Source organism: Vibrio sp. 10N.261.51.A3, assembly GCF_041471965.1.
GTDB classification, from domain to species: domain Bacteria; phylum Pseudomonadota; class Gammaproteobacteria; order Enterobacterales; family Vibrionaceae; genus Vibrio; species Vibrio crassostreae_C.
In genome coordinates this window covers 1-57,671 of sequence record NZ_JBFRPK010000003.1, presented here as the reverse complement: position 1 = coordinate 57,671, position 57,671 = coordinate 1, and the positions used below count along the sequence as shown (strand labels likewise).

The window sequence follows — 57,671 nt, the reverse complement described above, 5'->3', positions numbered from 1 at the left end:
ACTGTAGCTAACAGTATTTGCGCCCATATATCTAAGCGCCCTATCGATTTAAAGAGATTCATAAGGAAAACAAATGTCATTTTCAGCTATCGCTGCCTTAGCGGTATTCACTGGTATCCTCTTTTTTCTCTACGGACAGCAGAAAAAAGAAAACACACTTTCTCGGCTCGTTTTACTCGGTTTAGTATTTGGTAGCGCATTTGGTCTTGGTCTACAGCTGTTATTTGGTGAAGGCAATCCGGTCATCAACGAAACACTAGACTGGGTAAATATTGTTGGCCGTGGTTATGTTGGCCTACTGAAAATGGTGATCATGCCATTAGTATTGGTTTCAATGATTGCAGCAGTAGTGAAGCTTGAAAAAGGCGGCTCACTGGGCAAGATTTCTGGTATCACCATTTCTGTACTGTTAGCAACAACCGCGATTTCTGCGATTGTTGGTATTGTTGTAACGCAAGCATTCGGCCTGTCTGCTGAAGGTTTAACAGAAGGCGCTCGCGAAACAGCACGTATCGCAACACTTGAAAGCCGCATCGGTAGCGTTTCAGACCTAACAATTCCACAAATGCTGATCAGCTTTATTCCGACTAACCCATTTGCAGACCTAACGGGGGCTCGCTCTACGTCTATCATCGCGGTTGTTATCTTTGGTGTGCTAACGGGCATCGCTGCTCGTAAAGTGATGGCAGAGAAAGAAGAACTAGAATCTCCAATCCGTACTTTCGTTGAAGCGTCACAATCTATCGTTATGCGCTTAGTTAAGATGATCATGGCACTAACGCCATACGGCATCGCAGCGTTAATGGCGAAGGTAGTTGCAACATCAAGTGCTTCTGACATCCTCAGCCTACTGGGTTTCATCGTTGCATCTTACGTTGCGATTCTACTGATGTTCGTCGTACACGGTGTGTTGGTTTCTTTTGTTGGTGTAAACCCGAAAGAGTACTTCCAAAAGATCTGGCCTGTACTGACGTTCGCTTTCACGTCTCGTAGTTCTGCAGCAACAATTCCACTGAACGTTGAAGCTCAAATCACTAAGCTAAACGTGCCACCAGCGATTGCTAACCTGTCTGCCTCTTTCGGTGCGACGATTGGTCAAAACGGTTGTGCGGGTATCTACCCTGCAATGCTAGCAGTCATGGTTGCGCCTACAGTTGGCATCGACCCAATGGACATCAACTTCATTCTGTCTCTGATTGCTATTATCACAGTGAGCTCATTCGGTATTGCTGGCGTAGGTGGCGGTGCAACGTTCGCGGCGCTTATCGTACTTCCTGCTATGGGCCTTCCTGTAACGATTGCAGCACTGCTTATCTCTATCGAGCCACTTATCGATATGGCACGTACGGCGCTTAACGTATCTGGTGCTATGACAGCCGGTACGATCACAAGCCGCCTATTGGGTAAGAAAGACAAGCAACAAGATCTGGAACAAGCGAACGCTTAATGGGTTCGATTGATTCAATCACTTGGGTCTCTTAAGCAAAAAAACCGATGCACATGCATCGGTTTTTTATTATCTGTTACTTCCAATTACCATTACTTCACAAGCAACAGCACTTAGAGCACAAGTTGAATCACTTTCTCAGCAAGTGCTTCATCGTCCTCTTCACTCAATCCGCTGATACCAATCGCGCCAATCACCTGCCCATTTAATTCAATGGGAACACCGCCTTTAAAGCCAGTGATCTTTGGGTCAGTCCAGTAACTTAAGTCTTTACCAGTTTCTCTCGCCCAAGCACCTAAGTTACCGCTTGGCTGTCTATCTCTTGCAGATGTATAAGCTTTGTTCTGTGCTAACAATCCGGCTTGAACACTCACATTATCCATGCGAATAAACGCCAGTAACTCACCGTGCGTATCACACACGCTCACCGCGATTGCTTGCTGATTGCGCTCAGCAATATCGAGAGCATTAAACACCAATTGTTGCGCGATCTTTTGATTCAACATATTCATTCCTTATGGCAGAGCTTGACCACGTGAGTACACGTATAGGTTGTACCACTCTTCACGCGACAGATTTATCTGAGTCGCTACCGCTGAAGCTTTGATTCGCTCTAGATTTGTGGTGCCAATAACAGGCTGAATACTTGCGGGATGACGAAGCAAAAAGGCCAACACAATCGCTTCACTTTCTACCCCATATTGGTTCGCTAACTGAGCCACGTAGTGTGCCGTCTTTTTCACGTGTTCATGTTCTGAATACAAACCTTGCTCAGCAAATCGGCCTTGTGCCAAACAGCCCCAAGCTTGCAGTTGGATGTTATTCATTTGGCAATGTTCTAGTGTGCCAGCGGCGAAATCTGATTGATGGTGCCCTTGCGAGTTAATCATCACCCCATCGTTCAACCAATCCAGTTTGGCTAAGCTCATCTCAACTTGATTCGCGACAACGGGCTGCCCAAGTGCAGATTGCAGGTACTGAATTTGATGACTGTTCATGTTCGACACACCAAAGAAATCGACCTTACCCTTCGCTTTTAAGTGCTCTAACGCTCTTGCCAGGTCATCGAGTTCCATCAAAGGATCAGGGCGATGTAATAACAGCACATCTAGCTTTTCAGTATTCAATCGGTTGAGAATACTGTCTACCGATTGGCTTACCCAATCAGCCGAGAAATCATAACGACCAACATTCCCCCCACCTTCAAAACGAATCCCACACTTAGATTGAATGAACATCTGCTCTCGCAGTTCAGGCGCTTGTTGTAATGCTTGACCAAAGGCTTGCTCAGCTTTGCTGAAGGTATAGATGTCCGCATGGTCGAATAAATTAATACCCGATTCTAATGCTGTGTCGATTACGTTTCGTGTTTGAGCAACATCCGCACTCGTCACTGGATTATCATTCCAACCACCACCTAACCCCATGCAGCCATAGGCAACTTGCCCAACATTCGGCAGATAGTTTGATAATGGGATACTCTTTTTGTCATTCGTTTTGTTTGTAGATTCAGTGCTGTTCGTCATGTCGATTCTCGCTTAGAAGATTTGCTGACCAGAAATATGCCTCTATCATATTGTTCTTTTTAAAAAACAGAATATGCTAGTTACGAAATGATTGTTTGATATGACGAACAATAGATTGGTAGGAACGCGCGAATGAACGAACACAAAAGAATAGAACGACTGATCCTGTTTGTAGAACTTGCTCAACAACTTAACTTTACCAAGGCAGCCGAAAAGCTCGGTATCTCTAAGAGCTACCTTTCTGAGCAGATCAAACGTTTAGAGAATGATTTACAGTGCCCGCTTTTGGTCAGAACCACGCGCAGTGTTCGTTTAACCCAAGAAGGCGAACGCGCGTTGCAACAAGGCTTAACGATTCGCTCGCAAGTTTTACAGCTTGAACGCAGTGTTTCTGAGCAACACGACATCGTAAAAGGTCTATTGCGCCTCACCGCACCAAAGATGTTTACTGAGGTATATCTATTCGATATCTGCCAACAGTTTAGGCAACAATATCCAGAAATCCGCTTTGAGATAAACAGCAGCTACACCAACTTTAATCTCAATCAAGATGATATCGATATCGCGTTTCGTGCCACCAACACGCCACCTGACAACATGGTGGCGAAACACTTGATTAGCTATCAGCATGATTTAGTCGCAACTCCCAGTTATCTTGACCAATTTGGCCGCCCAACCAATGTGAGTGACTTAAGTGATCATCAATGCTTAGCAACGCTGCACCAAACCGAGTGGCCTTTAAAATCGGCAAATATTGATGTGTCCGGTTGGCTTTCAAGCAATGACAACCACTTGCTCAAACAACAAGCTATGGCAGGCAGTGGCATCATCCGTATTGCAAGTTACTACGTTGCGAAAGAGGTCGAGCTTGGAGAGTTAGAGCAAGTGCTGCCTGATGAATGTCTGCAACAAGGCAACAGTATTTACCTTTTCTATCCGCAAGTTATTTATCCGGCAAAGAAACACCAAGTGTTCGTTAAATTTGTTCAGAATTACTTTGAAAGCTTAAGTCGATAAAATGATGCACAGCTCACTAGGGCTTGTTGGTTTCATCTGGCCAACATATTCGTCGTAGCGAGCTCTACTTCAACCTCTTCGGCTGAATGTGATACCAGTGAAAGTCGACTATATGGCCGATCTACTTTCAAGCCTACTCGTCCTAGTTCTTTTATTTTTTCTTGCTCTTACATTTACATTAATACCTAAACATTCACTCTACGAATCGTTTTTCATTGACTTAAAAATGAAATCATAACGACACACTAATTTGCGTAACTTAGGGTGCAAATAGGCAATCAGATTACAGTGCCTATCAGGAGGATGTATGAAACCAAATCGATCTACGGTACTCACTGGACATGTAAAACACTGCCCATGCTGCTCTACCGAACTGGTCATCAAAGACCACATTCACGTTTGCCCGCGCAATGAAATTGGCGACTGTTACTTCGATGGCTATGACCAACACGAACAGCGCGTTAATACCGATTTTATCGATCATGCAAGTGCCAATGATAGCCTTGTTTACGGCATGTCAGAACACTAAGCTTTATTCAAGATTTGTTGAAGTCATTTCGCGCCAAAAAAAATGCAGCGCCAATCGAGTGATTGTTCGCTGCATTCTTAGATCCTGTAAACTTAGCTAACCATTAAAATGGAGCTAGGTAAAACGGATTACCACATTAGATCATCTGGGATCACGAAGTCTTTGTACGGGTCATCTTCGTCTACTTCGTCTGTGCTACCTGCCTGCGTATCAACGATAGATTCTTCGTCGCGCATAGCAATCTTGTTCGCTACTGCTGTTGGAATAACAACATAGCTCTCGCCTTGACGAGCAATACTTAGAATGCCTTTACTTAGTTGCTTTTGAGTCAGCTCTTCTACGTAAAGATATTTAACTAGCGTACCGTCGGTGAAGTTGTATTTGATCTCACCGTTCTTCTGTTCGATCTTGTTCATCTCAATCAGTTGCTTCACTTGAGCTTTAATTTCTTTGCTCAACTGTTGTTCTTTCAACTGTTGGTTTAGCTCTTTGTCTTTCGCTTGCTGCGCCAGTTTAGTTTCTTCAGCTGCCGCTTTTGCTTCACGAGACTGAACGCGAGACTTTTTAGAGCCTTTCTTCGCCTTCTTTAATTTTTTCTCATTTACCAAGCCAGCTTTAAGCATCTGCTCTTGGAGTGTTAACTTTGCCATGACTTTCCCAGTTCAGGATTAAAAACGGCACTATCATACCTGTTTTTGAGGTTTCTGTTTACTGAACAAGAGTAAATTACAGAACAATCGCAAAATTTATGCTGATAGCTCTAAGCTGTGTCCATATTCCCTTCTTGTTGCTCACAACCTCCACTTTACCGCGACACACAGTTTTCACTTAAGCACGCCAATATTGGCTGTTCCACCGACTCGAAAGCATTAACTGACCCTATTATTCGCGCGCGTACCACTTATCATTCCGATAAGACAATATGTTAATTTTCAATGGTTAATCAATTTTATAAAACCTTGGCATATGTCTCATATTTGAATAAATGCCATAGAGTTATAACTCCAATGTCATAACTCTTGACTACGTTATTCTAGACATCAATCAATAAGGATAACGTAAACGATGAAAACTCAATGGACTTGGTTAGCTGCACTTGTGGCATCCACATCAATCGCTTCGACCTCTGCGATCGCAGACACCGACGTGTATCTCACCAATAACACCAATCAAGTGATGACCATTCAAGCCAACCACACTGGTACCGACCTGCTTCAACTCGGTGATGAGTGGCAACAGCATGTTGAACAGATTGGTCCTTGGGAGACGAAGAAGCTGATCAGTTTCAACCGCTGGACTGGTGTGAAATCTGGGAAGACCTATGAGTTTGACACTGTGGTATCAAACGCTGTGGGCGAAAGTGTCACGCTCAACCAAACCATGAAGGGACATTGGTATAACTCGACACTGCAACATGGTTTGAGTGCCGCAGACGTCAACCTAACATTGCATGACGATCGTAATATTCATCGCAGCACAACCGATGCGTTCGGGGTCAATGCAGAGCTAGCCCTCAAAGCCGATTCTACAGCGCGCTATGATGATATTTATTACACCATCACCCCACCAAAAGTGGATGAGCAACCAGAGCCGGATGCCAATACACTCAAGGTCATGACTTACAACATCTGGGCGCTGCCTGCCATCGCTTCACATATTGGTGACCGCTATGACCTACTCCCTCAATATGTAAAGGGCTATGACGTGTTGGCGCTTCAAGAGGTGTTTGCTAACGGCAGAGATGAGTTCTTGCGTGAGCTTGCGAAAGAGTATCCTTATCAAACTAAAATGCTCGATAAAGATGGGATTAACATATACGACGGTGGTGTGATCATTGTCAGCCGCTATCCTATCGTTAATGAAGCGCAGTATGTTTTCCCTGATTGCACGGGCACAGATTGCTTTGCTGATAAAGGTGTTAACTACGCGGAAGTTATCAAGAATGGTCAGGCTTACCATGTTTTCGGTACCCACACGGCATCATTCGATACGGACACCGCTCGTGATTACCGACAACGTCAATTCAAGCAGATGCGTGCACTGGCGCAGTCTCTGAATATCCCGGCATCAGAAACTGTGGTTTACAGCGGTGACTTCAACGTGAACAAGCTCAAGTTCCCAGACGACTACCAACAGATGTTCGCTAACCTGCAAGCTGACGAACCAACCTACTCAGGTTACACCGCTTCTACCTTTGACCCACGCATCAACAACTTTGCGGGCGAACCTATGTCGGGTGGTGAAAACGTTGAGTATCTCGATTATGTGGTAGTAAGCTCGGAATATGGCGCCAAAGCTCATAACGACAATCGTGTGGATGTCCCAAGATCAACAAGCAGTGAGTTATGGAAGCACTACAACCTTTCAGACCACTTCCCTGTTAGCGCCGTGATCAAGTAACTCGGTGAACCAATAATGCATCGAGTTATATTAATCCTAATGCTCGTCTTAACGGCTAGCATTATTGGCTATTCGTGGTCATCAAAAACGAACGAAACAGCGCTATCTTCTGCTCAACACACAGAACCTAAGCCGCGTGTTTCTACGACAACTAATGACGATAATTTCACACCAACGGCAACCACCAGTTCGGGAAATTCAGCATCGCAGAACAATCTATCCCTAACTGAATCATCGGGCGGAGAAACGCATGTTGAAAACTTAAGCGAACTTGAAGGTAAAGCTCTATTCGATGAACTCGATGGGTTCTGGAAGCTTTGCCAACAACGTGATGACTGCACTGAGCAACTCGCACGATTGAAATCAGAGTTGCCGAGTATATGGTTTGAGTTACTGAGCGACTATCCGCAGCTATCAGTCGACTGGCAATTAGCCCAAAGTACCATCCCACTTGAATCCATAGAGACACTTGAAGAGCGTGTTGCCCTATTCAAACAGTCTGCACAGCAAGTATGGGGAGAGTTGGCCCACCAACTATTCGCAGACCAGTTTGCGCATTTAGATTTTACGCTCGACGCAAACACCCTTAAAGAAAACGAAGCGAGCCAGTTTTTGGCCAATTATCAAGATTTGCTTAGTGAATGGCAAAACAATACGGGCACGTTAAACGCCGAAACACAGCTTCAAAAATATGAACTGGCAGTCTCTTTGATACCCAGCAGCTATAGCCCTGCTGAAGTTGCATCAGTCAAAGCCGACCTCCAAGGTGCCTACTTAGATGAAGCGCAGGCCAGCAACATTGCCGTGCGAGAACAACGAGTCGCACAACAGCAACAAACCGTGATGAGCTATCACAAGCAACTGGATCAGCTCAAAATGACCTTAGACTCTCAGCGAAGCTCGAGTTATGCCACTTGGACTCAACAAGATTGGGACAGTTATTATCAACAGCAAGTCACCGATTTCAGGGAGCAGTTTTTTAGCAAGTAACGCTTTAACTTAAACCGTCACGAAACTGCGCGGGCGTCTTATTGAGCCACCCTTTAAACGCCCTTCTGAAATTTGCGGGGTCGCTATAACCGAGCCTTTCACCGATGTCATCGATACTCATGGTTGTGCCGAGTAACAGCTCTTTGGCCAGTTCCACTCGAACTTCGGTAAGCAATATTTGATAACTGGAATCATGGGTCACTAGCTCTCGCCTGAGTGTACGAGAGCTACAACCAAACTCATCCGCGAGTTGTTCAATATTCGGGAAACTGCCTGCGGTTTGATAAAAGATCGTTTTGATTTGGTTAGTCAGCAGATGCTCAGAGTCCAGCGTTTCCACTATCGACTGGCAAGACGCGAGATAGCGCTTCAGTGTCGCGGCATCATGAGTCAATAAGGTTTGTGATAAAACCGAGGCATCAAAACGCAGTTCACAATGGCTTTGCTCAAAAATCACCGGGCACAGGAAACGGTTGTCATAAAGCTTGGCGTAGTTAGGGCGAGCATAAGGCAAAGCCAAAGTGTGAATATTCAATTCATGACCAGTCAGTTCTTTGAACAAAGAGACGATTGAACTTAAGAAATATTCACTGCAGAAAGGAAGGAGATCACCCACTTCCAAGGTGTTCTCAATCTGAATCACCGCTTGCTCGGAATCTAGAAATAATTTAACCGAGAAAATAGGACCGTTCAGGCGCAGATATTTAAAGCCCGACTTGATGGCCTCCCCGACATTTTGACTGGTCGATAGCGCATAACCCAACACACCAAAGTGACTCAAGCTAGCGTGTTCTCCCAGCCAAAGCCCTAAGCCATCGTGAGGAAAACTCTGATTCGCCAAGCTAAATAACGCAAGTTTATCAGCGTAAGTCAGCTTTCCATTCGGGTCTCGCCAATCCATGTTCGGCAAACCCACATCATTGAGTAGCCTTTCAATATCGATACCTCGTTGCTCTAACGTATTCAACAGCAGCGCGATATCTAATGTACCCAACTGATGCCGATGTCCGGTCGGCTTATACTCCGCGATAATCTCCAATCGTCTCTCCTTATATCGAGCCCATTCCCATAAACATGACTACTCAGCTTCAACAACACTACTGACAAAATCGTGATTGGTAACGCGCTCTTGTCCGAATATGACCTCCCAATTCTACGCTACTCATCGCACAATGGCTTTAGTTGTTAAATTTATGTGAACTATCGCAATGATAAAAACGAATCCTGCTCCACACAGTTTGATTGATTCTAATGGTCAGCCGATCATTGGGCATTTCGATGGCATCCCAAAGCACCTGAACATCGAGAACTTTGACTACCGAAACTCGATGGATGCAAAAGCAAATCTTTGGCAGAAGCACTTCCACTACAAGCAATTTCAATTTGTCAGCATCGTCACCGACACACACATTATCGGAGTCGCTATCGCGGATATTCGCTACTTAGGCTCGGCATTTTGTTATCTGTACGATATTGAAAACAACCATCTGGAAGAGTCATCTTGGTTGAGGCTATTAGGGTTTGATAAGCATGTAACGCCTTCACCATTCGAAGGAAAGACAAGCATTGCAGATCAAAGCATCACCTTTGATATTGAAGACGGACAATGGCGAGTTTGCTTGAATACCAAACTCATCAAGGCCGATATCGCTTTAGAGCCTGAAGCCGACAGCTTGCCCTTGGCGATGTGCAGCCCAACGGGTTATTCAGGTTGGACTTACACCCAAAAGCACAATGCTTTGCGCATCAGCGGTGAAATCCAAATCAAAGGAGAATCACTCGTTCTCGAACAAGCTCGTGCCGGTTATGACTTTTCAGCGGGCTACATGAGACGTGAAACCAGTTGGCGCTGGGCAAGTATCAACACGCAATCCAATGGCACAGATATTGGCCTAAATCTCGCTGCGGGCGTGAATGAGACTGGAGGCTGCGAAAACGTATTGTGGGTCACTGGAACCAGACACTTACTTAACCCGGTACAGTTTACGTTTAGTCGCCAAGACACGAATTTACCTTGGCAGATAACATCACAAGATGGACGTATAAACCTGACCTTTACGCCCTTAAATAACCGCAGCGAAAAGCTCAATTTATGGCTGTTAAAGAGTAACTTTCGTCAGTTCATTGGTCACTTTTCTGGCTCGATTGAAGACAACAATGGAGTGACACATCAACTCGATGGTGTTCTTGGCCTAACAGAAGATCACTTTGCTCGCTGGTAACGTAATTCTGCTGATTGAATCTCAGGCGAGCAAGTCTAAGTAAACTTGATACTAAGAACGCGTATGGCGTCTCAACAAGGATAAAACATGAATATCGACGCATTAATCAATCACCCAGAATGGCTACTGCTGGTATTAGCGCCCTTATTCGTGGTGTGCATGTTGGCTGAGTATTTTATCGGTCAGAAGCAAGGTCGATTGCCAGATAATTCCAGCTATAAACTTTCAGAAGTGATGTGTAACTTCACGCTTGCGGGAATGCATCAACTCTCCGATTTGCTCACCGGGTTATTGGTCGTGCAGTTGTATCTCTTGATGTTTGGTTGGCGTTTAATGGACATTGAAATGGGCGTGCTGAGTTTCATTGTGTTGATGGTGTTGCAAGACTTTTGCTATTACTGGTTCCATAGAGCAAGCCATCGTGTTCGCTGGATGTGGGCAGCGCACGTCGCGCACCACAGTTCAGAACAGATGAACTTCAGTACGGCTTTCCGTCAAAGCTTAATGTACCCATTCGCAGGCATGTGGTTGTTTTGGGTGCCGCTCGTCATCATAGGTTTCGACCCTAAATGGGTCATCTTTGTGGTGCTTCTCAATCTAGGTTTGCAGTTCTTTGTACATACTCAATGGATACGAAGCTTAGGACCACTTGAATACATCTTTAACACCCCATCACACCACCGTGTGCATCACGGCAAAAACCCGCAATACATCGATAAGAACTACGCCGGTGTTTTGATCATTTGGGATAAGTTGTTTGGTACGTTCGAACCGGAAGTTGAAACCGTACGTTACGGCGTCACCAAACCCGTAAACAGTTTTAACCCGATAGTGGTCACCTTTCAAGAATGGAAGGCCATATTCAAAGATTTGAAGAACCGAGAGCTAACCATGAAACAGAAAGTCCAATTGATACTCTCGCCTCCATCAGACTAAACAAAGTGATCGGATCTAGTACACTTTATGAAAATCGATGAGGTTGAATGTGAGGTCGCTTACCCAGAAATCGCCGTCCAAGTCGGCACCTTGCACGTATCGCTTGTCGCCCATTTCTAAAGTCACAATGTATTTGCCCGCGATGAGCCCCTCTACCATGTAAAAGCCATCACTCTCTATCTCGCTCGAATACTCGGTGCCTTTCTGGATATGTTTAAAGTGCAGATAAGCACTGTTTTCTAGGTCACCTTCTACCGTGCCATCGACGCCAAATGACACCACCATTTCGATATGAGCATGAGTTAGCCCGACTTGCTTAGTATTTACATACACAGGGTTTTGGATCGGCGTGAGGTTAAGGTCGAGTGCCCCTTCATCAATATAGATAGGCAGATTATCTCGAGCTGGAACACTTGAGAATTCAAATCGGCCTTTTGCATCACTGACTGCTCGTTGATCCAAGATTTGTAGGCTTACGCCTTGTATCGGTTGTTTGTGGTGATCGTAAACAATGCCCGTCAGCTTAGAATGGTTGTATCGATTCCACTCAACAAACTCACCAATACTTTCGTCAAAGTAAGTTTTAGCACCGAATTCGGTTGTCATCTCGACACCGTATCGATCTTCAGTTCCTTCCAACTTAAAGAGTAAGTAAGGGTTCACACGAGCTTCTAAAGAGGCAGTAAACGAAACCTCCTGCTTTTGATAGCGAGCCGATATGTTGGTCGTTAGCTCTTGAAAAACCTCCAGAGGATCGAGCAGACAGTCTTTACAGGCATTTCTTAGGGATAATTCTGTTCGTTCATGATGACCAGAGCCATCAACAGTTCCAGAAATATTCCACGATGTATCTGAGAAACCGCTTTTGGCCAAACCAATAGTGTGTAGATAGTCTTCTTGATGAGAAGCTTTGGTGTATCGATAGTCACCAGCGTATGAGACAAACAGATTACGAGCCACTTTTGAGTTGAACTTAGGTTCAACGCTCAATTCGTCATCATCATCTCTTATCGTCAAAAAAGCCGTTAGGTTTGCAAGCGACAGGTTGTATTTGAACACATCGTATTCCATTGACTCTAAGTCCAATTCATCGGTTTTATTGAGCTCTATCGATGCCGACTGATCGCCGTTGATCAAGATATCAAACTCCATTGGAAAGCGATTGAACTCCGGCAACCAACCGATATGGCCCGCAAACCAGTGCGCTGGTAAATATCGTCCTTGAAAGCCAATCAGGTCTTTGCCATGTTGCCTCATAAAGGCGCTACCCACGGTGAAGTAATCGGCAAGCCCATACTCAAGCGACACTGCACCCGCTCGGTCTGCACCTTCATTACCGACCACTTGCACTCCCCACTCGTTGCGTGGCAGAAATGCATCTTCGAGACCTGCAACGGTGATCTCTTCTTCCTGCCAGACACCTTTCGACAAGTAGTAGCGAAACTTGATGGTGTCACCGGGGGAAATATTGTCTTCTTCAACAACGAAGCGTCCAAACTCATCAGAGCGATAAGTGGTTTGATAGATGCCATTAACCAAAACATCGATGCTGATGTTAGGTTGAGTGGTTCGTTCGAGTTGAAGGTTGCCGAACTCTGTCTGTCGCTTTTGGTTGGTGTAATAGAGCCCATCTTCGAGGGTTTGATTCACGGTAAAGACGCTGCCATCTAATAACACATGGCCGACTTCCAAAGAGCCTTCCCCGTCATGTGCTTCAACCGCAATGTTGTAATAAACGATGGGGTTATCTTCTCGTGAATCAATCGACAAGCGAGACAAAGAGTGTTCAGTGCTTAATATGGTGTCTGAGATTGCGTAAACATCACCGCCAGTTTCACTGTCGTGATAAACAGAAGCCGCTAACCGAGTCGCCAAACCCACAGCAGCAACAGGTTCGAAAGCTGGCGTGTTTTCAGCTCGCTTGAGATCCTCGGCCTTCTTACGTGATTCATTTTTCATCTTAGAAATGGCCGCTTCCAGTTCAGTCAATGAGCTAAATTCTGGAGAAACAGTGAGCCGGTAATCATCAATATCCCAACGCACTTTAGCCGGGATACAAGCTTGTAAGCTGTACCAATGGACGTAAGTTTCTGAGTCTATGACTTGATATTTGATCGACTGGATATTGTTGTCATCGCGATAGCAGATGGCTTGTTCGGTATCAACAATATACGGCAGAGATTCTCTTCCCACATCTTGTGGTAAGTACAGTTCGCAATATCCGCTTTCATCACACTGACCATTCATTTCGAGCAGATAAAAAGCGGCATTGGATACCGAAATTAAGGGCTCTTCGTAGTCATCCATCATGACACGATAAAAACTATCCCCCACTTTCCCGACTCGAACTTCTACATGGGCTGGATAGAGCTCGCTCGCCTCACTTTCTTCTTCAGATTGCGAATACGCAGCAAAAGGAAACAATGAGGCGAGCAAAAAGAGTCGCCAAAGCATGCAATAGAACACTAGCCTTTAAAGAGTCTGCGACAATGAAACGAGCACTACAGAACACATTCGTACAGAGGCTGTTCGTTCTGAACCAGTGAGATCTTCGACCCTTTTGGGAAAGGCTTAGTTAGTTCAGCATTACGAAGTAGCACCACTTTTTCACTATGCTCGTCGACATTCAATTTCGCAGTAAACTGAAAGTTACCATCGTTGCGAATCTTGATGCTTTGGTTGTCACACGCAAACTTAACATCTTGCACCTGCTCACCTTTCTGAACATAAACGGGTACATAACTGTTGATGTGAAAATTCAGTTGAAAGGCTGAACCATCACTGTTGGTTTTACTTGAAGACAACGCAATGTCTGATAGCTCTGCAGCTTTTGCTATTGGGGAAAACCACAAGTAAGCACGATATTCACCATCAGCCATGTCAGCAGGCAGAGCATTCATACGTAAGCGAACCGTGCGTCTTTGATTGGGTTTAAGTTCACGAATTATTGGTGGTGACACTTTAATCCAACTCGCGATGTCTTCCGATTCAGCAATATTAGCGTCAGTTCTAACCAAGCCACTCGCCTTTACTGGGCGATAAATCGGTTTTATCTCCAAGCGAATCGGTTGATCTGAATTGTTTTCGACGACGATTTTTTCAGTCACCGAAGTGTCGGCATCCAAAACAAAACGAGTCGGAGCGATAAGTAGCTGAGCATAGGCTTGTGTTGTGAAGATTAAGCCGAGAACACATGAGATAAACAACTTCATTTATAATTAACCTCAAAAGGGATTGTACTGGTGTAAAGGCCTGCGGGGTGGTTAGCGCCGATTTTCACTTTGGCACCAATACACAATAATTTGCTTCTTCCATTCCCTTTGATTTTGGCTCGACCTCGCTTGGATAAACCGCAACCAAAATAAAACTTTCTAATACGCAGGCGTTTGGATTTACGAGAATGATTTAGGTATTGCTTGGAAGGGAGAGAAACCACGATTTTTTTACCCGGCTCACCTTCAACGTAAAAGCGCACCACATAAACCTGACTATTGGCTGGATTTGAATCCGCATTCTGACCCGATCCAGAGATATACATGCCTGGAAATTTCACTTCCATATTCTCAGGAATAATTTCTAGCGCATGAAAAGGACTAGAATAAAAAATAAGGCCGATATAAATCGCATATTTGAATAGAACACTCATAGTAAAGACGGCTGCTTTTCAACAGCCGTAATATTATACTGGTTTCATTTAATTATTGGTAAGTGACATCTACTGCAACGTTAGCAGTATATGTACCAGCAACTAATGTCGCACTTGAAGTACGTGCAGTGCCGCCAATATTAAGATCCGCAGTACCACCCGTAAGGGTAATAGCATTATTAAAGTCAAATTCAGCTGCAATCGTATTTACGCCATTCACCAAGTTAGTATCAGAAATACTGACTGTTACTGCATCACCAGACTCTCCAGAAAGAGTAAATGCCGCCGCTCCTGCATCACCTTGAGCGATAACAACGTCCGTTGTGTTGTCTGAAGTGATGATACCGAAGTCAAGATCACTTGTTTTTGTCATTGTAATTGCTTGTTTTACTTCTAGTGTTGCATCAAAAGTGTCACTCACAGCGAAAACGTTCGCTGAAGAGATAGAAAGTGCAGATACAGCAACAACCTTAAAGACTTTGTTCATTTCTTTAATCCTTTATATAAATTCGGCTTTATTATTAGGGTTACCTAATAGTCAATCAGAGTTAACAATTAAGTAACAACAATCCTATTTAGAAAATATATATATTGACACTTATTTATAAAGAAATGAGGCGCAGTGAGAATAAGATCACGCAAATTGATAGAAATAACACTAATAAAAATAATGGTATTGGAGCATTTCATCCAACAATATATAAAACTTGTTTTACATCCTAATCAGTTAATTAATCTATTTATTTAATCAAGCACACCTAATTTTTTAGAATATATTAAAAAATACAATACGAGATAAATTTGAAGTCAGACTAAAAAACGAAATATATAGATCAGCATGTTGCAATAAAGTCTCAAATTTGAAACAAACTAGAGAAACCTTAACCTTGTAATAAAATTGAAATAATAACTGGCCAGGGGTTAATTATTTAACCTCACTATTGATAGTGTATTAAAAATAAGACATATCAAATCATTATTTATTACGGTGATTAAGACTATTAAATAACGTCCAAAAAGAAGAATAATTTGATATTAATGACTGATTCTGTGATTTGCTCTAATGACCTATTCAGTTTCATTTCTCACGAGCGTTGAATGCAGAAAAGCGCGTGACATTGAAAGCTTGATGTAAGGTAAATACAAGCGGTAACACACTCATTGCTAGACTCAGAGCGCTTTGGCTGTCCAGAGCTTACTCGCCTCTCCAAATTGTGTCCGCTTCGAGTACTTTAACCGCAGCACTTTGTTAGTTCATCTTGCCAAGAAATAATCAATCTAAGGCTCCATTCCCCCGATAGCGGTCTGATTGAATAGGAATGCAGCACTTTCCTGCAATTTATTTGTGATCTGGGTTGCACGCGTACCGCATACTATCAGATACTGAACAAAACTAACCTTCAGCCACAGTAAACGTTCTGCGCTTGCTGTTCAGGAATTTCAATGAGTTCAGATAATCAGCCGACCTACTTCTTTTTCGATTACGAAACATGGGGCGTTAGCCCAGCAAAAGACCGTCCGAGTCAGTTTGCGGGTGTTCGTACCGACCAAGATTTCAATGTTATTGGAGAGCCTCTGGTTATCTATTGCCAACCTCCCGCTGATTACCTCCCTGCGCCTGAAGCTGCACTGATCACCCGTATCACACCACAGAAAGCGGCTTCACAAGGTCTCCCTGAGCCAGAGTTTATCGCTAAGATCCATGCTGAGTTAGCCAAACCAAACACAACAAGCCTTGGCTACAACAGTATTCGATTTGATGATGAAGTAACGCGTTACACCTGTTACCGAAACTTCATCGACCCATATGCGTGGAGTTGGCAGAACGGCAACTCACGTTGGGATCTATTAGATGTAATGCGCGCTGTTCACGCACTGCGTCCTGAAGGCATTGTTTGGCCAGAGAACGAAGAAGGTTACCCAAGCTTCAAACTGGAACACCTATCTGTGGCAAACGGCATTGAACACGAAAACGCGCACGATGCGATGGCCGATGTTATTGCGACCATCGAGTTAGCGAAGAAACTGAAAGCTGCGCAACCTAAGATGTTCGATTACCTTTACAACATGCGTCATAAGCGTAAGCTGAATGATCTGGTTGATATCGTAAACATGACACCATTGATGCACGTTTCAGGCATGTTTGGCCGTGACTGCAACTACACCAGCTGGATTGTGCCTATGGCTTGGCACCCAACCAATCAAAATGCCGTTATCGTGGTTGATTTAGCCAAAGATCCAAGCCCACTGTTAGAACTGGACGCTGATGAACTCAGAGAAAGACTCTATACCAAACGCAGTGAACTGAGTGAAGACGAGTTACCCGTACCCATCAAATTGGTTCAACTGAACAAGTGCCCTATTCTTGCTCCAGCCAAAACGCTGACGGCTGAAAATGCCGAAACCATCGGTATCGATCGCCAACAATGCTTGAAGAACTTGGCACTGCTGCGCGAACACCCAGAGATCCGCGAAAAACTGATCGGCCTGTACTCACAAGAACGCGAGTACGAAAAGAGTGATGATGTTGATACACACCTTTACGACGGTTTCTTTTCACCTGCTGATAAAACAGCGATGAACATCATTCGCGAAACTGACCCGAACAACTTGGCAGCTTTGGATATCACCTTCAGCGACGAACGAATTAAACCGTTACTGTTCCGTTACCGTGCGCGTAACTTCCCATGGACGCTCGACGAAGCTGAGCAATTAAAATGGGCGAACCATTGTCGTGAGTTTTATGAATGCCGTTTAGAAGAGTACATGCTCAACCTTGAAAACCTCGCGCACGAACATGAAAGCGACGAGAAGAAAATGGCTATCTTGAAGGCGGTTTATCAATACGTAGAAAAGTTAGCTAGCTAATTCCATTATCAAGAGACGTAACACTTTGAAAGAAAGATTGATCCAACTGGTTTACTGCTTAATCTCCTTCACCTTAATCATAGGTGCACTTACAGCAGGTAACGCGTTACAGCACTTTTTGGATACCTCAATCCCAGGCAGTATTTTTGGCATGTTGATTCTGTTTGCCGCCATGGTGATTGGTATTGTTCCTTCGCACTGGGTACAACCCGGTGCAAGCTTGATTATCCGCCTAATGATCTTACTGTTTGTTCCAATCAGTGTTGGGTTGATGGACCATTTCGACATGCTCATCGCGAACGCATTGCCAATTATGGCGAGCGCCGTTGGTGGCACATTACTGGTGTTGGTGTCCTTATCATGGTTCTTAGACCGCTTACTTTCGAGAGGTAACTGATCATGTGGATTCTACTCACCATCGTGGTATTCCTGTTTGCTCGCTGGGTAAGTCAAAAAGTAAACTCACCGCTTTGTAATCCCCTGCTTATCAGCATTGGTATCATCATTCCGATTCTCACGTTCTTTAGAGTACCGTTTGAGACTTACTATGCTGACAACACCTGGATTACCTACATGCTGCAGCCCGCGGTTGTTGCCCTTGCTTATCCGCTTTACGAACAGCTACCTCAAATCAGAGCAAACTGGCGCATCATCACCTTTGCTTGCACGCTAGGCAGTGTGATGTCGATGACAACAACGGCAGTGATCGCAGTAGCATTTAAAGCGGACTTAACTTTGATTGCGAGCTTGTTAGGCAAATCAGTCACCACGCCAATTGCGATGGAAGTATCAAGCCATTTAGGTGGTGAAGCAGCGATTGCGGCAATACTGGTATTGATTGTTGGTCTATTTGGGGCAATTTTTGCTTACCCAATCTACAACCTCATTGGTATTAAGAGCCCGATCGCCCGTGGTTTAACCATGGGTACCGTGTCTCACGCTTTAGGCACCGCGACTTGTGCGGAAAAGAATCAGGAAGATGCAGCATTCAGTTCTTTGGCTCTTGTGCTTTGTGGCGTCATTACCTCGATCATCGCACCGAGTATATTTTCGCTCGTGGTTTGGTTCTATTCTTAACCTAAACGATCACTACGCGATCCAGCCCAACCAGAATGCTGTTTATTACAGTGTCTGTTTGGGCTTTTTATTCGCATTTATTTAGCAATAGCAGTCAAGTCACGGTCTTTTACGAGCACTAAGTGCGATATCAGCTGTATAAATGGCTCTTGTAATCGATTTCAAGTGTGACCTCACTCTAATTATGCAAGCCAATGTAACAGCAACAATTCAATAGTGATCTTTATCACAGAAAATTCCTGAGCAATGCATAAACTTAAAGCCTAAGGTCAATTAAGGATTCAACATGAACAGTCGTATTACCCTGGCGCTGGAAAGTGCTCCATCATCAATGAAAGCGCTTTTGAGTGACATCGTATTAGCAGACAACTTTGACGCGACATTGTCTCCAGAACAATTTGCTAGCCTACTGCAAGCAAGTGGTTTAGCGGATGACGAGCTACGTATTGCGCTACTTCCTTTTGCCGCAGCCTATTCTTACGCTCCGTTATCTGACTTTTATGTTGGTGCAATCGTGCGTGGTTTATCTGGCACTCTGTATTTTGGTGCAAACCTTGAAATCGCTGGTGCTCAACTTGGTCAAACCGTTCACGCTGAGCAATCTGCAATCAGCCACGCTTGGATGAAAGGCGAACTAGGTATCTCAGATATCACCATAAACTTCAGTCCTTGTGGTCACTGTCGTCAATTCATGAACGAACTGACAACAGCAAAAGAACTTAAAGTTCAGCTGCCACAACGTGATGAAATGTCTCTGCAAGAGTATCTGCCAGACTCGTTCGGCCCTGCTGATTTAGGTGTAACAACTGGCTTAATGACAAAACTTGATCATAAATACACGACCGAAGAAACAACGCCTATTGTTGTAGAAGCGGTAGCAGCACTAAACCGCAGCCATGCTCCTTACACCAAAAACCTAAGTGGTGTTTCACTACAACTGACGTCGGGTGAGGTTTTCACCGGTGCTTACGCTGAAAACGCAGCGTTCAACCCAAGCTTACCTCCTCTACAAGTGGCGTTGATTCAACTTAAACTGGCTGGCTTCGATTTCGAACAAATTGAAAGTGCTGCTTTGGTTGAAATCGCAGAAGGTAGCATCAGTCACCTAGCGGATACGCAATCTACATTAGAAGCGATTAATCCCGACATTCCAGTGACTTACTTAGCAATCTAAGTACATCTGATTAACAAAAATTTAAATAAGCAGCCCTATTTAACAGGGCTGCTTTTTTTATGCCTGTAATTAACGCAACAACTTGCGCAAACGTTTGCTTTTGTCATTGAAATAAGTATGATCACCCCGTTTTCAATCAATCGTTCAAAAGATCGGAAGGAATTTCTATGTTTGGTACTGCTACTCGTGAAAATGCTACTCGTGTACTTCTATTAGGTTCAGGTGAACTCGGCAAAGAAGTTGCCATCGAGTGCCAACGTTTAGGTTTAGAAGTTATTGCTTGTGACCGTTATGCAGACGCACCAGCAATGCAAGTTGCGCACCGTAGCCATGTATTAGACATGTTAGATGGTGATGCGCTACAAGCTATCATTGAGCTAGAAAAACCAGATTATGTGGTTCCTGAAATTGAAGCTATTGCCACTAGCAAGTTAGTTGAACTTGAAGCACAAGGCTTGAATGTCGTTCCAACGGCTAATGCAACCAAGCTAACCATGAACCGTGAAGGAATTCGTCGTTTAGCCGCTGAAGAGTTAAAACTAAGCACTTCGCCTTACCGCTTTGCAGACACTTTTGAAGATTTCGCCGCTGCTGTTGAGTTCGTAGGTATGCCTTGCGTTGTTAAGCCGGTAATGAGTTCTTCAGGCAAAGGCCAAAGCGTTATCAAAACAGAAGAAGACATTCAGAAGTCTTGGGACTACGCACAAGAAGGTGGCCGTACTGGCGCGGGTCGTGTAATCGTTGAAGGCTTCATCGACTTTGATTACGAAATCACGCTTCTAACCGTTCGTGCTGTCGACGGTGTTCACTTCTGTGCACCTATCGGTCACCGTCAAGAAGACGGTGATTACCGTGAATCATGGCAGCCACAGGTCATGTCTGACAACGCACTTAAAGCGGCGCAATACACGGCAGAGCAAGTGGTTAACGCATTAGGCGGTCACGGAATCTTTGGTGTTGAACTGTTCGTTAAAGGCGACCACGTGATCTTCAATGAAGTCTCCCCTCGCCCACATGATACTGGCTTGGTTACTCTGATGTCTCAAGACTCATCGGAATTTGCACTACACGTACGCGCATTTACAGGTATGCCGATCAAATCCATCACGCAATACGGCCCTTGTGCATCAGCGGTTATCCTTGGTCAAGGCACATCAACGAATATCCGCTTTGAAGGCCTTGCAGAAGCGCTAGACGCACCACAAACGCAAGTTCGCTTGTTTGGTAAGCCTGATATCGATGGTCGCCGTCGTTTAGGTGTGGCGCTTACTCGTCGTAACAGCACAGAAACAGCGATTGAAGATGCCATTGAGAGCGCGTCAAAAGTAAAAGTGATTTACTAACCTGCTATTCAATTCTGAACAATCACGAGTTCAAATCTGAACCATAAAAAGACGGGCTATCGAGCCCGTCTTTTTGTTGGTGTTATCTGTTCGCTTAACTAAGCAGACTGAACTTAAGCGTCTGACTCAATCAAATACACTTCTTCACAGAAGCGAGACAAGCCTTTCTTAGCAATCTTCGGATGTTCATCGTTCGCTATATCTTGATTCAACAATGTAATTTTGTATCCTGCAAACAATTGAGCAATCTCTAACTTAGGTACGCTAAACGGAGGCCCCGCCATCTCGCTTTGATCATAATCCAGAGTCACCAGAAGGATCTTACCGCCCGGTTTCAGCAGTTGTTTTAAGCGCTCTACGTACTGCACTCGCATCTCTTCAGGCAATGCGACTAAAGACGCGCGATCATAAATGGTATCGACAGGTTGGATTGGCGCTGAAAAGTAATCGCCCGTGTAGATGTTCAGTTCATCGAATTGGTAGAGCTCGTGCTGACCGCTAATTTGAGTCACAGTCGGGGTATAAAGGTGCTCTGCAAAAAATGCGCGAACCGCAATCTGGCTTAACTCGACACCTTGAACATCTTCATGCTTTGAAGCTAGCCAAATCAGATCTTCACTTTTGCCACAAAGTGGAACAAACACACTCTTCTCGTAGCTAGGCTCAGTCTTTTCCCAAAATTTAATCAGAAGTGGGTTTACATCTTCGAGGTGGAAACCAATTTGGTTGGCTGCCCATTTATTGTGCCAAAATTCAGGATTATTCATCTTTCGTTCATGTTAAACAGTCATAATGCAAGGGTACAGTATAGAGAGGTAAGAGCAACCTTAGCTTGGTTTAAAGTACTAAATTGATTTCGATAAAATCAGAAACTGGCTAAGTTCAAAGTTCTGATAATTGCGGAACTAACGGTTGGGTTATTTGGCTATATCTTCACATTTTAAAGCAATATTAAACGTTAGAATTGGTTTCTGTCTTAGCTAGCCTCATTTAATATGTAGTGAAATTAGTTAAGCTGTTTTTACTCTTGTGCGTTACTGGTTAGCCCTTTTGACTACCCGTTTTTTGTAACCTTGTATTTTGGAGTTTGAATGAGTGTATTTCTCCGTACGGCGGCCCTAATGCTTTTGGTATTGAGCCGAGCGCCTGCATTCGCAGCAGCACCTGTTTCAACAAGTTCAACAGATCAAACGCGCACTCCTGCGCAAAACCAAGTATCTTCAAACGTATTCCGTCATAGTTTGAGCGGCCTTTACGGCATCAAAGCCTTCGACTCACGCCCGACTCAGCCTTACACCGACTTCGATATTTTGTACAGCAAAGCGCATCAAGGCCAAGCTGAACTAGAAACTATCTGTAAAAGTACTGCCCTACTCACCAATTCTGAAGCGCTATTTGCTGGCGTTAAATCTCAAGCTCGCGCAGAAGAAAAAATCGCCCTTGAGCTTGATGGTGATGTGACAAAAATTACCGACTTAGCCCGTGCAACTATCATCGCGAACGATGTAGAGAGCTTGGTTGAAGTTTACGAAGCGCTAAGCCGTGAAGCAGACGTTGTTAAGCTGAAAAATAAGTTTAAATCGCCGGCTGACTCTGGTTACCGTGACCTTAACTTGTTGGTTCGTTTGCCTAAAACCAACATCATTGCAGAGGTTCAACTTCACTTAAAAGCGATTGCTGACGTGAAAAGTGGTCCTGAGCACGAGCTGTACGAAATTATCCAAGGCATTGAGCGTCACGCAATTGCAGAACATCGCCCAATCAACGATATCGAAGCGGCACAAATCAATAGCCTACGACGCCAATCTTTAGAGCTTTACCAACAAGCATGGCAACCGTACATTACAACGCACATTAAAGCGGCTTGACACATAGATAGGCTATTCCAATAAACATCACAAGGGCTGCACTCGCAGCCCTTTTTAGTACTTGTTGAGTAGCCTCTCCACTTCCTATCCCAAATAATCAGATCGTTTAAATTTAGATCTCAGTCTCTTTTCTCCATCGAACATTTCTGTTTCTATAGCGAATAAGCTTCTGACAAGAAAAGGAATTACGTCAATGCAGAATAACAAATCCATGCTTTCCATCGCGCTACTTGCTGCGTTTTCTGTACACGCTAGTGCTGACGAATGCGGAAAGATCACCATTGCAGACATGAACTGGAACTCGGCGAGCCTATTGCTCATGTCGACCAATTCATTTTGAATAACGGCTACGGCTGTGAAGCGGACTTAATCCCCGGTGATAGCGTCCCTACGGGCACGTCAATGATTGAAAAAGGTCAACCTGATGTTGCGCCAGAGCTTTGGACTAATGGCATCAAAGAAGCGTTGGATAAGGGTGTTGCGGATAAGCGTCTACGTTACGCGGGCAAGTCTTTGGTCAACGGCGGGGAAGAAGGTTTCTGGGTACCAAACTACCTTGTTGAACAGTACCCAGAGCTTACAACCATTGAAGGTGTGATTAAAAACGCAAAGCTGTTTGAACACCCAGAAGATGATGAGAAGTTTGCGTTTTATAGCTGCCCTGCGGGTTGGACTTGTCAGATTACCTCCGGTCACCTGTTCGATGCGCTTAAGTTAGAAGATCACAATTTTGAAATGGTTGATCCCGGCTCAGGCGCCGCTTTAGCAGGTACGATAGCGAAAGCTTACGAACGCAAAAAAGCATGGTTTGGATATTACTGGTCGCCTACGCCTGTGCTAGGTAAGTATGAAATGGTGAAGGTTGATTTCGGAAGTGGTACTGACATTGAGGAATTCCGTAACTGTACGACACAACCTGATTGTGAACCTCCTAAAGTGACCATGTATCCACCAGCACCGGTTCACACAATCACCACAGAAGCCTTTGCTAATAACGAACCTCTTGCCTACCAATACTTTGAAAAGCGTGGTTTTACCAATAAACAAATGAGTGAGTTGCTGGCCTGGATGGAAGACAACCAAGCCGACGCCGAAGAAGCCATGTATTACTTTCTAGAAAGCTCACCACAGGTATGGAAGCCTTGGGTGTCTGAAGACATCGCAAGTAAGGTTCAACAAGCCCTTTAGAGTGAAGATTCAAAGTCAGAGGCCTAGCCTCTGTTTTCGCATCTAAAGCAAGTTCTTACCGGACAGTAAATAGATGGAGTTTGAGAAAGGTTACTAAAAATTAAAGAAATGCGTTTAGCTTAAACTCTATGCAGATACAAAAAGACCACGCTAGGCGTGGTCTATTGCTTGGCTACTTCTCGATTTTAATATTTTCGACACGGGCCTTTAGTTTTTGTCCCGGTCTAAAAGTAACAACACGTCGAGCAGAAATTGGAATGTCTTCACCAGTTTTCGGGTTACGACCAGGTCGCTCGTTTTTCTCGCGAAGATCAAAATTACCAAAACCAGACAGTTTTACCTGTTCGCCATTTTCGAGCGCTTTACGAACTTCTTCGAAAAACACTTCCACCGTTTCCTTGGCATCCCGCTTGCTGTATCCGAGTGTCTCAAACAGGTTCTCAGCCAAATCGGCCTTCGTGAGTGCCATAAAACTTTCCTCAAAGCTATGTTAAACATTGCTACCATCGCCAGTAGCGCCAAAGCATTTACCCTATTCAATCAATGAGATAAGGTCATTTACAAGGAAAGTGTATGCCAAGCTTCTGATTTTCGCCAACTTTTTTATCTTAACTATTTAATTATTCTTTCAAATCAGAAAGATAACTCGCTTCAAATTTCACATATATAGCTAAAAACCATCTACTCAACAGTAGCGAAATGGAGTTATATCCCATACAAACAACCATTAATAGAATTTAAAACTTTAGCGAACTAAATAATAATTTTTGAGACTTTTCTCCGATACCCAATAAAATCAGCCACTTGATTTGATATGGGACTCAACAAAGGTTACTAAATAAGCGTTATTAAATATAAGATTTGTATCATTTCAGAATTTAATTCGAATTCACTTATAAAAGCCTATGTTCTTTTGAGGTTTTCGGTTACAACTTAACAGAGGATGGCTTGACGGAATCAGAACTCGATGAGTGTATCGAAATCAGAATAGAAATGATCGGTCTAGAAATAGAATATGATCTTGAGAGCCAGTTACTTGCGTGTATGGTTAGTTGATTGCTTAGTAAGTTGGTTATTTAAATAACTTCACTTCTTCGACATAGAATAAGACCTCACAAGTGCGAGGTCTTATTTGTCATTCAAAGCTGCTCATGCAATATCAGCTTTCTTCAATCATTTTTGTTCAGCAAGTGTTTGTGTCGCTTTGGTATTCGTTACATTCGCAGGTTTCACAATCAAACCAATCCCGACAAGAAACAGTATTGATGCAACAACCTGAGCCACAGACAGCACCTCATCATACATAAAGTAACCGCTAATCAATGCGAAGATAGGCACTAACAAGGTTAACGGCGCGGTCGTACTTAACGGGTATTGGATTAGCAGCTTATTCCATACCCAATAACCAAATAGCGTGGTTGGGTAAGCTTGAAACAGCACCGCAATCGTCGTGTTCCAATCCCATTGTTCGATGCCCTGCCAGATTATTTGGTCACCGTGTAACATCACGGCAAATGGCACTGGAGCAAACAGCATCCCCCAGACATTGAACGCAAAAGCTTGAGTGGTTTTCGATGCCTTAACAATCACGCCCATCAAGGTCCAACTGCACGCCGCAATCATAATCAAGATCACGCCATTAACGGTGACATTACCCGTAGCTGCAGATACCAATACCGCCAATGCACACATAGCTCGCATCGCACCCAATAATTTACGAATAGAAGCACTCTCCTTGAACAACCACACGCCTACCGCCATGCCGATTAATACGTTGGTTGAAAGCAAGACCGATGAAAGCCCAGACGATAAACCAGCAGTGATCGACCATGAAGCCATACCCCAGATACCCACACCGAACACAAAGCCATAACTGACTAAGTAGCGCCAAGCAACAGGCGATCAGCATGTCGACCGTGGTGAGCTGCTACCAAAAACTGGAATCACAAGGTTGGATTCATTCTCGACCGCAAGCGGGATATTTTGTTTCTCCTCATAAACCTGCTCACTCAACCCCAGAGTGGGCACAGTTTGAGAGTAAGGTGTCCAGCGTTAGGCAAACCTCATCGACTCACAACTCAATCAATGGGCCTTTAGGGGTTTCGAGCACCACTAATGATGAGCAGTCGATCGTTGAACTGGAACGAAGTTTTCGTCGCGCTATTAGGCGTATGAGCAACAGGCTTAACCATTACCCAGATACACAAGGTGAGCCGATTTTACGACAGGCATTATCCACTCATTTTGCCAAGCTCGATGTGCACTTTTCACCTGAAGAGATGGTGATTACGGCTGGCTGTATGTCTGCGATTAAGGCCGCACTTGAATCTTGCACTAAAGAAGGCGACACCATCGCTATTAGCTCGCCATGTTTCAACGGTATTCTGGAATTGCTCGGACAAATGTCGCGAAAAATCATCGAGATCCCGTCTCTAGATGATGGTGTCGACTTGCAACAACTGGAATCGCATTTGAAAAATAAACAAGTCGATGCCGCGATCTTTTGTACCTCTCATATGAACCCTCAAGGGATCAACATGTCAGCCACTCAAAAGCAGAAACTGGCTGAATTAGCGAATCACTATCGAGTGCCGATCATTGAAGATGATGTGTATCTGGAACTGTCCTACTCCTCACACACGCCGCTCCCCGCGAAATACTACGACAAAGGCGGTTTTGTCTTATGGTGTGGATCAGTATCGAAAAGTTTGTCACCGAGTTACCGTTTGGGATGGTGCTTGCCGGGCAGGTTTATCAACGAATACAAGGCTCAGTTCTCAGCTGCGAGCTACGGCGTTGCCCTGCCCACTCAGCTTGCGGCTGCTGACTTTATTGGATCTGGCCAATACGCTAAGCACGTGAGGAGAAGATGCACTCAGATCTTGTCTTTGCGCCAACAATACCTAAGTTATTTGGCTCAGCACCTTCCTCAAGATGTGAAGATAAGTAATCCACAAGGTGGCATGGTGCTTTGGCTGCAAATCCCAAGCTTGAACCAGTCAGCCTTTGCTCAGGGCATTACCGAGAAGAACATTGATATTAGGCTTGGACACCTGTTCAGCACTCTCGACCTTTACAGCAATTGCTTACGCATCAATATTGGGTATTCGTTAGAGGGTGGAGCCAAGCAGCAATTGGATGCCTTAATCGAGCTTATCCATATTCACAGCTAACAGCACGTAGCAAGTAGCAAGTAGCCTTTCAAAATCCGCTTTTTTAAATGCCTTCGAATGCCGAATTCTAATAGCCTTTTGTCATAAAAAAGAAGGCTATTATTCCTATCTTAATTCGGGTAAAGCCCCGAACCGTAAGGAAACCCACTCGCCTCAAAACCCTTAAATGCTGAGTTTGCAAGCACCCACAAAATTATGCAACTTGGCTAATGACACATCACTTTTTATCGTCAATATACAGCCGTCAGCGCTGGCGTTTTCCTGTATTTGAAGAGAACTATTATGAGTGATAAAACAAAAAACAAACCACTACCTTCCTTTATCGAAGAACGCTTGAACTTCTATATTCAAGACCTGATTACCCAGAACCAAAGCCAGAAGCATTTAGTATTGGGTAAACGCCCCCAGCGTAATTCCGTTGTGATGCAGAGCAATGATTACTTAGCGCTGTCACACAACAAACAGATCCAACAAGCCCATCAAGCGGCGATCTGTGAGCACGATGACAACGTGGTGATGTCTGCCATTTTCTTACAAGATGATCAGTCTAAACCTGCGTTCGAAACTAAGCTTGCGAACTATGTTGGAATGGAGAGCTGTTTGCTTTCTCAATCGGGCTGGGCGGCCAATATTGGGCTATTGCAAACCATCTGCCCACCGGGCACACCTGTGTACATTGACTTCTTTGCACACATGTCGTTATGGGAAGGCATTCGCGCTGCAGGCGCCCTCGCCCACCCGTTTATGCATAACAATATGAATCACCTGCGCAAACAGCTAGAGCGCCACGGCTCAGGCGTTATTGTGGTCGATTCAATTTACAGCACCATTGGGACAATCGCCCCACTACGCGACATCTACGAAATGGCGCAAGAGTTTGATTGTGCGGTCGTCGTTGATGAATCCCATTCACTGGGTACACATGGAGAGAATGGTGCAGGCTTAGTGCAAGCATTGGGGCTCACCAACCAAGTCGACTTCATCACCGTTAGCTTGGCAAAAACCTTTGCTTATCGCGCTGGGGCAATCCTTGGCCCTAAACAACTGTCTAAAACCTTGCCGTTTGTGGCGTACCCTGCGATTTTTAGCTCAACAGTGTTACCACAAGAAGTGGTTCGTTTAGAGAAAACGTTGGAGGTGATCAAAGGTGCGGAAGACAAACGAGAAGCCTTATTCAATCGGGCTAAGTCGCTGACTACGGGGCTAAAGCGAATTGGCTTTAATATCCGCAGTGAGTCTCAAATTGTAGCGCTAGAGTGCGGCAATGAAAGAAACACGGAGCGTGTGCGAGACTTCTTAGAAGAACGTGATGTGTTCGGTGCGGTATTCTGCCGCCCTGCGACTGGCAAGAACAAAAACATCATCCGTTTTTCAGTGAATGCCGATATGACGCCAAGAGACATTGACCATGTGCTCACGGTTTGTCACGAAGCGTACCATCACCCTGAGTTAGAGTTCGTGTAACCTTTTTCGAACCATATTTATAACCAACACCAACGGCAGGACTGAATGGACGCTATCATGTCGCGATACAAAAAGAGCCCAGCAATTCGCTGAGCTCTTTCTTGAGTCTATGTCTACCCAATGGCCGTGAACTTCAGACTATTACACCCGCTAAATCCAGTGAGCAATTTTATCAAACAGTCGGTTTTTATCGGCAGGTTTAACAATAAAGTCCGACATGCCTGATGATTCCATCTTTTCCAAGGTAACGGGAGAACTGTCACCCGTGTGAGCAATAATCGGCACCGAAGAGTATTCTTTGTCGGCACTGCGAATTCGGCGAGAAGCTTCAACACCGTCCATGATTGGCATTTCAATATCCATTAGGATCAAGTCGATTTCGTCGGTATCAAGCGCATCTAAGGCTTGTTGTCCATCTTCTTTCTGCACGACATCAAAACCCTGCTTTTCCAATAACATCGCGGTAAATCGGCGCAGAGATTCGTTATCATCGACCACCATGATCGTACGTCTAGTGGTGGCCTCTAGCGGTTTTACAGAAACTGATGGCATCACATAGTTGGAGTCGAAAAGTAAGCGTTCGATGGTCGCCTTGGTATTCAGTAGCCAAACTTGTGTCTCCACCCAAATAGGCTCGAAAGAAATGTTACGTACACGCTTGATAGGATGACGCTCATACAAGTAAATGATTCGCGCCTCAGTGAACGAAAGTAACGATTCAATCTTATCGAGGCAACTTGCTCTTAAATCCAAGCTCTCCATGTCAACGAATATCAAGTCGAATTCGAACTGGTATTCCTTATTTTTAAGCGCTGATGCTACATCCAACACCGTGAGCTCAAACCCCATAAAACGGGCTACCTCAGTCATTTTATTGGTGAGAACTTTCTGGTCACTCACCATTAGCACAGTCTTAAGTTTAGTCAGTTCATTCTTGATTTCTTTCACCGAATGGGAAGACAAAGACGGAAAAGTCATCGTGAACTGTGTCCATTGATCCACTTCAGACTGACATTTAATTTCACCACCAAACGAGCGCATTACCTTCTGACAAAATGGCAAACCTAAGCCGTAATTACCCGATTGGCCAGTAGTATAAAAGTCCTGAAAAATGCGTCGAATCACATCATTTGAGATGCCTGATCCGTTATCGGTAACCATTATTTGATTGGCCACTTCATCACTACACATGGTGACATGAATATGAAAATCTTCAGGGCTGCGATGGTGGAATGCGTTCTTGAACAAGTTATACATCACGTACTTCAACAAAGTGTCGCTACCCAAGAAATCAAAGTTACTCTGTACGTCTAAAGAGATTGCTGATTTATCAGCAGAGCGCTTGTAATTGAAACTGTCTATCGCATCCTCAACCACCGCTTGCGCTGAATGCTTCTTAAACGTAGATCGAGAGACTCGGTTTTCATCAATTGAAGTCAGTAACAGATCTATCGTTTCGTTACCGGAATGAATGATCTCCATCGCTTCATCGCCCACTTCACGCAACTGAATCACTTCTTCATTGCTTAACGCATATTGCCCTTTTTGATCGCCACTTTTAGGGTTCGGCAATATGGACTGCATGACATCAATAGAGGTAAGTAATCCGCTTAGAGGGTTTCGCATCTCATGGGCAATACCCGCACCAAAAGACTTCGCCAATGACACCTTGTTTTCATGTTCCACCTGATTGCGGAAGTAGAACAAGTTGCCGAATAAGTAGATAAACAAAAAGATTGGCACATGCGTCCAATCCATTGTGAGTTCGAGGTAGAAGCCTTGTGCAATCCAAGCGCACAAGGTGGCAATCCCAATACCGGCAAAGGTTTGTGCAAACATCACTCTCGTCACGTGCACCAATAAAATATGGAGGAAAATAGCCGACATGAATGACATAACCCAAACGTTGGACCAATTATTCATTAGCAGCATGTAGAAGAAGAAACCTGGCAAACAGATAGTTACGGCAACTTGATAATAAGCCGGAAGGTATTTTCGCCATTCAAATGGGACGCGATTGCGAAATATAATGCCAAAGAACAATACCGAGCAAAACAGGCGAAGCGCTAAGTTTTCGTAGGGTTGCGGGAACAAAAACTCCCACACAATGTAGTAAATTGGAAAGCCGACAAAGCCCATCCAACCCACGAGGGTTAAATTCGGTTCTGCGTACTGGTAAACTTTACGAATCGCGTTCATACGAAATACTTTGCTCTCTAAGCCCTGACGTTTATTAATTCTATGATTTGGTTTTTATACTTATATTTTGGCGCCGATTATATTACACATCACGTCCGAGCAGTGAGGTTTCAATCAAATATGTACCAACGCATTTGTTTTTATTATTAAGCGTAGATGAATGATGCACCCTGCTGACGCTTAAATTTAAGTACGAGTGCTTGGTTCAGGGATGGGCATGCGCGGTGTTCTTTTGATAACTGTGTTCAGCTTACCGCTATGTCACTGTTACTCGATGCATTTTTCTTGGAGTATCCCCGTAATCTATCACTGCGTAATGTTGCGTTACCCTGTTATCCCAGATCGCCATTGAGCCGTTGTCCCATTTGAAACGAACTTGAAACTCAGGGCGTCTCGCAATTTCAAACAGTTGGCTGAGTAAAACATCACTCTCTTTGCGGTCGAGTTCGTTGATATAACGAGTAAACTGTTCATTGATACAGAGCGTTTCTTTATCCGTTTCAGGATGAACTTGAACAACAGAGTGAACCACTGGCGGATTCTCCTGTGCTGTTTTAATCAAGGATTTGTGCCAATCGAGATCAATGTCTTCTGATTCTATACCTTCAAAGGCCACAAGCGAATGAGTCGCCGACAACCCTCTCAACTTAGCTTTCATATCTTCATGTAGAGATTCAAAAACCGCAGTCATAGAACACCAGATAGTGTCACCACCAATGCTTGGAATGTGTTGAGCATGCAACAGGGAAGCTTTCGACGGCAAGCTGCGCCACGTTAAGTCGGTATGCCAATAACTTTCCTTTGGCGCATTGCCACGGGTTGTTTCAATCACACTCACCTGTGGCGCACTTTCCACGCGAGGGAAGAAAGGATGTGCAGGTTCTAACGTTCCAAAGCGCTGTGCAATCATCAAGTGTTGTTCTGGAGACAAAGTCTGCCCGTCGAGAAAGATCACTTGATGGGCAATAAGTGCCTGATACACCTTATCGAGTTCATCAGCACTGCATGTAGAAAGCTCTAGTTCGTGAATACGAGCGCCGATGTGAGGAGTAATGGGTTCTATTTTCAACATACTTTCGCTTATTGGTGATATTGAGTTGCAGGGCGGATCTGGCTACTAGGCTAATCTGACTACTAACAGTAAACCGGGTAAATGCTGATTTTCTTTCTCACTTGAAATAGAAAGTCGTCTCTCCGAAACAAAAAAAGAGCTCCTAAGCTGGAGCTCTTTTCGTTTTTTGATACTTCCTGTATCCATAGACAAGTCCAATCTGTAGTACTTTCACTGAAAGCCAGATCATCGATATCTCCAGTTGTGTATCACCAATAAATCTAGCATACAATCTTCAGACTGTTCTGGGACACAACCGAGATAATCAACTCTAGTGCCAAGCCATCTCACCGCTTAGCACTTTCGCGCCAAGTTCTAAATCGCCTTCCGTAGCCTCAAATTTCGGGTAGGCTTTCTTCATGTAATCACTGATCTCGACCGATGTTGGATTACTTTTGCTCGCCAACGCTTTTTCAATATCAGCCACATAATCCTTCGTGAAGTGAACTGCATTTATTCCTGTTGGCATTTCACCTAAATAGTGACCCGGAATTACAACCTCTGGCTCTAGTGCTTTCATACGCTCCAACGATTGTGACCACTGGCTACGAATCTCTTTCGATGCAGTATCTGCCATCCATACATGCACACCGCTATACACCGACACGCCACCAAACACCGTTTTTTCAGACGGAACCCATAGGTAAGCTTGGTGTGTATTTATCTCTTTCACTTCGATGGTTTCACCTTCGATGCTTAATGTTGTGTCGTTCATCACCATTGGAACAATCACCTTAGAGGGCGCGTTGCCTTCTAATATAGGCCCCCAGTATTCAAGCTTTGCATCTTTGGTGCGTTTGATATGCGCGACAACGGCTTCACTGGCAACGACTTTAACGTTAGGAAAGGCCGAAACTATCGGTTCCAAACCAAAGTAGTAATCTGGGTCGCCGCTACTGATGTAAATCATCGATAATTTTTTGCCAGTCGCTTTGATTTGCTCCACCAAATTTTGTCCATCAGCCACACTAAATTGCGCATCAAACAGAATCACTTCTTTCTCACCCGAAACCAATACCGAGCTTGCCGGGAATATCGCGTTCTCGCCGGGGTTATAGTGAGTAATGTTCAGTTCTGTCGCTAGCGCAACACTTGATGCCAGCACGGTTCCTAGGCTTATGGTTCCTAAAAGCATGCTTTTTGATAACAGGGTTTTCGATAACGTATTCATGGCTTTATTCCGATATTTGGAGTTGAACACCTGCCAACTCGCTGAATGTCCAAATATCTTATTTGATTGTTTTTAGATGAAATAGACATCAAATTAACTTTAACTGTTGCAGTTTTCGGACATATACTGAGGTCGGTTTAATTCTCTAGGCAATAAAACAATGGATAAACTCGAGGCAATGAATGTCTTTGTCACCATAGTGGAACGTGGCAGTTTAAGCGCTGCGGCAGAGCACCTTGATCTCTCACGAACCAAGGTCACTCGTTATTTGGGTGAGTTAGAAGCATGGATGGACACACGCTTGCTTCACAGAACAACACGAAGCTTGAGTTTAACCAGCGCAGGTAAAGAAACACTTGAGGTCGCCAGAGAACTTTTGGCACTGGAAACATCCCTAGCTGGGATCAGAAACCAAAACCGAGAGCATTTAAAAGGTCAGCTGCGTATTACTGCGAGCTACTCGATTGTCGATAGCTTCTTGATGGAATCAATTAGTCGCTTCATCGCCAAATGGCCAGAGGTTTCTATCGACATTATCTCGACTGATCAGACCGTCAACCTGGTTGAGTCACGCATCGATTTGGCCATTCGCATAACCAACGAACTGACGCCCAATATTGTCGCGAAGCAGATCGGTGAATGCCGCTCCGTGATTTACGCATCGCCTCAATATCTAAAAGAGAAAGGCACACCCACAGAAGCCCAAGATCTAGCGCACCACAACTGTTTATCGTTCAGTTACTTTGGCAAAACCGCTTGGACGTTCAATGGCCCCAATGGGCTCGAATCGGTTCCGATTAAAGGGAATATCAGTGCAAACACCTCAGAGGTTCTGCTTTCTGCCACACTCAAAGGCAACGGTATCTGTTTACTGCCCTTCCCTTCAGTGGAAACCTTGATGCGTGATGGTCTATTAGTGCCACTGCTTTCTGAATGGCAACCTAAAACGCTCGGTGTTCATGCTATTTATGGAACGCGTAAACAAGTCACACCGCTGTTAAGAGCCTTTATCGACCATTTATCTGACGAGATGGAACAATCGACAAGTTGGTAGAAGTACGATGCCATCACTAAGGAGGAAAACTTGCCATTAGTAAAACTGATGCAGAATTAAAATCATTAATTTTACTTAACTGTCAGTTGCTTCTATCGTGACTGCATACATCATCAATTAGCTTATTAACGCAGGGAAACTGACTATGACTGCCATTACCGATTTAGACATTTTGTTAAAGTCCATGTCACCAGAACTCATTGAAGGCAACTATGTTTTTTGTACTGTAGGCGGGGGATTGGCAGACTATGTTCAGCTCAATCCAATCTCGACTTTTCGTGAGAAAGAAGGTTTAACACTGGTTCTGAAAGAAGAAGTTGCGACCAAAGCTCAGCTAGACTTCGATGGTGTGTTTAGCCTGATTACATTGTCGGTACATTCCAGTCTTGAAGCGGTTGGATTAACAGCAGCCTTTGCCACCAAGCTTGGTTCTTACGGCATTAGCGCCAACGTGATTGCTGGCTTTTATCACGACCATATCTTCGTTCAGAAAGACAAAGCTGAAGCCGCAATGAGTGCGCTTAGAGAATTTTCAGAAGCGGATTAGTAAAGAATTCGATTGTTCACAGACACAAAAAAAGCGACGTAATCTACGTCGCTTTGGCTTATTGCTTAACGTGCACTCACTGATCAGGCATCAGTGAGCGAACCAGTTAAGCAAGCTTAAAAGTCGCCACTTTGTCACTTAAGCCAGCGGCTTGGCTCTTAAGTTCGTTCGACTCAGTTAAGCTGTCCTGTGCGCCCACAACTAAGTGGTCGGTAACATCTTTAATGGTCGTCACGTTCTGGGTAATTTCACCCGTCACATGTGTTTGCTCTTCAGCAGCCGTCGCGATTTGAGTCGCCATATCGCTGATCAAAGCAACTGCAGTATTGATCTCTTCAAGCGCATGCGAAGCTCGATCGGCATCTTCTACTGAATGTATTGCCAACTTAGAACTGCTCTCCATCAGCTCAACCGCTTGCGCCGTTGTACGCTGCAGGATATCAATTGTTGATTTGATCTCTTCCGTTGAAGAGTGGGTACGCTGTGAAAGCACACGTACTTCATCCGCTACCACAGCAAATCCACGACCTTGTTCACCAGCACGAGCCGCTTCAATCGCTGCATTCAAAGCAAGTAAGTTGGTTTGTTCTGCAATGCCTTGAATCGTTGCGAGTACAGTCGAGATCTCTTGAGCATGCTTGTTAAGTTCGCTAATCACACTACCCGCTTCATTAACTTCATTGGCTAGGTTATTGATTGAACCTTTGGTATCCACAACCAGAGCGTGACCACTGTTAGTGCTTGTCGCTGAATCTTGCGCCGCTTTTGCTGTTTGCTCGGCATGCGATGCTATCTCTTGCGTGGCGCTCGCCATTTCAGTTACGGCCGTCGCGACCATAGTGATTTCTTGCTGCTGATGATTAAGCTCATCCACCGAACGGTTCGCACGCTGAGCACTTTGCTCTGACTGGCTGTTTAGCTGTTCTGACTGCCCACGGATATGGCCAATCAACTGCTGTAAGCTTCCAACAAAGGTATTGAAGTTATGAGCCAACTCGCCCACTTCATCTTGGTTTTCAACATGAATGCGTTGAGTTAAATCACCACTACCATTCGCGATTTGCGCCAGTGCTTGAGAAACGTGGTTCAACGGGCGGAATAGAATCGTACACAACAGGTTAAACAGTATGGTACATACGATCACCACAAGTAGCGTCACCAACACTTGACCAATCACTGCATCAAATAGTGGCGCAACCAGAGAGTCATGGTTAACAACGCTCACAGTAATCAGGCTCGTTCCATCAATCGCACGTGCGTACAGAACATAGTCGCTGCCATTCAACTCGATAGAAGTGTCTTTACCGCTAGTCAGCGCCTTTTGTACGTCCGCAAAATCTAACCCAAGTGAGCTGATATTTTTGTTCAGTAACTTGGTGTCAGGGTGCGTATAAACCGTGCCTTTATTGGTCGCGATGAACATGTAACCTTCACCCGGAAGAATCACTTGCTCTAGGCTATTAAGAATGTCGGTAATTTCAACATCCGCGCCTAACACAACCTGTTGACCATGCAGTTGCATTGCTGTTCCTAATGAAACAACGTTCGCCCCAGTTGCTGCAGCAACCGTTGGGTTATCCATGAACACCTTGCTTGGGTTCGCAACCGCATTGGTGTACCAACCCCATACGCGTGGATCATCATTGCCCGGTGGCAACACAACACCGTTCGCGTTCTTTTGCGAACCATCAGGAAATGCCAAGAAGACATTATCAAAAGAGGCTGAGTCACGAACCTGTTTTAGATGAGTCACCAAGCTTTCTTGTTTGGACTCTTTCGAAAGAGAAGTAAGCGCACGCTCTTTGGATAAGATCCAATCCGATACATATTGATTGTAAGAAGCCGATGCGCCTTCTAAACGCTGTTCAACTTCAATATCCAACCTTTGCAGTGAAGCACGAAAAGACAATGCCTCGACCAAAATCCCCCCCAGGATAATGGCCATACTGGCTGAAATCGCCAGTTTATTTTTAAGCGAGAGTTTCTTGAACATAGGAAACCTATAATGTGGAAGTAAAAAACCGTGGCGAACAAATTGGTTGCCAAAGAGGTTTGCAAGCGGGATATATTTTACGCTTTAAAATAAATTAAGAAACCGATGAGGAACTGAAATATTGATATATGTGAGTAAGTGCACGCATCGTAACCCATTGATTTAGAGAATGGTAAACTCTAAATTTTGAATTAATGTGCTAAACATGGTCAGCTGATGAGTGTCTCTGTTTGAGAATAATAACGGCACAGATCGCGCCATGCCGTTAGCTCATTAGGAAGGTATTTAAATGAGTTGAACGTCTGAATAGAAACAGGTTGCGAACTAAATAGTCAAAAGTTGATCAACCAAAGTCCAACGTTAACAGCAATCGTGTTTCGTCAGATGAAGTGACTGGTGAACGGTGAACAAGGCCTCTATTCTCATTGCCACTCCAACGCTCCCCTTTTAATAACGCAACATCACCACTGGCCATTTTCTGGATGTCAGATTCGTCGTTGTACAGACCTGAAACAGAATCAGGCTTTCCGTTAGCCCCTAGCCCTAGCTTAGAACGGTCGACTAAGTCGTTTGGCAACCATTGAGTCGCAACACCATGATAAGTTGTCACCAAGCGGCAAGGCACTTGATCAAAATGGAAACGTGGGCACATCGCTTTATTCAGAACGGCTAAACGTAACCCGACTTCTTCAAGCTCAAACAAACAACAGAACATATCCACCAGCTCTGCCATGTTTTCTAACAGCGCTTTAGAGGCGGTGCCATCGGTGGCAAATTCCAACTTATCGAAAGCATTTTCAGGTGACACGCTAACAGACTTACTAAAGTTTGGATTCAAGGCGATAAATTCACTAATTGCCGTCGTTAAGCCTTCATCAAACTGTCGCTGCCATACCGCTATATTAATATCACTTTGGTAGATATCCGCTAATACCGTTGGCTGCTCAGAAGCACTCGAGCTTGGCTTGTGATTTGCCTTATCCTGAATACTCACAGCTGAACTAATGTTGAGTGGCTGGCTGCTATTGGTAGCCAAAGGCTTGGTTAACACGGCATTCATTACGTCGTCTCCTTGATACATGCCCATCGCTTCCCTTTTACCAACAGAATAATTATTCTTGGCAAGAGTGATTTTAGTTGTGTTATAACATAACTAAAAATAAACAAGTCACTTCGTCGATCATGATTCCAGTAATACAGCGACGCTCTTCTTTTCCTGCGGTAATTTTTCGAATGCTGAACTAAGCTTCTCTCAATCACTCTTTCCAAAAAGTCATTTTAAAAACGTACGACTCAAGAACGTAAACCTGTGAATTCATCAATCTGGTGACAACTTATGAAAAAACTAATCTCTACATTCGGCCTCCTATGCACCGCTATCTCCGCTCAATCTTTCGCGGAGTCGGTCTACACATTAGATCCGAAGTTATCGAACATCACATTCGCGACCATTAAAAAGCAGTTTATTGTCGAGCCCGCATCCATCAAACCTATGTCTGGAGGACTTACCGAAGAGGGTCAGTTTTCAATAGTATTGGACTTGAAAAGCGTGAGCACCGGAGTCGCTATTCGTGACCAGAGACTGAATGAACTCTACTTTGAATCGATGACTTTTCCTGAAGTGAAGATCTCTGGGAAGGTTGAACCGTCGATGCTATCTGGTGATCCAAAAAGAACAACAGTAGCAGCGGAAGTTACTTTACACGGCGTAACCAAAACGATCGACTTCCCAGTTGTGGTGGTTCCATCCTCAGGGTTTGTCATGGTTAGCTCAGCTTCGACAATCATCGTCAATGGCGCTGATTTTGGGATATCTACAGAGAATCTAAACAAACTTTCAGCGACCGTGGGTGGATTAGCGATTTCCGACCAAATCCCTTTGAGCTTTAACCTACTTTTCGACGAATAATGGGCTTATAACTCTTCCTTTCTGTTCTGCCTCATTTCACATTCATCAATCGTTTAAGAGCGGTGAATGTGAGTGAGAGTACGCGACAACGCAATAAACTGAATTAGGTTTGAATAAACTAAACCAAAATTTCCACTCGATTTCCCCAAGTCGGCCAGATAAACATCCCTCACAAAGTATTAAATTGAGCGTTATATAGGCTCAGAGATGTCGTTGATGTCACATGTCGTTACACAGCATGACGCCTTAAGGCTTTACATCTTGGGCGAGGTAAACAACAATCCCTGAGAACAAATCCATAACATAATGTATTTAGAAATTATGAGTAACACAGAAAACAAAAAATCGAGTCCTCTTTTCGAAGTCGTGTTTAACGTCTTTCTTCCTTCATTCATTTTAATGAAGTTCAGTGGAGATGAGCATCTCGGAACAGGCTTAGCTTTGCTTGTTGCCCTTGCCTTCCCTATTGCTTATGGTGGCATGGAGTTAATCCGCAATAAGAAGTTCAACTTCATCGCTGCGCTCGGCTTTGTAAGCGTGCTATTGACGGGCGGTATTGGTTTCTTTGAGCTAGACACTCGTTGGTTAGCACTAAAAGAAGCATTAATCCCTGGTCTAATTGGTTTGGCGGTTCTTGGCTCAACCTTCACCCGCTACCCGTTTATCCAGAAAGTTATCTTCACACCGGCCCTGTTAAATATCTCTCTTATTGAAGAGCGCCTAAAGCAGTTCGGTAACCAAGCAAAGTTTGATCGTTGTCTAATGACATCCAACTACCTATTCGCGAGTACTTTCGCATTTTCTTCAGCTATGAACTACTTCCTAGCGACTTGGATTGTGACTAGCCCTGCTGGCACCGCTGCCTTTAATGAAGAACTTGGCAAGCTGACACTTTACAGCTACCCAGCAATCGCCATCCCAAGCATGCTGATGATGTTAGGTATTTTCTACTACATTTGGCGTCAAGTTCGCACGATGACATCACTAGAAACAGAACAAATTTTTATTACTAAATAGTTCTGAATTAACAAATCGCTCTGACAGCACAACATGAAGCCCAGCAATTAAGCTGGGCTTCTTTGTTTTTACTCTTTCGTTATCAACGTGATAGATGACAGCTTCGATTTGGATTATGAATCGAACGGGCAACCCTAATGCTCTTTTCTCAAGTAAATTTGGGCAACATGTCTATAAACCAATAATAATCAATGAATTGCATTGATTGAACCGACAGATGCTTTTATAGTCAATTCTGTTGGTTACTTTACAAAGCTCTACCCGCTCACTGACATTATTTCAATTGCTGTTGATAAGATCGCATAAGCTAGGTGCTAAAGGTAGACGCCAGCCGTACTCAATAAGGAATATAGATTATGAACAAATCTCAATTAGTTGAACACATCGCGACTTCTGCAGACATCTCAAAAGACCAAGCAGGCACAGCACTAAATGCGCTAGTTGAAGGTATCTCTACTTCGCTTGCGAACGGTGATGACGTATCGATCCTTGGATTTGGTAGCTTTAAAGTTAACTCTCGAGCTGCTCGCACTGGTCGTAACCCGCGAACCGGAGAAGAGATTCAGATTGCCGCATCAAAGACGCCAGCATTTAAAGCGGGCAAGGCACTAAAAGAGACGTGCAACCTGTAACACAAAAAACACAAGGAAGATTACGATGACGACTAAGGAAAAAGCGAAAACGAGCCGAAGCAAAAAAGCAGGCAAGTCGACTAAAGCGCAAGCCGAAACGCCTAAGACTCGTCAACGCATTGAAGAGCTTCTCGAAGAGCGTGAACTGGCTAAACTGTTAGAACTTTAGTTTATATAAGAACTAAAGTTTAGGTTTAAGCAAGGTGATAGTTTGTTATCGTTCTAATGCCACTGCAGATTTGTAGTGGCATTTTTGATTTAGGAGCAAGCGCCTCTAATAAATAACATTGATACCCCTCCCCACTAAAGCGACAAACACATCTGTCCAAAATCTGAACGCTAAGTAACTGATTGAGTTACATAGCTATACACATCCATACTTACCCAAATCACCTTTTTCACTATCATCATTTTCTTGTTATTGGTGAGATTATAGGAAGGGTTCATGACACGACTATGTTCGAGCAATCCTTCTTCTTTGAGGTGATTATGAATGTCGTTCGCATGGGGATTGAAGCAAATACCCATAAAAATAAGGGTAAGTACAAAGCGATAGTTAAGTTTACTATTCGAGCCCTGTTTTATTATTCAGCTACTCGAAAAATGAGTAATAATTTCAACTCTGAAGAGAGAAAGTTATTATTTATCAAGCAACCCAACTTCCTTTCTAAATTTGTGACTCCCTACTTATGTACTGGCTTTAGCAATAAAGAAAAGATCGATATCTTATCCAAACACTACGACTGGTTTGAAAACACCTTCGCAACAGAAGCTAGACACCAAATCTATAACGAAAGGCTCAATCTTTTAAAACTTGAGATAGATGACAACGTTTATCTGGTTAATCTCAGCTTCGAAAGAAACGCGAGAAAAGAAGGTGAACTGACAATTTCATTGACCAACTCTCAACTCGAAAAAATGTATACCATTTCGTTTACTGTTTTCGACAACAACATCTACATCGGCGGTATACAGGGTGGCGCCAATGACAATGGATTTAGCCGCACATTCACCAAAGCTTTTTACGGTTTAAGACCTAAATCCTTCATGGTAGAAACACTACGACTGCTCGCTATTAACTTGGGTATCGACAATATCTATGCGGTAAAAGAGTCTGGTCATGTCTCGAACTCATTACGCTACGGTAAGAAAAACAAAGACATCAGCCTTAAATACGACAGTCTGTGGGAAGAGCACGATGGACAGGTGCATGATAACTATTTCTATCGTCTCCCGACAAACCCGAACAGGAAAGATCTTGAAGCTCTAAAACGTCAAAAGCGTAAGTTGTATCGCGAGCGTTATGCCTGGCTAGATCTGTATGAACAAGATCTGAAGAACGTAATCAGTCAACACATCCATGATCCTGTTCATTATGCTCATGACAGTTAATTTGGCTAACCTGTACTCGACTCGCTAACGCGTATTACCTTTACTAGCGTGCTTTAGTCTAATCACAGCCCTTGGACCAAACGCTCAATCCCGAGGTGATAGCTTTAAAATAAATATTAGACAATGCTAATTTACATCTTTATAGTATCTAGGTATTTCGAAAACTACTCAATCGCCGGCGACCAGCCAGTACTGATCATTAAGAAGATACAAGCTCTATGCTCGGCAATTTGTATAGTTAAACTTAGAGACAGTAATAGGTAAACGTATGACTAAAATTGTAATCATCGGTGGCGTAGCTGGAGGTGCTTCAGCTGCTGCACGCGCTCGTCGTCTTAGTGAAGAAGCCGAAATCATAATGTTTGAACGAGGACCATTCGTCTCTTTTGCCAACTGTGGATTGCCATACCACATAGGTGGCGATATCGAGGATAGAAGCAAGCTTCTGTTACAAACACCTGAAAGCTTCTTAGCTCGCTTCAACGTTGACGCACGAGTGATGAACGAAGTTACCTCTATTGATCGCACCAATAAAACCGTTACAGTCAAAAATCTTGTTGATGGTAATCACTACAGCGAGAGTTACGACTTCTTATTACTCAGCCCTGGAGCCGGTGCCGTCGTTCCTCCCATCTCAGGAATCGATAACCCCCTCACCCATTCACTACGCAATATTCCAGATATGGATCGCATCATCGAAACAATCCAAATGAATAAACCTGAGCACGCGACAGTTGTTGGCGGTGGCTTTATCGGCTTGGAAATGATGGAAGCGTTTCATCAGCTTGGGATCAAGACTTCGTTGATTGAGATGGCTGACCAAGTAATGACGCCAGTAGACCGGGAAATGGCCGGCTTTGCCCATGCGGAGATTCGTGACAAAGGCATCGACCTAAAACTCGGCGTCGCGCTTGAGTCTGTGAAATATATACCTAACGAACACATCGCAAGTTTTGATTCAGGCGAGAGCGAGAAGCACCAACACATAGAGGGTGAATTAGAATTAACACTTAATAATGGCGAGTCATTAACTACTGATATCTTAATCATGGCTATCGGTGTGCGTCCTGAGACTAAGTTAGCAAAAGAAGCAGGACTTCAAATTGGCGAACTAGGTGGTATCTACACCAATGAAATGATGCAGACTAGCGATCCTAGCATCTACGCTGTGGGTGATGTGGTCGAAGAAAAAGACTTTGTCACAGGTGCACAAACTCTAGTTCCGCTTGCTGGCCCTGCTAACCGTCAAGGTCGTATGGCTGCCGACAACATGCTCGGACGCAATGAAATCTATCAAGGTACACAGGGCACAGCTATCTGTAAGATTTTTGACCTAGCCGTTGCCTCAACAGGGAAAAATGAAAAACAGTTGAAGCGTAAAGGCGTCGACTATGAAAAAGTCTATGTGCATACCGCAAGCCACGCTAGCTACTATCCTGGCGCTGAGATTGTCTCGTTCAAGATGTTATTCGCCCCTAAGACAGGGAAAATACTAGGTGCGCAAGCCGTCGGTAAAGATGGCGTTGATAAACGCATTGATGTTATGGCAGTAGCTCAACGTGCAGGTATGACCGTTGATCAGCTTCAACACCTTGAATTAACCTATGCACCACCTTACGGGAGTGCCAAAGACGTGATTAACCAAGCCGCATTTGTTGCCAACAATATTATTAAAGGTGACGCGACACCTATTCATTTCGATGAGATTGCAACATTAAGCGACAACCAACTCCTACTCGATGTTCGTAACCCTAGCGAACTAGAAAATGGTGGCTTTATTGAAGGCGCAATCAACATTCCTGTCGACCAACTGCGTGATCGAATGAGTGAGCTCCCAGCAGACAAAGAGATTGTAATCTACTGCCAAGTCGGGTTACGTGGTAACGTGGCTTATCGCCAACTCGTCAACAACGGCTTTAAAGCACGCAACTTAATCGGTGGTTATAGAACACTCATGTATGCAAAAGCTTAAGGATTAATACTTAGTCGCCGGTAATGGTGCGCGGACACTTACGGGCTAGTTGCTAGTTGCTAGTTGCTGAGAGAAAGTCGCTCATAAATAGATGCGAGTAGTTAATAGTAAACATTGAAAAACCGAGCTTGGCATTTAAGTAAGTGCCAAGCTCTTTTATTATTCGTAGGAGTCAATAAAAGCTTGCAGTGCTCGCTGATCGACAATTTCTAACCCTTGATCTCCTTTTCTGATGAAACCCTTGTCTAATAGGTCTTTAACCGCTCTTCGATACACTCTGCTCGATGTACCAAATCGTTCTGCTTCTTGATTCACTTTATCGAAACCGCCTAACACAGTGTTAGTCTCGCTTTGAACCAATAAATCATACGCAATATTGTAGGTAATTGAGTGTAAAAGACGGTTAGTGTAAATACCCATAGAGTCTTGATAATCTTCCGCCAATGCAGAGGCAAAGAAGAACATCATCCCCGGATTTTCAAGTAGTGCTTCTGCTAATCTCTGAATGCAAATAACATCAACTTGCATGTGTTCATCAGCCACTACGTTCCACTGACAAGGGGTCTGCGTGAAAAACTCCATCTCACCGAAGATATGGTAATCACAATTCACTTCGCCCAATTGAAAGCGTCGCCCATTAGCCGCCGAAATACTCATAGAGACTCTTCCAGCGGGCACTACATAAAGATACTGAAGCTGCTCACCTTGACGTAGGATTTCATCATTTTGATTGAAGTAACGAGAGTTAACTTGGTGTTGGTAGATGAGATCTCTAAATTCAGAGCTTTTTTGTTCTAAGTAGTTTTTAAAGCGTCCGCTTGAGTATGGTGCAATCTTCATACTTACTCTCTCATTGCATTACTGCTGTTTATATTCAAACGATTGTAACCACTTAAACCACAGGAGAGAACCCAATAAAAAAGCGACGGTCTCCCGTCGCTTTCGTCTTGCATTTATTCAGGCTCTTATTGAGTAATTAATGCTTCCAGTGCCGCTAATGACGCTAGCCGCTCTCCTTGCATCATTACCTCTGCCTCATCGACATATTGCCCAACGCCCTCCTTTACACCTTGTTCGTACAAGACAACATTGTTCAAGATAGAAGCGACATTAAGCCCTCTCAAGCGTCCCACGGTAAGCAGCGCGGATGTTTCCATGTCTGCACCTAAAATGCCTTTGCCATTCCAGTACTGACAAAGCGCCTTCTCGTCATCGGTATAAAAGCTATCGTGTGAGCGCACTGTTCCTAAATAGTAAGGTGTTGACTGCTGCTGCAAGAACCCATCTAGCTCTTTGAGCAGGGAGAAGCTTGCATAAGCGGGATACGACGGTTTAACGTAAGCCGCAGATCCCCCCTCATCACGAACCGCGCCCTCTGCAATAATTAGCTCACCAAGCCCGATATGTGACTGCATTGCGCCTGCAGACCCTACTCGGACAATATGAGTCACACCACAAAACTTAAGCTCTTCTACCGCAATGATCATTGAAGGTGCACCAATGCCCGTGCTGCAAACCGATATCGCTTTACCTTGATATTGACCAGTGAAGATTCGATATTCACGGTTTTCAGAGACCAGTTCAGCATGTTCAAGCAAGTTAGCGATTCGATTCGCTCTATCTGGCTCACCACAAACAATAACTAACGGAGCAATTTGCGTTTCATCAACGCAGATATGAGGTTGCTTTGCCATCTTCACTCCTAAGAAGCCGTTGCTTGAGTTAACGATTTATCACTGTTTCGTTTAGCTGTGCGTGCCCACTCACGAGTACCGTTTGCCGCAATAAACATTAAGATTGCGTATTGAACAGACATTGCGTACACACCCTGCGTCGCATAAATACCAACGCTGATAATGTTAATCACAATCCACAGTATCCAGTTTTCAACATACTTACGTGTCATAAGAACTTGAGCAACAATAGATAGAATGGTCATCGTGGCATCCCAGAATGGGAACGCATCCGGTTCAAGCACTGGCTCCGCTAAATCCGCACCAAATAGATTCAGGCTATCTACCGCGATGTTTGCTAGCGCAAAAAAGAATGGGTCGATGTACATAGTTAACAAAGCAATAGAAATCGCACACGCTACGGCCGTTGCTACTAGTTTATTTTGGCTCAACCAACGAACTTCTAGCGTTTCACCTTGCTCATTAGGACGTGTCCATGCGTACCAACCGTAAATGTTGGCACAGAAGAAGAACAATTGAAGAAGTAGCAGTCCGTATAACTGAATTTGGAAAAAGATAACCGCAAATAAGGTGACATTCAGCAATCCGAACAGGTAGTTAATGGTTTTTTCTTGGCTTGCAAACCAAATACACAACAGACCAAACACGGTGCCGAATGCTTCAATCCAGCTCATTGCGTAGCCATCCCCTATTGGGATATTGACTAAAGTATTGTTGATATCAAGTAGAGCGAATAGGTCCATAGATGTGTCCTTTATTATTTGTTTTAGTGGCACCTATTTTATTGCGCCTCTCCAAATAAAAAGGAGGACATTTGTCCCCCCTAGAATGCATGCGGTCATAAATCAGAATATTAAATCCGGAAAATCAATTTCACGGGAAGATGTCATAGCCCTCCCACAGTCTCGAACTCGAAACTCCAGCACCAGAACAGCCCCCTTCCAAAAACGAAATTTTAGCTTACTGGCTTAACGCCGATATCGCATTGACGGTTACGTTTGAGAAGCGCATGATTTTATCTTGAGCAGAATCGTTGTCTGGCGTGTTAACCGTGTAATCGCCCCAAAACTCGTTCTGTGCAACGTACTCAATTGAATGGCAGGTCACATGAATAAAGTAATTATGTTAGTAATGGGGCTGCTTTTTACCAGTCGATTGTTTGCCAGTATTGTGCCACATGTTGGTCAGCTTGAGCATGATGCGCCTATTCTCCTTCGCTCGGCATTGATTGTGGGAGTTGCGGCTTACGCGGTTTGGAGTGCATTCAAATACTTCAAAAAGACCAAGGCCTCTGGTTCAGATCAACTGTAACGGCGAAAGTCCAAAAGCTTTTGAATATGCCTCTAATTTCGATTACTGATCTGCGAAATAATCGACCAAGATTTTACGCCACTTTCGTGACTCACGAATCTTCGACAGGGCGCGGTTAATCTCTTCTTCGTACACGTTATTTTCAGTGATTATGAAACCGTAGTTGGACTTTTATAACTGATAAAACAACACCGCTATACCAAGCTTAAGTTTGATAGCTAGAAACTGACATAAACTGACTTTGTGCCGACGAACATAACTTTCCGCACTGAGTAATTTGGCTTTCTAGGAAGTAGATATTACGTCTACTTTTCACCCACTGGGCACGAACTTCCAGTTCTTGACCAATCAAAATCGGATGATGAAAACGAGAGGTTAAACTCACCGTCATCGCCTTGATATCATTCTGAAATAGACAATGCAACATCGCGCTGTCATGCAGTGTAGTGACAATGCCACCTTGCATGATGCCATCGTAGCCCTCAGCTTTATCTGTTGGTACAATCTTGGCTCTGGTTTTATATTTAGCTACTGCCTCATGCTTAGTTAAAGTGTCATGCTCGCCAATAGCTTCAAAACAAATGGCACTGTCGTTGAAAAAACCTTGGCTGCACACTTGGCAACGCCGATGATTGTGTGGAATGAAAACCTTCATACTTACCTTTACCCATAGATTGCTAGAGATTGATATGGCTCGACCAAAAAAACATCGCCAGTTGTGTACCCGTACGGCTTACTCTTGTTTTAAGCCCAATGGTGTTCCTATGGACGAGCTTCATAAAGAAGAATTGCTATTGGAAGAGCTCGAAGCCTTGCGCTTGGCTGATCAAGAAGGCCTGAGCCAACTTGAAGCAGCTGAACAAATGCAGGTGTCTCGCCAAACGTTCGGCAACATCATCAAGCGTGCACGAGCTAAAGTCGCCAAGTGCATCGTCAATGGCCACGCATTGGTGATTCAAAGCAGTTAACTCACCTGTTAGCCAGAAGTTATTTAACTTAGCGAGCGAGAACTCTTGATGCTTAGCTCGATACTTAGCTTGATGGCTCAGTAATCTGATATAGCTTTCTACTTTGCCCTTCACACACATCCTCGCAATTGCATTCACGCTCAATATCTAACTGCGCCAATCCTCCACAACTGCCTTTGATTGGCTTGCGCGAAAAAATCACGCCTATCGCCATCAATGTAACGACTCCGACAAACCCCAATAGCGTCAACAAAAAGGTCATTGTCGGAACCCTCGAATAGCACCTAGCTGATTAGGCTGTACCATTAGAATCGAAGCTTGTTTTTTGTGCCCGTTTTCGCCGCACGTTTTATTGCCACACCCACTATTTCTCGGCTCGCGACCATAATCGAGATCGGTCACTTCCCGTAGATTGTCGAAATCCAAAGCCCCGATTTCTGCCTTACCTGTCGATGCCAAGACTCGAATATCGTTATTGAACAAGTGCGCCAGCATCTTCTTACCAATATAACGAACCACCACAGATTTCACATCGTAAGAACGGAGAACCGAAATCCATTGCTTCTTTTTATTGCAAGAGGTGTCGGAGTCAATCAAAGGAACAATCTGTTTTATCTGTCGTTGTTCATCGACAATCGCGATCTGTGGGGAACGAGCAAAGTGGTTGCCAACATGAAGGTCGCGACAAGGTACTGCGTATAACATAGTAACTTCCTGTTATTGATGATCAGGAGTTCAGCATACGCCCCATTATTGGCATATGCCAATAACTATCATGTGAAAAATAAGATTTACTGGATCGATAACTAAGATCACAAGCACCCAAACTTAGCGTCATCTTCAGCCTATCTCAGTTACCTTTCAAATAACCATATATACTAGGGGGTAGTATTTTTACTGGGGGTATTTTTTGCGTTGTTAATGCCTGTTATCAAGAGCCAAGCTCAAACCCATTACAAAAAGGCCTCGCACAACCGAGAGCTTAATCGACTATTCAACGTCACACACTAGTCTGAATAATGTCGAATTAGGGATCAATCAAAGATGTTTATAGGAAAAATAGGTTGGATTGAAAATCAAGAATTGCAGTCGGCTTCAATGTAAACAAGCTTATAATTTGAAGTGAACAACGCATCGAGTTGTTATAATATAACATCACACTAAATTACCATCATTTCTCATGAAACAGCCATTTATTCTAATCGATGTCATCAATCGCCTCTCCACACGCTATGTAAGCCGTTTCTCGACATGCTTTCGCTCTCTCAAGGGCTTGACTGTTGGCCTAGCATTATTGTGTTTTGCGCCAAATCTATATGCCCACCCTCACTCTTGGATAGAGATGAAAACTCATATTGAGGGAGAGAATGGCATGATCACCGGTCTCTCTATGGAGTGGTCTTTTGATGCAATGACCTCGATGTACATGTTGGATGGAGAAGACGTCTCTGCCGATACAGAAACTGAAACATTCAAAAAGCTCGCTGCGTCTGTAATCGAAAACATGATGTACGAGCACTACTTCACGTACTTTTATGATGGTGAAGAGCCCATCAAATATCAGGTGGTTGAGAACGCAAAGTTTGAGCGTGATAAAGCCAAGATGGTTCTAACATTTGACCTACCACTTTCTAAACCTAAGCCTGTGACACGAAACTCGCTTCGCGTATTGATTTTTGACCCTAGTTACTTTGTCGACATGTCGTGGCTATCCAACAGCGACGTGACATTGTCACCTGAACTAGCAAGACAATGCCATTTAGAATTAATCGAGCCTAACCCGACGCCAGAGCAAATGAGTTATGCAATGTCTTTACCTGTCGATGCAGATCCAGATAACACGCTAGGCCAACTGTTTACACAATCGGTTGAGCTTCATTGTGCGGCGGTTCCCGCTTTTTAGTCGCAGTGATTCGTTTCAGCCTTTAAGTCAGCGTCTAGCTGATTAAGCATGGCAACTAATTAACAGAAAGATTTCAGATATAGGTTCTTGTTAAATGAAGAAAAATCAATCCAAAATCAATCACTACCTCATTGGTGCTGGCGCGTTCGTGCTTATTGCTATTGGTGCGTATCAACTGTGGTCCATGTGGCCATCGTTAGTTATCTCTAGCATTCAATGGCAAAGAGAAGTCAATTCAGAACTTGCAGACCTGCTCTATGAAGCTAAATCCAACCCTTGGGGCGCAGGCAGTTACCTTATCGGGTTCAGCTTTATCTATGGCATGCTTCATTCTTTGGGGCCTGGGCACGGCAAAGTTATCGTGTCGACTTACTTAGCGACTCACCCAACCAAAGCCAAGGCGAGTTTAGTGCTTACGGTCGTCTCCGCTTTTTTACAAGCATTGGTCGCAATCTTACTAGTAAGCGTGTTGCTGTGGGGCTTTAGTGCTTCCATGCGAGTAGTGAATGACAAAGCGAATATGTTTGTTTCATTAAGCTTTGCCTTAGTCGCGGTCGTCGGCGCACTTATATGTTGGAAGGCTTTGAAAAACATCTACACCGCTATGCGTAAGCCTAAGCTGAAAGTGAAAGCCATCACTACACTCGCAACAGACACAGCTGCGACAATTTCAGCGCGTTCGCCAATGGCACTTCGTTCATCAATATCAGCCCCTTCTCCGATAATCGACGCTACTAGCACAATGCAAGCCGCAGCTAACACTCATGCAGATCATTCTCATGCCGACTGTGGGTGCGGCCACCAGCATGTAGCCGATGCAGACGCAATCAACAAAGCCTCAACGCTCCGAGAATATGCTGGAATTATAGTGACGATTGGCGTAAGACCGTGCACCGGAGCCATCATGGTACTGCTTTTCGCAAACATGGTTGGCCTATATTGGATGGGTGTTGTCAGTGCTTTTGCCATGGCGATTGGTACTGCTTTCACAACCTCGACGATTGCTATAATGACACTAACAGGCAAGAACTTGGTAAAACGCTATTTGGCAGCAGGTAACAAGAATAACAGTGCTTCACTAAAAGCCGCAGGTCATTATTTACAGCTATTCGGTGGTGTTTTACTTGTCTTAATTGGCTTGTTGCTAATGAGTGGACAAGACAGCGGTATGTCGCCTGTTTTCACTATGTAGCGAACGATGTAATAACAAACCTCAGTTTATTGCGACCTTTACCATTTTTACTAAAAAACACTAGCCCTTATCTCTCAAATCTGAATTAACAGCCACATAATTTCTACTAACCTAACTTTGCACAGCCAGTTAGGTTAGTAGTCAGCCATTCAGAACAGCGCGCTCTATGTAGTTCTGTAACAAACCTACATCCAACTTTGATTTTCCTATTCTTAGCTACTCTTTCATAAACTAACTTAGATTGTTCTAACAATATTAGAGCACTATCCCCCTCCTTTTGAAAATAAGGACATAACTTCCGCAATCCAGAAACTACGATCGCACTCTTCCTATTTTGAAAAAAAATAGAGCAGCAGTTTTATCAATTGAGTAACAAGCCGAAATTATACCCAATAAATTTCACATCAAACTCCAAGCCTTTACCTTACAACTACAGATAGAGCTTTCTTCAACCAAATTCTTGGATAACCTATACTCAAAGGTAAACAAATGAAACTATACATTCCGAGCGCCACGCTCAGTGTTTTGTTACTTTCTCCGAGTTTCGCGAGTGCCGAAGATATACCTGATTCACACGAATTGCGTAATTTCTCGATGCGTTCACAAAGCTCTGGGATAGCCCCACCGCAAGAAGTACTCGGCGTTTATGTTGTCAATTCTGGTCCTGGTCTGGATACCGGTTGTACCTATGCTTCTGGCGGACCTCTACTTATCTCTTTACCTGTTCCTATGGTTGTCAGCCCCAACGTTTTACAAAGTGACGGGAGAATTGCCCCAAGTAAACTGGGCGATATGCAGCAAAAAGGCGTTCTCGGTTCTAACGCAAGGATTAGCATGCCGGTCTTCGACATAGACTCCAATGCCAACGTCAGTAATATTGCTCCAGAAATAGATGTCGTATCTTTTAACGGAAAGTCTTTAGGTACGCTGCAAGGCTCTGATAACCGCTGGACGGATACTAACCTTCAAGTCGATATCAGTGATATCAAGTTCGGCCAAAACAATGAGATTCGCGTCGATATTGATACTGGCAATACGGGAGACAACTGGTGTATGTCTGTCGATTGGGTCTCAATCGAGTTTGATGTTGCCATTCCTGTGATTCTTGCTCATGGCATTGCTGCACAATCAGACACTTGGGATGATGATACGGCTCCAGGCGTGCTTTCTACACTTGATGACTATGGCATTCGTTATACTCGTTTCTCTGCTGACAAAAATGGAACCACAGCGACTAACGCTAATATCTTGAACAACAAAACTCAGGGTTTTCTCGATGAGTTGAAATCCGACAAAGTTCACGTCATTGCACACAGTAAAGGCGGGCTAGATACCCAAAACCTCAAAGCACTTAGCCCTTCCTTTGAGATAACCTCCCTTTCTACTTTCTCCACACCTCACCTTGGTAGCGTCGCAGCAGATTTGTCGGTGATAAAAATGGACCACTACGCCGATATCTACAGTTACGTCAGTACCGATCCAAATAATTACGCTGGCAAGTACATGCAACTCCCAAATATTCCGTTTGCGGGTCCTAAAATGCCTGGTATCCGTGATCTAACAACGGATACAGCATCAAACGCGATCCAAATGCGTACTCGCGGCAATATTGCAAATACATTTTCTATTGGGGCAAATGCCGATCTCAACCAAGACGGTGTTATTGAGAAAGATCCTGATATCGTTGGCCTATTCCCATGGGGATCGCGTTGGGCAGGCGCTAAGAAGCTTTAGTTCTGCGGCCTACCTCGATACTCAAACTCAATCGGTCACAATGCCAAGTGTGCATGGACCACAAGCTCATCCAATCACCATAGTCAGTTACCAAGCCATTCAAACAGTACCGCAAGAAAATGATGTTGTTGTGACCTTGGCAAGCGCTAACCCAAGTTATACCAATGCATTGGGTAACGTATTGACTAACCACTCAACAATGAAAACGGGACAAAACGTTGAACGTTTTCTACAACAAATTATTTCAATGCGCTAAGGAGTGGCCACAATGAAATTCATCAAGCAATTAGTGATGGTGTTCAGTCTTTTCTGTACCTTCATCACACCGGCTATCGCCAGTAATACAATACCCGTTGGGATGAGTACAAGCACGACACTATCTCAACCAGTGACTAGTAACGATAACGAAGTCACAATGCTATTTACCATCGACAAAGCGGAAGCCCTAAAAGCAGAAATCATCGTGCCGTTGGATGATGCAACCGTATATTTAGTCAAGCCTAACGGGCAAGTCGCAACATCATCCAATGATGTGCAAGCGAACATACTTTCAGGTGACACACAAAGTCCGCCGCTACCGGGCAGCTATTTATTTTTGCCTGAAGTAACTAACCCTGAACCTGGCGAATGGAAGATCGTCGTTGATTTTCCAAACCCAAGTTACAACACAGTAATTATTGCTCAGGTTGCGATCCAATCCCCTATTGCGTTTGGCATGGCGATAGCTGCAAACCAATTTGTGGTCGGTGAACCAGTTCCCGTTTCTGCATTACTGACAAACAAAGGGAATCCAATCACAGGTGCCCAAACCAGCGCAGTGATCATTGATGAAGCTGGAATAAAAACACGCCTGACGCTTAAAGATGAGGGTGTCAATTTCGATGCTATTGCTAAAGATGGTGTCTACAGCAATATTTTCGTTCCACCCGCTGAAGGGGATTATCTAATTGAAGGCATAACGTCTTTTGAAGAATATGGAACAACTATCACTCGCCAGACAAGTAAAAAAATCCACGTACTACCCTCTGACATTGAATTTGTCAGCCTCTCACTCGCTCCACTGTTTTCCTCTGAAGGCTGTGTTATTGCCTTAGAGCAGCGCTTGGAACTTGATGTTAAATCCGCGGGGGATTTTGCCATTCATGGTTACCTCACCGATGGAATTGACGAGCTGAACACAAGCAAACGTCTGCAACTCAAACCTGCGAAGCAAATCGTCACTCTACAGTACTCAACTGAAGATATTTTTGGCGCGTTTGATTCAGCGTCTACTTTGACCTCCAACCCGACGATCATCTACGCAATCACTCAAGATGACATACGAATTTCAGCCCCTCGAATTCAGTTTGAAGAATTTATTGATTTAGCATCTTTTGAGCGTTGCCGCGAACCGATTGAAGTCACGGGGAGTTTAGTCACCACACCGACTATGTCGCAAGATGGAACCTACATTGATTCGCTGAGTTTTGAGTTTCCTATCCATGTTACGCGCAGTGGAACTTACACAGGTTCGGTAAATATCGTTGGTGCAGCCGGAGAGTATTTAGAGCTAGTGAGTTTCCAAGAACCGCTTGAGGCTGGCGAAAACACCATCAAGTTTACCGTTCCTGGTGACACGTTTAAGCAAGCCGATGGTCCTTCTGAACTGAACGCACTGCTAATCTACAGTGGCGTTGACTCCTATCGACAAGGAGTTCTCGGTCAAACTCCACCATACCAAGCCTCTGATTTCAGTCCGCCAGTGAATGTGACCCTCCCCTCTAACCTATTCGGTTTGGAAAGAGAAAACTGGCAAGCAACCCCGGCAACACATGTCACGCAACATCGTGTCGGTGGTTACTTAAGAGCGGGGGCTTCAATCCCATACGACTACGAAACACTAGCGAGTTTTGACTTAAGTGAGGTTCGAGGGAAAATTAAACAGGCAACGCTTATTGTTGATTTCGGAGATTCAACTCTTCAATTTCCATTCAACAATGTAACTGCGCATATCGTTAATCAAACTTGGTCTCCAAACACACTGGATTACGACACGTTCTGTGAGTCTTTTACAATATGTGCAGCATGGAGTAATCCACTCACTACATTCAACAACGTAGAAGCCGGTCAAACGCTTAGGTTTACCAACTCTAAACTATTAGAAGCATTAAATGAGAAGAGAGTGTCTGGGTTGAACAAACTAGATATTGCTCTTACCTCTTCTCCCTATGAAAGAAGTTTCTTCATTAACGTTAAGCAGGTGTCATTATTCATCGAGTACTGATCCTAAAACTGAAATAGAATAAGGCCATGCCCAAGGTATCGCTTTGGGCATGGCCTCTCAGAGTGAACAGTGATGAACTTTGCAAGCTTCATATGTTTATTCTGTTAGAGCACCCTCAACAGCAGTGATAAAGCACACTAATCACTATAGACTCCATCAACCAACAAAATGAGATCGAAGTTTTATCCAAAAATGCCAGTAGTCCCAACAACCGGGTGACTCCACAGGTCTATCCATCCCATCACCAATTTTTTAGGTGACTTTAAAGATGCCCCTACACTAGTCTGATAGCTAAAGTTAGAATAGACCCGTTAAGTATCATCGATTTACAAAACAGAGCCAAAATATCTAAATAAAAACAGTGAGAAGCGATACAATAATCAAGTTGCAAAATTGCAGCGTGGGACACCTGCCCACTGACAGCCCATTCACAGAGAACCATAAAGTAGCCTCACATGTCTAAAGAACCCGGTTTCACTACAGAATACAAACTCGACAAGACGTTTTTCGCGGAGTGTTATGATCAAACTAGCCTTCCGACTCAATTTCCAAAAGCCTACTTAAAAGGAATACTGTTTCTTATTTTTGGTGTGGTTCTGCTGGAGTTTGAACTATTACCTAACGGCTATGTTGGCTGGTTCTTTATTGTTTTGAGTGTGATTGAAGCATTCAGTGTGTACTGCAAAAGAACCTGGTGGTTATGGCGACAAAAAATCAGCTCAGGCGCAGGCAGCAAAATTGTCTTTCAAGGTGACGCTAACGGAGTAAGTTACAAAAACCACAAAGCGACCAACACCATCGCGTGGAGTGACATCGACCAACTTGAGCAGACCGATCTTGGTTTTATCCTGCATATCGGTAAACAGCGCCAATATGTGAGTAAATCTTGTTTAAACGATGAAGCTATTGCCTTCATGATTGAACACCACGCCGCATCAAAAGCGAAATAACACCAATAAATGCCTGCTGATTTAGCAGGCATTTTTCTATCACTTTTAATTCTACGTATCGAATTACCGGACAATAACAATGAATACCGTGTACCAAATCAGTGATTGCCACCTTTCCGATGAATCCAGCTATGAGAACCTGCGCAGAGCACTGGAATACGTCAACAAAAACACGGCATGCAAGACCATCTTTCTGACTGGTGATATTTGTTGTAACCCAAAGTCTGGCGACTACGTTCGATTAGAGGCATTCATTAGGCAACACATTAGCGACCAATCCATTTACGTGATTGCGGGTAATCATGATGACTCTCGCTTAATGCGCACAGAGCTAAAAGGCTCGACGATTTATGTCACCGACAAAGCCACCATCGGTGAACGAGAGTTTGTGTTCCTAGACTCAAGCTTCAAGCCGCTAGACAGCCGCCACCCACTTGGTTCAGGGCGTATTGATAACCGCGGCATGGCTCAGCTAAAACAACAATTGAGAAAGGCCAATGATCCTATCGTGGTTGTTCACCACCCTGTCATTCCAGTCGGTGCAGATTGGATGAAAGCGATCCGCCTAGAGAACGATACTGATGTGATGAAAGTGCTTCGAAAATATCGCGTTCGTGACGTGTTCTGCGGTCATGGCCATGATGAAATAACAGCGACACAGCAAGGCATAACTCAATATATGGCCCCGTCGACAGCCTATGGCTTTGACCACTCGATCAATGAATACAATCGCAGCGAGAAGATAGGATTAAGTCGAATCTCGTTCTGTACTGATTCCATCAACTACCAAGCTGTCTATTTTTGAACCCTATCTTACTGTCTTAAACCTCATAGATTAGCTTTCAAATAAACCAAACTATATAGAGCTATGCGAATAGAAGAGGCTTGCGGCGATTCAATTTATCAATCTGTGATTGAAGCCCACAACCCAACTTCCACAACGGGTCAACGTTCAGTAGAAGAAATTACCTGGTTAGCACTGATGACTGTAAAACAAATGCACGATTTAGTTCGGCGCAATCTCGAAAACGAAGAGCTCGAAAACTAAAAGTTTGAAAAAGAATTATCTAGAAAACAGAAAGCTTGAAAGCTGAATACGTAGGATTATCGCCCCACTCTCACAAGTGACCAGAGCCTTGCAAACGTTATTACCCTAAGGTTTGCTAGCAAGGTCTTTGTGATTGATAATAAAAGCAATATAGGCGACAGTCCGCAATTCGAGCTTCTTCTGGTTGTATTGGTACTTTAACTATTGGTTATCTTGGAGGCGCAACTCTGAGCTTTTTGCCTCGTTTAGTTCGACAGTATATTGCTGAAAACCCCAATATTGATGTTGATCTTGTTGAGATGACGGCTTCTGAACAGATCGAAGCTCTGGACAAACGAGAGATCGATATTAGCTTCTCTCGCCCACTGCCGAACCTGCTTGTTGATGATTACACCTCGGTGACGATTTATACAGATAAGCTTGTTGCTGTTTTGCCCGTCACCCACGAGTTGGCTAAATACACCACCATTCAAATAAAACAACTGCAGCAAGACCCTTTCATCTTATTTGAACGTGAACAAGCGGTAGGATTATTTGACTCCATCATTACTCAATGTGACCTATCTGGATTCTCTCCAAATATAAAAAAACAACCCAACAACATGCAAACCGTGTTAACCCAAGTCTCTTCTGGCTTAGGTGTATCTATCGCACCGCATGCAATTCGTGATTTACGCAGTGAGGGATGTGTATTTGTTAATCTTGAATCTGTGGACGTACAAAGGCTTTGTTTCCTAATTGGA

General features: G+C 44.0%; 52 protein-coding genes and 6 pseudogenes. 35 read left to right on the top strand and 23 right to left on the bottom strand.

Annotated elements, in window-relative coordinates; translation table 11 throughout:
- Positions 1-73: 73 nt before the first annotated feature.
- On the top strand, positions 74-1,447 hold the full coding sequence (locus tag AB4371_RS00925) for an L-cystine transporter (RefSeq protein ID WP_017059148.1): 1,374 nt from the start codon (positions 74-76) through the stop codon (positions 1,445-1,447).
- Positions 1,448-1,560: 113 nt separating this feature from the next.
- On the opposite strand, the gene AB4371_RS00920 is transcribed toward AB4371_RS00925, so the two are convergent.
- Positions 1,561-1,953 carry a heme-binding protein gene (locus AB4371_RS00920; protein WP_372129751.1) on the bottom strand — a complete coding sequence of 131 codons (393 nt, stop codon included), beginning with the start codon at positions 1,951-1,953 and terminating at the stop codon, positions 1,561-1,563.
- A 9-nt stretch (positions 1,954-1,962) separates the two neighbouring features.
- Complete coding sequence (locus AB4371_RS00915; RefSeq protein ID WP_372129750.1) at positions 1,963-2,973, bottom strand: aldo/keto reductase family oxidoreductase; 1,011 nt, start codon at positions 2,971-2,973, stop codon at positions 1,963-1,965.
- 132 nt (positions 2,974-3,105) lie between these two features.
- Here AB4371_RS00915 and AB4371_RS00910 point away from each other — a divergent pair, with 132 nt between their 5' ends.
- Both AB4371_RS00910 and AB4371_RS00905 read left to right on the top strand, forming a co-directional pair.
- On the top strand, positions 3,106-3,990 hold the full coding sequence (locus AB4371_RS00910) for a LysR family transcriptional regulator (protein ID WP_372129749.1): 885 nt from the start codon (positions 3,106-3,108) through the stop codon (positions 3,988-3,990).
- A 307-nt stretch (positions 3,991-4,297) separates the two neighbouring features.
- Positions 4,298-4,519, top strand: coding sequence for a hypothetical protein (locus AB4371_RS00905; protein WP_102393872.1), 222 nt, complete (start codon positions 4,298-4,300; stop codon positions 4,517-4,519).
- A gap of 128 nt (positions 4,520-4,647) precedes the next feature.
- On the opposite strand, the gene AB4371_RS00900 is transcribed toward AB4371_RS00905, so the two are convergent.
- Positions 4,648-5,169 (bottom strand): DUF2058 domain-containing protein, encoded by a 522-nt coding sequence (locus AB4371_RS00900; RefSeq protein WP_010441213.1) that lies wholly within the window; start codon positions 5,167-5,169, stop codon positions 4,648-4,650.
- A gap of 415 nt (positions 5,170-5,584) precedes the next feature.
- Here AB4371_RS00900 and AB4371_RS00895 point away from each other — a divergent pair, with 415 nt between their 5' ends.
- Together AB4371_RS00895 and AB4371_RS00890 are read left to right on the top strand one after the other, a co-directional pair.
- Complete coding sequence (locus tag AB4371_RS00895) at positions 5,585-6,919, top strand: sphingomyelin phosphodiesterase (RefSeq protein WP_372148652.1); 1,335 nt, start codon at positions 5,585-5,587, stop codon at positions 6,917-6,919.
- Between the two features lie 39 nt (positions 6,920-6,958).
- A complete protein-coding gene (locus AB4371_RS00890; RefSeq protein ID WP_372129762.1) occupies positions 6,959-7,909 on the top strand; it encodes a chromosome partitioning protein ParA in 951 nt (316 codons plus the stop codon).
- Positions 7,910-7,913: 4 nt separating this feature from the next.
- Here the strand turns inward: AB4371_RS00890 and AB4371_RS00885 are convergent, their stop codons facing one another.
- A complete protein-coding gene (locus AB4371_RS00885) occupies positions 7,914-8,948 on the bottom strand; it encodes an AraC family transcriptional regulator (protein ID WP_372129747.1) in 1,035 nt (344 codons plus the stop codon).
- Between the two features lie 169 nt (positions 8,949-9,117).
- Here AB4371_RS00885 and AB4371_RS00880 point away from each other — a divergent pair, with 169 nt between their 5' ends.
- Together AB4371_RS00880 and AB4371_RS00875 are read left to right on the top strand one after the other, a co-directional pair.
- Entirely contained in the window at positions 9,118-10,131 is a 1,014-nt protein-coding gene (locus AB4371_RS00880; RefSeq protein ID WP_372148650.1) for a DUF2804 domain-containing protein, read from the top strand.
- An 87-nt stretch (positions 10,132-10,218) separates the two neighbouring features.
- Positions 10,219-11,067, top strand: a complete 849-nt coding sequence (locus AB4371_RS00875) for a sterol desaturase family protein (RefSeq protein WP_280532941.1) — start codon at positions 10,219-10,221, stop codon at positions 11,065-11,067.
- 15 nt (positions 11,068-11,082) lie between these two features.
- Here the strand turns inward: AB4371_RS00875 and AB4371_RS00870 are convergent, their stop codons facing one another.
- Genes AB4371_RS00870 through AB4371_RS00855 form a run of 4 tightly spaced genes read right to left on the bottom strand, consistent with a single transcriptional unit; the run spans position 11,083 to position 15,200 of the window.
- A complete protein-coding gene (locus tag AB4371_RS00870) occupies positions 11,083-13,521 on the bottom strand; it encodes a carboxypeptidase-like regulatory domain-containing protein (protein ID WP_372148647.1) in 2,439 nt (812 codons plus the stop codon).
- A gap of 47 nt (positions 13,522-13,568) precedes the next feature.
- A complete protein-coding gene (locus AB4371_RS00865) occupies positions 13,569-14,279 on the bottom strand; it encodes a molecular chaperone (RefSeq protein WP_048611828.1) in 711 nt (236 codons plus the stop codon).
- A complete protein-coding gene (locus AB4371_RS00860; RefSeq protein WP_050634490.1) occupies positions 14,276-14,713 on the bottom strand; it encodes a DUF4402 domain-containing protein in 438 nt (145 codons plus the stop codon). Before AB4371_RS00860 ends, AB4371_RS00865 begins: the two co-directional genes overlap by 4 nt.
- A gap of 52 nt (positions 14,714-14,765) precedes the next feature.
- Positions 14,766-15,200, bottom strand: a complete 435-nt coding sequence (locus AB4371_RS00855; protein WP_048611824.1) for a DUF4402 domain-containing protein — start codon at positions 15,198-15,200, stop codon at positions 14,766-14,768.
- A gap of 956 nt (positions 15,201-16,156) precedes the next feature.
- Here AB4371_RS00855 and sbcB point away from each other — a divergent pair.
- From sbcB to purT, 5 genes are all read left to right on the top strand, one after another.
- Positions 16,157-17,581: an exodeoxyribonuclease I gene (gene sbcB, locus AB4371_RS00850; protein ID WP_048611480.1), complete on the top strand. Its 1,425-nt coding sequence runs from the start codon at positions 16,157-16,159 to the stop codon at positions 17,579-17,581.
- 25 nt (positions 17,582-17,606) lie between these two features.
- The gene (locus tag AB4371_RS00845) at positions 17,607-17,978 is read left to right on the top strand and encodes a CidA/LrgA family protein (protein WP_004734867.1); all 372 of its coding nucleotides are present in this window, start codon (positions 17,607-17,609) and stop codon (positions 17,976-17,978) included.
- A gap of 2 nt (positions 17,979-17,980) precedes the next feature.
- On the top strand, positions 17,981-18,658 hold the full coding sequence (locus AB4371_RS00840; RefSeq protein ID WP_017059134.1) for an LrgB family protein: 678 nt from the start codon (positions 17,981-17,983) through the stop codon (positions 18,656-18,658).
- Positions 18,659-18,944: 286 nt separating this feature from the next.
- A complete protein-coding gene (cdd, locus tag AB4371_RS00835; protein ID WP_171733587.1) occupies positions 18,945-19,832 on the top strand; it encodes a cytidine deaminase in 888 nt (295 codons plus the stop codon).
- 167 nt (positions 19,833-19,999) lie between these two features.
- Entirely contained in the window at positions 20,000-21,175 is a 1,176-nt protein-coding gene (gene purT / locus AB4371_RS00830; RefSeq protein ID WP_372112758.1) for a formate-dependent phosphoribosylglycinamide formyltransferase, read from the top strand.
- 113 nt (positions 21,176-21,288) lie between these two features.
- Here purT and AB4371_RS00825 read toward each other — a convergent pair whose 3' ends face one another.
- Positions 21,289-21,942, bottom strand: a complete 654-nt coding sequence (locus AB4371_RS00825; protein WP_017065505.1) for a thiopurine S-methyltransferase — start codon at positions 21,940-21,942, stop codon at positions 21,289-21,291.
- A 324-nt stretch (positions 21,943-22,266) separates the two neighbouring features.
- Between AB4371_RS00825 and AB4371_RS00820 the strand changes: the two genes are divergently transcribed.
- Positions 22,267-23,043 carry a RelA/SpoT domain-containing protein gene (locus AB4371_RS00820; protein WP_102320071.1) on the top strand — a complete coding sequence of 259 codons (777 nt, stop codon included), beginning with the start codon at positions 22,267-22,269 and terminating at the stop codon, positions 23,041-23,043.
- A 193-nt stretch (positions 23,044-23,236) separates the two neighbouring features.
- Positions 23,237-24,231: pseudogene (locus AB4371_RS00815) on the top strand (ABC transporter substrate-binding protein).
- 172 nt (positions 24,232-24,403) lie between these two features.
- On the opposite strand, the gene ihfA reads toward AB4371_RS00815, so the two are convergent.
- Positions 24,404-24,700, bottom strand: coding sequence for an integration host factor subunit alpha (ihfA, locus tag AB4371_RS00810; RefSeq protein WP_004734853.1), 297 nt, complete (start codon positions 24,698-24,700; stop codon positions 24,404-24,406).
- A 449-nt stretch (positions 24,701-25,149) separates the two neighbouring features.
- On the opposite strand from ihfA, the pseudogene AB4371_RS00805 reads away from it, so the two are divergent.
- Positions 25,150-25,287 (top strand): annotated as a pseudogene (locus tag AB4371_RS00805) (GTP-binding protein); the annotation flags it as partial.
- 117 nt (positions 25,288-25,404) lie between these two features.
- Here AB4371_RS00805 and AB4371_RS00800 read toward each other — a convergent pair.
- A pseudogene (locus AB4371_RS00800) lies at positions 25,405-26,127 on the bottom strand (DMT family transporter); the annotation flags it as partial.
- Here AB4371_RS00800 and AB4371_RS00795 point away from each other — a divergent pair.
- Together AB4371_RS00795 and cqsA are read left to right on the top strand one after the other, a co-directional pair.
- Positions 26,118-27,404, top strand: a pseudogene (locus AB4371_RS00795) (PLP-dependent aminotransferase family protein); the annotation flags it as partial. The pseudogenes AB4371_RS00800 and AB4371_RS00795 overlap by 10 nt on opposite strands.
- A 282-nt stretch (positions 27,405-27,686) precedes the next feature.
- Positions 27,687-28,868, top strand: coding sequence for an alpha-hydroxyketone-type quorum-sensing autoinducer synthase (gene cqsA, locus AB4371_RS00790; RefSeq protein WP_372148645.1), 1,182 nt, complete (start codon positions 27,687-27,689; stop codon positions 28,866-28,868).
- Positions 28,869-29,018: 150 nt separating this feature from the next.
- Here cqsA and AB4371_RS00785 read toward each other — a convergent pair whose 3' ends face one another.
- From AB4371_RS00785 to AB4371_RS00775, 3 genes are all read right to left on the bottom strand, one after another.
- Positions 29,019-31,067, bottom strand: a complete 2,049-nt coding sequence (locus AB4371_RS00785) for a response regulator (protein ID WP_372148643.1) — start codon at positions 31,065-31,067, stop codon at positions 29,019-29,021.
- 256 nt (positions 31,068-31,323) lie between these two features.
- A complete protein-coding gene (locus AB4371_RS00780) occupies positions 31,324-32,139 on the bottom strand; it encodes a TauD/TfdA family dioxygenase (protein WP_017059123.1) in 816 nt (271 codons plus the stop codon).
- Between the two features lie 310 nt (positions 32,140-32,449).
- On the bottom strand, positions 32,450-33,349 hold the full coding sequence (locus tag AB4371_RS00775) for a Vmh family MBL fold metallo-hydrolase (protein WP_017066263.1): 900 nt from the start codon (positions 33,347-33,349) through the stop codon (positions 32,450-32,452).
- Between the two features lie 160 nt (positions 33,350-33,509).
- Between AB4371_RS00775 and AB4371_RS00770 the strand changes: the two genes are divergently transcribed.
- Positions 33,510-34,403 carry a LysR family transcriptional regulator gene (locus tag AB4371_RS00770; protein ID WP_372148642.1) on the top strand — a complete coding sequence of 298 codons (894 nt, stop codon included), beginning with the start codon at positions 33,510-33,512 and terminating at the stop codon, positions 34,401-34,403.
- 145 nt (positions 34,404-34,548) lie between these two features.
- Positions 34,549-34,950, top strand: a complete 402-nt coding sequence (locus AB4371_RS00765) for an ACT domain-containing protein (protein ID WP_372148640.1) — start codon at positions 34,549-34,551, stop codon at positions 34,948-34,950.
- 106 nt (positions 34,951-35,056) lie between these two features.
- On the opposite strand, the gene AB4371_RS00760 is transcribed toward AB4371_RS00765, so the two are convergent.
- Both AB4371_RS00760 and AB4371_RS00755 read right to left on the bottom strand, forming a co-directional pair.
- The gene (locus tag AB4371_RS00760; RefSeq protein ID WP_017069836.1) at positions 35,057-36,943 is read right to left on the bottom strand and encodes a methyl-accepting chemotaxis protein; all 1,887 of its coding nucleotides are present in this window, start codon (positions 36,941-36,943) and stop codon (positions 35,057-35,059) included.
- Positions 36,944-37,286: 343 nt separating this feature from the next.
- Positions 37,287-38,003 (bottom strand): DUF1826 domain-containing protein, encoded by a 717-nt coding sequence (locus AB4371_RS00755; RefSeq protein ID WP_017070813.1) that lies wholly within the window; start codon positions 38,001-38,003, stop codon positions 37,287-37,289.
- Positions 38,004-38,279: 276 nt separating this feature from the next.
- Here AB4371_RS00755 and AB4371_RS00750 point away from each other — a divergent pair, with 276 nt between their 5' ends.
- The 6 genes from AB4371_RS00750 to AB4371_RS00725 all read left to right on the top strand — a co-directional run bounded on the left by AB4371_RS00750 (position 38,280) and on the right by AB4371_RS00725 (position 43,865).
- Entirely contained in the window at positions 38,280-38,852 is a 573-nt protein-coding gene (locus AB4371_RS00750) for a YceI family protein (RefSeq protein WP_372148638.1), read from the top strand.
- Between the two features lie 321 nt (positions 38,853-39,173).
- Positions 39,174-39,869 carry a VC0807 family protein gene (locus tag AB4371_RS00745; RefSeq protein WP_017059114.1) on the top strand — a complete coding sequence of 232 codons (696 nt, stop codon included), beginning with the start codon at positions 39,174-39,176 and terminating at the stop codon, positions 39,867-39,869.
- Positions 39,870-40,225: 356 nt separating this feature from the next.
- On the top strand, positions 40,226-40,501 hold the full coding sequence (locus tag AB4371_RS00740) for an HU family DNA-binding protein (RefSeq protein WP_017059113.1): 276 nt from the start codon (positions 40,226-40,228) through the stop codon (positions 40,499-40,501).
- A gap of 25 nt (positions 40,502-40,526) precedes the next feature.
- On the top strand, positions 40,527-40,670 hold the full coding sequence (locus AB4371_RS00735; protein WP_017059112.1) for a hypothetical protein: 144 nt from the start codon (positions 40,527-40,529) through the stop codon (positions 40,668-40,670).
- A gap of 320 nt (positions 40,671-40,990) precedes the next feature.
- Positions 40,991-41,893 (top strand): VirK/YbjX family protein, encoded by a 903-nt coding sequence (locus AB4371_RS00730; protein WP_133151375.1) that lies wholly within the window; start codon positions 40,991-40,993, stop codon positions 41,891-41,893.
- A gap of 268 nt (positions 41,894-42,161) precedes the next feature.
- Positions 42,162-43,865 (top strand): FAD-dependent oxidoreductase, encoded by a 1,704-nt coding sequence (locus AB4371_RS00725; RefSeq protein ID WP_372148636.1) that lies wholly within the window; start codon positions 42,162-42,164, stop codon positions 43,863-43,865.
- Positions 43,866-44,024: 159 nt separating this feature from the next.
- Here AB4371_RS00725 and AB4371_RS00720 read toward each other — a convergent pair whose 3' ends face one another.
- The 3 genes from AB4371_RS00720 to pnuC form a co-directional block, all read right to left on the bottom strand.
- Positions 44,025-44,705, bottom strand: a complete 681-nt coding sequence (locus AB4371_RS00720; RefSeq protein WP_017067876.1) for a Crp/Fnr family transcriptional regulator — start codon at positions 44,703-44,705, stop codon at positions 44,025-44,027.
- A 125-nt stretch (positions 44,706-44,830) separates the two neighbouring features.
- A complete protein-coding gene (locus tag AB4371_RS00715) occupies positions 44,831-45,559 on the bottom strand; it encodes a nucleoside phosphorylase (RefSeq protein WP_372148633.1) in 729 nt (242 codons plus the stop codon).
- 8 nt (positions 45,560-45,567) lie between these two features.
- Positions 45,568-46,302: a nicotinamide riboside transporter PnuC gene (gene pnuC, locus AB4371_RS00710; protein ID WP_017069647.1), complete on the bottom strand. Its 735-nt coding sequence runs from the start codon at positions 46,300-46,302 to the stop codon at positions 45,568-45,570.
- 364 nt (positions 46,303-46,666) lie between these two features.
- On the opposite strand from pnuC, the gene AB4371_RS00705 reads away from it, so the two are divergent.
- On the top strand, positions 46,667-46,870 hold the full coding sequence (locus AB4371_RS00705; RefSeq protein WP_050645367.1) for a hypothetical protein: 204 nt from the start codon (positions 46,667-46,669) through the stop codon (positions 46,868-46,870).
- 42 nt (positions 46,871-46,912) lie between these two features.
- Here AB4371_RS00705 and AB4371_RS00700 read toward each other — a convergent pair.
- Both AB4371_RS00700 and AB4371_RS00695 read right to left on the bottom strand, forming a co-directional pair.
- Positions 46,913-47,041 (bottom strand): annotated as a pseudogene (locus AB4371_RS00700) (ABC transporter substrate-binding protein); the annotation flags it as partial.
- Positions 47,042-47,075: 34 nt separating this feature from the next.
- Positions 47,076-47,525 (bottom strand): PaaI family thioesterase, encoded by a 450-nt coding sequence (locus AB4371_RS00695; protein WP_017065470.1) that lies wholly within the window; start codon positions 47,523-47,525, stop codon positions 47,076-47,078.
- Between the two features lie 34 nt (positions 47,526-47,559).
- Between AB4371_RS00695 and AB4371_RS00690 the strand changes: the two genes are divergently transcribed.
- On the top strand, positions 47,560-47,838 hold the full coding sequence (locus tag AB4371_RS00690; RefSeq protein ID WP_029235478.1) for a DUF134 domain-containing protein: 279 nt from the start codon (positions 47,560-47,562) through the stop codon (positions 47,836-47,838).
- Positions 47,839-47,902: 64 nt separating this feature from the next.
- On the opposite strand, the gene nqrM is transcribed toward AB4371_RS00690, so the two are convergent.
- Complete coding sequence (gene nqrM, locus AB4371_RS00685) at positions 47,903-48,100, bottom strand: (Na+)-NQR maturation NqrM (protein WP_029235646.1); 198 nt, start codon at positions 48,098-48,100, stop codon at positions 47,903-47,905.
- Positions 48,097-48,543 (bottom strand): NifB/NifX family molybdenum-iron cluster-binding protein, encoded by a 447-nt coding sequence (locus AB4371_RS00680; RefSeq protein ID WP_017059102.1) that lies wholly within the window; start codon positions 48,541-48,543, stop codon positions 48,097-48,099. Before AB4371_RS00680 ends, nqrM begins: the two co-directional genes overlap by 4 nt.
- Positions 48,544-49,018: 475 nt before the next feature.
- On the opposite strand from AB4371_RS00680, the gene AB4371_RS00675 reads away from it, so the two are divergent.
- From AB4371_RS00675 to AB4371_RS00640, 8 genes and pseudogenes are all read left to right on the top strand, one after another.
- On the top strand, positions 49,019-49,741 hold the full coding sequence (locus AB4371_RS00675; RefSeq protein WP_372148630.1) for a DUF1007 family protein: 723 nt from the start codon (positions 49,019-49,021) through the stop codon (positions 49,739-49,741).
- Between the two features lie 94 nt (positions 49,742-49,835).
- Positions 49,836-50,933 carry a nickel/cobalt transporter gene (locus AB4371_RS00670; protein WP_017067870.1) on the top strand — a complete coding sequence of 366 codons (1,098 nt, stop codon included), beginning with the start codon at positions 49,836-49,838 and terminating at the stop codon, positions 50,931-50,933.
- 489 nt (positions 50,934-51,422) lie between these two features.
- Positions 51,423-52,667: an esterase/lipase family protein gene (locus tag AB4371_RS00665; RefSeq protein WP_372148627.1), complete on the top strand. Its 1,245-nt coding sequence runs from the start codon at positions 51,423-51,425 to the stop codon at positions 52,665-52,667.
- Positions 52,618-52,923 carry a hypothetical protein gene (locus AB4371_RS00660; RefSeq protein ID WP_372148624.1) on the top strand — a complete coding sequence of 102 codons (306 nt, stop codon included), beginning with the start codon at positions 52,618-52,620 and terminating at the stop codon, positions 52,921-52,923. The genes AB4371_RS00665 and AB4371_RS00660 overlap by 50 nt, the downstream gene beginning before the upstream one ends.
- 12 nt (positions 52,924-52,935) lie before the next feature.
- Positions 52,936-54,930 (top strand): choice-of-anchor X domain-containing protein, encoded by a 1,995-nt coding sequence (locus AB4371_RS00655; RefSeq protein WP_372148621.1) that lies wholly within the window; start codon positions 52,936-52,938, stop codon positions 54,928-54,930.
- 455 nt (positions 54,931-55,385) lie between these two features.
- Positions 55,386-55,880 carry a YcxB family protein gene (locus AB4371_RS00650; RefSeq protein WP_017059097.1) on the top strand — a complete coding sequence of 165 codons (495 nt, stop codon included), beginning with the start codon at positions 55,386-55,388 and terminating at the stop codon, positions 55,878-55,880.
- Positions 55,881-55,959: 79 nt separating this feature from the next.
- On the top strand, positions 55,960-56,685 hold the full coding sequence (locus tag AB4371_RS00645) for a metallophosphoesterase (protein WP_372104631.1): 726 nt from the start codon (positions 55,960-55,962) through the stop codon (positions 56,683-56,685).
- Between the two features lie 389 nt (positions 56,686-57,074).
- A pseudogene (locus AB4371_RS00640) lies at positions 57,075-57,671 on the top strand (LysR family substrate-binding domain-containing protein); the annotation flags it as partial.

What these genes read in the sequence shown, in the direction of transcription:
- AB4371_RS00925 (WP_017059148.1), top strand. Translation starts at nt 74, where the DNA reads ATGTCATTTTCAGCTATCGCTGCCTTAGCGGTATTCACTGGTATCCTC.
- AB4371_RS00920 (WP_372129751.1), bottom strand. Translation starts at nt 1,953, where the DNA reads ATGTTGAATCAAAAGATCGCGCAACAATTGGTGTTTAATGCTCTCGAT.
- AB4371_RS00915 (WP_372129750.1), bottom strand. Translation starts at nt 2,973, where the DNA reads ATGACGAACAGCACTGAATCTACAAACAAAACGAATGACAAAAAGAGT.
- AB4371_RS00910 (WP_372129749.1), top strand. Translation starts at nt 3,106, where the DNA reads ATGAACGAACACAAAAGAATAGAACGACTGATCCTGTTTGTAGAACTT.
- AB4371_RS00905 (WP_102393872.1), top strand. Translation starts at nt 4,298, where the DNA reads ATGAAACCAAATCGATCTACGGTACTCACTGGACATGTAAAACACTGC.
- AB4371_RS00900 (WP_010441213.1), bottom strand. Translation starts at nt 5,169, where the DNA reads ATGGCAAAGTTAACACTCCAAGAGCAGATGCTTAAAGCTGGCTTGGTA.
- AB4371_RS00895 (WP_372148652.1), top strand. Translation starts at nt 5,585, where the DNA reads ATGAAAACTCAATGGACTTGGTTAGCTGCACTTGTGGCATCCACATCA.
- AB4371_RS00890 (WP_372129762.1), top strand. Translation starts at nt 6,959, where the DNA reads ATGCTCGTCTTAACGGCTAGCATTATTGGCTATTCGTGGTCATCAAAA.
- AB4371_RS00880 (WP_372148650.1), top strand. Translation starts at nt 9,118, where the DNA reads ATGATAAAAACGAATCCTGCTCCACACAGTTTGATTGATTCTAATGGT.
- AB4371_RS00875 (WP_280532941.1), top strand. Translation starts at nt 10,219, where the DNA reads ATGAATATCGACGCATTAATCAATCACCCAGAATGGCTACTGCTGGTA.
- AB4371_RS00870 (WP_372148647.1), bottom strand. Translation starts at nt 13,521, where the DNA reads ATGCTTTGGCGACTCTTTTTGCTCGCCTCATTGTTTCCTTTTGCTGCG.
- AB4371_RS00865 (WP_048611828.1), bottom strand. Translation starts at nt 14,279, where the DNA reads ATGAAGTTGTTTATCTCATGTGTTCTCGGCTTAATCTTCACAACACAA.
- AB4371_RS00860 (WP_050634490.1), bottom strand. Translation starts at nt 14,713, where the DNA reads ATGAGTGTTCTATTCAAATATGCGATTTATATCGGCCTTATTTTTTAT.
- AB4371_RS00855 (WP_048611824.1), bottom strand. Translation starts at nt 15,200, where the DNA reads ATGAACAAAGTCTTTAAGGTTGTTGCTGTATCTGCACTTTCTATCTCT.
- sbcB (WP_048611480.1), top strand. Translation starts at nt 16,157, where the DNA reads ATGAGTTCAGATAATCAGCCGACCTACTTCTTTTTCGATTACGAAACA.
- AB4371_RS00840 (WP_017059134.1), top strand. Translation starts at nt 17,981, where the DNA reads ATGTGGATTCTACTCACCATCGTGGTATTCCTGTTTGCTCGCTGGGTA.
- cdd (WP_171733587.1), top strand. Translation starts at nt 18,945, where the DNA reads ATGAACAGTCGTATTACCCTGGCGCTGGAAAGTGCTCCATCATCAATG.
- purT (WP_372112758.1), top strand. Translation starts at nt 20,000, where the DNA reads ATGTTTGGTACTGCTACTCGTGAAAATGCTACTCGTGTACTTCTATTA.
- AB4371_RS00825 (WP_017065505.1), bottom strand. Translation starts at nt 21,942, where the DNA reads ATGAATAATCCTGAATTTTGGCACAATAAATGGGCAGCCAACCAAATT.
- AB4371_RS00820 (WP_102320071.1), top strand. Translation starts at nt 22,267, where the DNA reads ATGAGTGTATTTCTCCGTACGGCGGCCCTAATGCTTTTGGTATTGAGC.
- ihfA (WP_004734853.1), bottom strand. Translation starts at nt 24,700, where the DNA reads ATGGCACTCACGAAGGCCGATTTGGCTGAGAACCTGTTTGAGACACTC.
- cqsA (WP_372148645.1), top strand. Translation starts at nt 27,687, where the DNA reads ATGAGTGATAAAACAAAAAACAAACCACTACCTTCCTTTATCGAAGAA.
- AB4371_RS00785 (WP_372148643.1), bottom strand. Translation starts at nt 31,067, where the DNA reads ATGAACGCGATTCGTAAAGTTTACCAGTACGCAGAACCGAATTTAACC.
- AB4371_RS00780 (WP_017059123.1), bottom strand. Translation starts at nt 32,139, where the DNA reads ATGTTGAAAATAGAACCCATTACTCCTCACATCGGCGCTCGTATTCAC.
- AB4371_RS00775 (WP_017066263.1), bottom strand. Translation starts at nt 33,349, where the DNA reads ATGAATACGTTATCGAAAACCCTGTTATCAAAAAGCATGCTTTTAGGA.
- AB4371_RS00770 (WP_372148642.1), top strand. Translation starts at nt 33,510, where the DNA reads ATGGATAAACTCGAGGCAATGAATGTCTTTGTCACCATAGTGGAACGT.
- AB4371_RS00765 (WP_372148640.1), top strand. Translation starts at nt 34,549, where the DNA reads ATGACTGCCATTACCGATTTAGACATTTTGTTAAAGTCCATGTCACCA.
- AB4371_RS00760 (WP_017069836.1), bottom strand. Translation starts at nt 36,943, where the DNA reads ATGTTCAAGAAACTCTCGCTTAAAAATAAACTGGCGATTTCAGCCAGT.
- AB4371_RS00755 (WP_017070813.1), bottom strand. Translation starts at nt 38,003, where the DNA reads ATGAATGCCGTGTTAACCAAGCCTTTGGCTACCAATAGCAGCCAGCCA.
- AB4371_RS00750 (WP_372148638.1), top strand. Translation starts at nt 38,280, where the DNA reads ATGAAAAAACTAATCTCTACATTCGGCCTCCTATGCACCGCTATCTCC.
- AB4371_RS00745 (WP_017059114.1), top strand. Translation starts at nt 39,174, where the DNA reads ATGAGTAACACAGAAAACAAAAAATCGAGTCCTCTTTTCGAAGTCGTG.
- AB4371_RS00740 (WP_017059113.1), top strand. Translation starts at nt 40,226, where the DNA reads ATGAACAAATCTCAATTAGTTGAACACATCGCGACTTCTGCAGACATC.
- AB4371_RS00735 (WP_017059112.1), top strand. Translation starts at nt 40,527, where the DNA reads ATGACGACTAAGGAAAAAGCGAAAACGAGCCGAAGCAAAAAAGCAGGC.
- AB4371_RS00730 (WP_133151375.1), top strand. Translation starts at nt 40,991, where the DNA reads ATGAATGTCGTTCGCATGGGGATTGAAGCAAATACCCATAAAAATAAG.
- AB4371_RS00725 (WP_372148636.1), top strand. Translation starts at nt 42,162, where the DNA reads ATGACTAAAATTGTAATCATCGGTGGCGTAGCTGGAGGTGCTTCAGCT.
- AB4371_RS00720 (WP_017067876.1), bottom strand. Translation starts at nt 44,705, where the DNA reads ATGAAGATTGCACCATACTCAAGCGGACGCTTTAAAAACTACTTAGAA.
- AB4371_RS00715 (WP_372148633.1), bottom strand. Translation starts at nt 45,559, where the DNA reads ATGGCAAAGCAACCTCATATCTGCGTTGATGAAACGCAAATTGCTCCG.
- pnuC (WP_017069647.1), bottom strand. Translation starts at nt 46,302, where the DNA reads ATGGACCTATTCGCTCTACTTGATATCAACAATACTTTAGTCAATATC.
- AB4371_RS00705 (WP_050645367.1), top strand. Translation starts at nt 46,667, where the DNA reads ATGAATAAAGTAATTATGTTAGTAATGGGGCTGCTTTTTACCAGTCGA.
- AB4371_RS00695 (WP_017065470.1), bottom strand. Translation starts at nt 47,525, where the DNA reads ATGAAGGTTTTCATTCCACACAATCATCGGCGTTGCCAAGTGTGCAGC.
- AB4371_RS00690 (WP_029235478.1), top strand. Translation starts at nt 47,560, where the DNA reads ATGGCTCGACCAAAAAAACATCGCCAGTTGTGTACCCGTACGGCTTAC.
- nqrM (WP_029235646.1), bottom strand. Translation starts at nt 48,100, where the DNA reads ATGACCTTTTTGTTGACGCTATTGGGGTTTGTCGGAGTCGTTACATTG.
- AB4371_RS00680 (WP_017059102.1), bottom strand. Translation starts at nt 48,543, where the DNA reads ATGTTATACGCAGTACCTTGTCGCGACCTTCATGTTGGCAACCACTTT.
- AB4371_RS00675 (WP_372148630.1), top strand. Translation starts at nt 49,019, where the DNA reads ATGAAACAGCCATTTATTCTAATCGATGTCATCAATCGCCTCTCCACA.
- AB4371_RS00670 (WP_017067870.1), top strand. Translation starts at nt 49,836, where the DNA reads ATGAAGAAAAATCAATCCAAAATCAATCACTACCTCATTGGTGCTGGC.
- AB4371_RS00665 (WP_372148627.1), top strand. Translation starts at nt 51,423, where the DNA reads ATGAAACTATACATTCCGAGCGCCACGCTCAGTGTTTTGTTACTTTCT.
- AB4371_RS00655 (WP_372148621.1), top strand. Translation starts at nt 52,936, where the DNA reads ATGAAATTCATCAAGCAATTAGTGATGGTGTTCAGTCTTTTCTGTACC.
- AB4371_RS00650 (WP_017059097.1), top strand. Translation starts at nt 55,386, where the DNA reads ATGTCTAAAGAACCCGGTTTCACTACAGAATACAAACTCGACAAGACG.
- AB4371_RS00645 (WP_372104631.1), top strand. Translation starts at nt 55,960, where the DNA reads ATGAATACCGTGTACCAAATCAGTGATTGCCACCTTTCCGATGAATCC.